This is a genomic window from Parafrankia sp. BMG5.11 (genome assembly GCF_004337455.1).
Map to the genome: position 1 here is coordinate 1 of NZ_SJXI01000066.1, position 40,855 is coordinate 40,855.

General features: G+C 73.2%; 28 protein-coding genes, 1 pseudogene and 1 riboswitch. Of the genes and pseudogenes, 7 read left to right on the forward strand and 22 right to left on the reverse strand.

What is annotated here, in order from left to right:
• A partial coding sequence (gene groEL, locus E0504_RS36790) for a chaperonin GroEL (RefSeq protein ID WP_131626763.1) occupies positions 1-1,056 on the reverse strand: 1,056 nt, incomplete at its 3' end.
• 611 nt (positions 1,057-1,667) lie between these two features.
• Entirely contained in the window at positions 1,668-2,945 is a 1,278-nt protein-coding gene (gene thrC / locus E0504_RS36795; protein WP_012157620.1) for a threonine synthase, read from the reverse strand.
• Between the two features lie 7 nt (positions 2,946-2,952).
• Positions 2,953-3,072, reverse strand: a riboswitch (SAM riboswitch).
• Positions 3,073-3,274: 202 nt separating this feature from the next.
• Here thrC and E0504_RS36800 point away from each other — a divergent pair.
• Both E0504_RS36800 and E0504_RS36805 read left to right on the forward strand, forming a co-directional pair.
• Complete coding sequence (locus E0504_RS36800) at positions 3,275-4,075, forward strand: HAD hydrolase family protein (RefSeq protein WP_112104717.1); 801 nt, start codon at positions 3,275-3,277, stop codon at positions 4,073-4,075.
• 118 nt (positions 4,076-4,193) lie between these two features.
• Entirely contained in the window at positions 4,194-5,717 is a 1,524-nt protein-coding gene (locus E0504_RS36805) for a trehalose-6-phosphate synthase (protein WP_112104718.1), read from the forward strand.
• Positions 5,718-5,811: 94 nt separating this feature from the next.
• On the opposite strand, the gene otsB is transcribed toward E0504_RS36805, so the two are convergent.
• From otsB to E0504_RS54540, 3 genes are read right to left on the reverse strand one after another with little or no spacing between them, the layout of a single operon-like run.
• A complete protein-coding gene (gene otsB, locus E0504_RS36810; protein ID WP_071060784.1) occupies positions 5,812-6,699 on the reverse strand; it encodes a trehalose-phosphatase in 888 nt (295 codons plus the stop codon).
• Between the two features lie 55 nt (positions 6,700-6,754).
• Complete coding sequence (locus E0504_RS36815; protein ID WP_112104719.1) at positions 6,755-7,411, reverse strand: LytR C-terminal domain-containing protein; 657 nt, start codon at positions 7,409-7,411, stop codon at positions 6,755-6,757.
• Between the two features lie 9 nt (positions 7,412-7,420).
• Positions 7,421-8,050, reverse strand: coding sequence for a DUF3263 domain-containing protein (locus E0504_RS54540; protein ID WP_071060788.1), 630 nt, complete (start codon positions 8,048-8,050; stop codon positions 7,421-7,423).
• A 240-nt stretch (positions 8,051-8,290) separates the two neighbouring features.
• Between E0504_RS54540 and E0504_RS36825 the strand changes: the two genes are divergently transcribed.
• Positions 8,291-8,746 carry an RNHCP domain-containing protein gene (locus tag E0504_RS36825; RefSeq protein ID WP_012157626.1) on the forward strand — a complete coding sequence of 152 codons (456 nt, stop codon included), beginning with the start codon at positions 8,291-8,293 and terminating at the stop codon, positions 8,744-8,746.
• Here E0504_RS36825 and E0504_RS36830 read toward each other — a convergent pair.
• Together E0504_RS36830 and mptB are read right to left on the reverse strand one after the other, a co-directional pair.
• Entirely contained in the window at positions 8,691-9,947 is a 1,257-nt protein-coding gene (locus E0504_RS36830) for a Glu/Leu/Phe/Val dehydrogenase (protein ID WP_071060792.1), read from the reverse strand. The two genes, E0504_RS36825 and E0504_RS36830, sit on opposite strands and share 56 nt — an antisense overlap.
• Positions 9,948-11,646: 1,699 nt before the next feature.
• Positions 11,647-13,503 carry a polyprenol phosphomannose-dependent alpha 1,6 mannosyltransferase MptB gene (gene mptB, locus E0504_RS50745; RefSeq protein ID WP_165938728.1) on the reverse strand — a complete coding sequence of 619 codons (1,857 nt, stop codon included), beginning with the start codon at positions 13,501-13,503 and terminating at the stop codon, positions 11,647-11,649.
• A gap of 41 nt (positions 13,504-13,544) precedes the next feature.
• Between mptB and E0504_RS36840 the strand changes: the two genes are divergently transcribed.
• Positions 13,545-15,284: a hypothetical protein gene (locus tag E0504_RS36840; protein ID WP_112104722.1), complete on the forward strand. Its 1,740-nt coding sequence runs from the start codon at positions 13,545-13,547 to the stop codon at positions 15,282-15,284.
• Positions 15,285-15,338: 54 nt separating this feature from the next.
• On the opposite strand, the gene E0504_RS36845 is transcribed toward E0504_RS36840, so the two are convergent.
• From E0504_RS36845 to E0504_RS36870, 6 genes are all read right to left on the reverse strand, one after another.
• Positions 15,339-17,288: an NAD-binding protein gene (locus tag E0504_RS36845; protein ID WP_112104734.1), complete on the reverse strand. Its 1,950-nt coding sequence runs from the start codon at positions 17,286-17,288 to the stop codon at positions 15,339-15,341.
• A 139-nt stretch (positions 17,289-17,427) separates the two neighbouring features.
• On the reverse strand, positions 17,428-19,209 hold the full coding sequence (locus E0504_RS36850) for a PP2C family serine/threonine-protein phosphatase (RefSeq protein ID WP_112104735.1): 1,782 nt from the start codon (positions 19,207-19,209) through the stop codon (positions 17,428-17,430).
• A 342-nt stretch (positions 19,210-19,551) separates the two neighbouring features.
• Positions 19,552-21,114, reverse strand: coding sequence for a metallophosphoesterase family protein (locus E0504_RS36855; RefSeq protein ID WP_112104723.1), 1,563 nt, complete (start codon positions 21,112-21,114; stop codon positions 19,552-19,554).
• Positions 21,115-21,309: 195 nt separating this feature from the next.
• Entirely contained in the window at positions 21,310-23,814 is a 2,505-nt protein-coding gene (locus E0504_RS36860) for an ATP-dependent Clp protease ATP-binding subunit (RefSeq protein WP_012157634.1), read from the reverse strand.
• Between the two features lie 553 nt (positions 23,815-24,367).
• Positions 24,368-25,402, reverse strand: a complete 1,035-nt coding sequence (locus E0504_RS36865) for a Fe-S oxidoreductase (RefSeq protein ID WP_131626765.1) — start codon at positions 25,400-25,402, stop codon at positions 24,368-24,370.
• 694 nt (positions 25,403-26,096) lie between these two features.
• Positions 26,097-27,611, reverse strand: coding sequence for a ParA family protein (locus tag E0504_RS36870; RefSeq protein WP_235013587.1), 1,515 nt, complete (start codon positions 27,609-27,611; stop codon positions 26,097-26,099).
• Between the two features lie 149 nt (positions 27,612-27,760).
• On the opposite strand from E0504_RS36870, the gene E0504_RS36875 reads away from it, so the two are divergent.
• Complete coding sequence (locus tag E0504_RS36875; RefSeq protein ID WP_071060805.1) at positions 27,761-28,297, forward strand: flavoprotein; 537 nt, start codon at positions 27,761-27,763, stop codon at positions 28,295-28,297.
• 9 nt (positions 28,298-28,306) lie between these two features.
• Here E0504_RS36875 and E0504_RS36880 read toward each other — a convergent pair whose 3' ends face one another.
• The 8 genes from E0504_RS36880 to E0504_RS36915 all read right to left on the reverse strand — a co-directional run bounded on the left by E0504_RS36880 (position 28,307) and on the right by E0504_RS36915 (position 38,460).
• The gene (locus E0504_RS36880) at positions 28,307-29,269 is read right to left on the reverse strand and encodes an SGNH/GDSL hydrolase family protein (RefSeq protein WP_112104725.1); all 963 of its coding nucleotides are present in this window, start codon (positions 29,267-29,269) and stop codon (positions 28,307-28,309) included.
• Between the two features lie 177 nt (positions 29,270-29,446).
• Entirely contained in the window at positions 29,447-30,208 is a 762-nt protein-coding gene (locus E0504_RS36885) for a type III pantothenate kinase (RefSeq protein ID WP_012157640.1), read from the reverse strand.
• A 58-nt stretch (positions 30,209-30,266) separates the two neighbouring features.
• The gene (gene nadC / locus E0504_RS36890; protein ID WP_112104726.1) at positions 30,267-31,295 is read right to left on the reverse strand and encodes a carboxylating nicotinate-nucleotide diphosphorylase; all 1,029 of its coding nucleotides are present in this window, start codon (positions 31,293-31,295) and stop codon (positions 30,267-30,269) included.
• A complete protein-coding gene (locus tag E0504_RS36895) occupies positions 31,292-33,079 on the reverse strand; it encodes an L-aspartate oxidase (protein ID WP_112104737.1) in 1,788 nt (595 codons plus the stop codon). Before E0504_RS36895 ends, nadC begins: the two co-directional genes overlap by 4 nt.
• 4 nt (positions 33,080-33,083) lie before the next feature.
• Positions 33,084-33,533: an aspartate 1-decarboxylase gene (panD, locus tag E0504_RS36900; protein WP_112104727.1), complete on the reverse strand. Its 450-nt coding sequence runs from the start codon at positions 33,531-33,533 to the stop codon at positions 33,084-33,086.
• 3 nt (positions 33,534-33,536) lie between these two features.
• Positions 33,537-34,619, reverse strand: a complete 1,083-nt coding sequence (gene panC / locus E0504_RS36905) for a pantoate--beta-alanine ligase (RefSeq protein WP_112104728.1) — start codon at positions 34,617-34,619, stop codon at positions 33,537-33,539.
• Positions 34,620-34,865: 246 nt separating this feature from the next.
• The gene (locus E0504_RS36910) at positions 34,866-37,415 is read right to left on the reverse strand and encodes an MMPL family transporter (protein ID WP_235013588.1); all 2,550 of its coding nucleotides are present in this window, start codon (positions 37,413-37,415) and stop codon (positions 34,866-34,868) included.
• A 133-nt stretch (positions 37,416-37,548) separates the two neighbouring features.
• On the reverse strand, positions 37,549-38,460 hold the full coding sequence (locus E0504_RS36915) for a phosphoribosylaminoimidazolesuccinocarboxamide synthase (protein WP_112104730.1): 912 nt from the start codon (positions 38,458-38,460) through the stop codon (positions 37,549-37,551).
• 161 nt (positions 38,461-38,621) lie between these two features.
• Between E0504_RS36915 and E0504_RS36920 the strand changes: the two genes are divergently transcribed.
• A complete protein-coding gene (locus tag E0504_RS36920; protein WP_131626766.1) occupies positions 38,622-39,263 on the forward strand; it encodes a hypothetical protein in 642 nt (213 codons plus the stop codon).
• A gap of 649 nt (positions 39,264-39,912) precedes the next feature.
• Entirely contained in the window at positions 39,913-40,506 is a 594-nt protein-coding gene (locus tag E0504_RS36925; RefSeq protein ID WP_071060819.1) for a hypothetical protein, read from the forward strand.
• Positions 40,507-40,635: 129 nt separating this feature from the next.
• Here E0504_RS36925 and E0504_RS36930 read toward each other — a convergent pair.
• Positions 40,636-40,855 (reverse strand): annotated as a pseudogene (locus E0504_RS36930) (IS5/IS1182 family transposase); the annotation flags it as partial.

The following is a 40,855-nucleotide window of genomic DNA, read 5'->3' on the forward strand; positions in this document are numbered from 1 at the left end:
CTCGATCTCGTTGCGGATCTGGTTGACCCGCCCCGCGATCTGGTCCGCGTCGCCGGCACCCTCGACGATGGTGGTCTCGTCCTTGGTGATGACGACCTTGCGGGCGCGGCCGAGCAGGTCGACGGTGGTGCCCTCGAGCTTGAGGCCGACGTCCTCGGAGATGACCTGGCCGCCGGTGAGGACGGCGATGTCGGTCAGCATGGCCTTGCGGCGGTCACCGAAGCCCGGGGCCTTGACCGCGGTGCTCTTGAACGTGCCGCGGATCTTGTTCACGACCAGGGTCGCGAGGGCCTCGCCCTCGACGTCCTCGGAGATGATGGCCAGCGGCTTGCCGGCCTGCATGACCTTCTCCAGGATCGGGAGGAGGTCCTTCACCGCGGAGATCTTGCTGTTCGCGATCAGGATGTACGGGTCGTCGAGGACAGCTTCCATGCGGTCGGTGTCGGTGACGAAGTAGGGCGAGATGTAGCCCTTGTCGAAGCGCATGCCCTCGGTGAGCTCGAGCTCGAGCCCGAAGGTGTTGCTCTCCTCGACGGTGATGACGCCTTCCTTGCCGACCTTGTCCATCGCCTCGGCGATCATGCTGCCGATGGCCGGGTCACCGGCGGAGATGGAGGCGGTGGAGGCGATCTGCTCCTTGGTCTCCACGTCCTTGGCGACGCTGGAGAGCTCCTCGGAGACACGCTCGACGGCGGCCTCGATGCCCTTCTTCAGGCCCATCGGGTTCGCGCCGGCGGCGACGTTGCGCAGGCCCTCGCGCACCAGAGCCTGGGCGAGGATCGTGGCGGTGGTGGTGCCGTCACCCGCGACGTCGTTGGTCTTCTTCGCGACTTCCTTGACGAGCTCCGCGCCGATCTTCTCGTACGGGTCCTCGAGCTCGATCTCCTTGGCGATGCTGACGCCGTCGTTGGTGATCGTGGGGACGCCCCACTTCTTCTCCAGCACGACGTTGCGACCCTTGGGGCCGAGCGTGACCTTGACCGCGTCGGCCAGCTGGTTCATGCCGCGCTCCAGGCCGCGCCGTGCCTCCTCGTCGAAGGCAATGATCTTCGGCATGGTGTCTGGGTCCTCCCAGGGGGATGGCAGTTCGATGGCCTGGCCACAACGACGCCCGCGACGGACGGCTCCGACCCGGCCCCCGTGCGAACGGAAGGATGACCAGGAAGCCTCGTCGTTTCAGCCCTTGGCACTCCCATGGGGAGAGTGCCAAGTCCTGTTTAGCACTCGGCATGGGTGAGTGCAAGCTCGCCCCCCGTGTCCCATCGGCGTGGCGGCAGGCCGCCGAGGCCTCCCCGCCTGCGGCGACATCCACGGGAAATCGGTGTGGCCCCAGGCGGAATCGGTGTCGAACAACGCCATCCTGACCAGCCGCGCACAACTCCCCGCCCGGCTACGCGCACACGACGCCGACCGACCACCACCGGGCTCGGTTCGGCCCGCGACCGGCCCACCACCGGTTCGGGCTGGTCCACCGCTGGGTTCGGCCGGGCCATCGCCCGGTGCGCCCGGGCCCCACCGGCCCGTTCCGCGGGAGGCCCCGCCACCGCTGCGCGAGAGCCCCGGGCGCTGCCGCTCCGTGGGCCCGGGTGTCACCGTTCTGCGGGCGCCCGGGAGCCGCGGTTTCGCGCGGGTCCGGGCGCCGACGCTTCGTCGGGGAGAGCGGGAGGCTAGTCGTCGCCGAGGCCGGCGGCCTCGAACGCGGAGAGCGAGGGCGGGATCGTGGCGGTGGGGCCACCTGTGGAGACCAGGGGGTCGAGGGTCTTCAGCCCGTCGCCGGTGTTGTAGATCACCGTCTCGACGTCCGGGTCGAGGAGGCCCTCGTTCAGCAGGCGGCGCAGGCAGGCGACGGTGACGCCGCCGGCGGTCTCCCCGAAGATCCCCTCGGTGCGGGCCAGGAGGCGGATGCCGTCCACGATCTCGTCGTCGGTGACGTCGGTGATGGCGCCGCCGGTGCGGCGGGCGACGTCGAGGGCGTAGGGGCCGTCCGCCGGGTTGCCGATCGACAGCGACTTGGCGATCGTCGACGGCTTCACCGGGGCGACCGTGTCGGCGCCGCGGGCGTAGGCGGCGGCGACGGGGTTGCAGCCGGCGGCCTGGGCGCCGAAGACCTTGTACGGGGTGGGCTCGACGAGCCCGAGGCGGCCGAGCTCGCCGAACGCCTTGTCGACCTTGGTCAGCAGGGAGCCGGAGGCGATCGGCACCACGACCTGGCCGGGGATGCGCCAGCCGAGCTGCTCGGCGACCTCGTAGCCGAGGGTCTTCGAGCCCTCCGCGTAGAACGGCCGGACGTTGACGTTGACGAACGCCCACTCGTACTCGCCGGCCAGCTCGCTGCACAGCCGGTTGACGTCGTCGTAGTTGCCCTTGATCGCGACGAGGGTGCCGCCGTACACGGCCGTCGACACGGTCTTGCCGGCTTCCAGGTCGTGCGGGACGAGCACGACCGAGCGCAGGCCGGCGGACGCGGCGTGGGCGGCGACGGACTGGGCGAGGTTCCCGGTGGACGCGCAGGCGACGGTGTGGAAGCCGAGCTCGCGGGCGGCGGTGAGGGCCACCGAGACGACCCGGTCCTTGAACGAGTGGGTCGGGTTCGCGCTGTCGTCCTTGACCCACAGGGTGCGCATGCCGAGCTCGGCGGCGAGGCGCTGGGCGGGTCGCAGCGGGGTCCAGCCGGCGTCGAGGGAGACGCGCCGTTCGGCGACGTGCCCGGCGGGCAGCAGGCCGACGTACCGCCACAGGTTGGACGGCCCGGCCTCGATCGACGCCCGGGTGACCTTGCGCAGCCGGTCCTCGTCGTAGGCGATCTCGAGCGGCGCGAAACACTCGACACAGACGTGGGTGGCCGACAGCGGGTAGGTGGCACCGCAGTGACGACAGGACAGCGAGACGGCGGGGTTGGCGGCGTCCGGGCTCGGGAGAGTGGCGCGCTCGGGCGCGAGAGTCATGCGGAACTCCTCATCTTTCCCGGGAGCCGGCTGCGTCCCGGGTCGGAATTAGCACCTGCCGCGCATGGATGCGACGGTGGTTGCCGGGGCTTCGCTGGGCCGTTCCCTCTGCCCCTCTGGATGAGCCAGATGAAGTTGTCTGTCCGTACTGTAGACCGCGTGCGGACAGGCGTGCACCGGAGTTCCGGCGGTTTGCCGTGTGCCACAGGTGCTTCGATGACACGTCCTGAGGTGGGCCGCGGTCGGGTCGAGGGGCCGTGTGCCCGCGTCACCTGGGCCGCTTGCCGCCGGCCGCGATCTCGCCGGACCGACACCAGGGAGCCCGAAGCGTGAGCGTTCGTGTGGTCTACACCGATCTCGACGGAACGATGGTCGGCCCGCGGGGCTGCTTCTTCCGGGCCGAGGGCGGCGACACCACCCTTGACCCCGCCCGCGCACTCGTCGACCTGCACGACGCGGACATCGCGCTGGTGCTGGTCTCCGGGCGGACGAGGCCGCAGCTCGTGGAGGCCGCCGGGATCTTCGGCGCCGACGGGTTCATCGGCGAGCTGGGCGCGATCATCGGATGGAACACCGGGCTCGACACCGAGATCCTGCGCGGCGCGATGCCCGACTCGTTCGAGCGGGTGCCGGAGAGCCTGCTCGACGAGCTGATCAAGCTGCACCCCGGCCGCCTGGAGCTGCACACCCCCTGGCACACCGGCCGCGAGGTGGACGTCATGCTGCGTGGCCGGATCGACGTCGCCGAGGTGGACGGCTGGCTGGCCGAGTCCGGTTTCGGCTGGCTGAGCATGCGCGACAACGGGCTCATCTCACCGGCGCACATGCCCGATCTAGGCGTGCACCCGCACGTCTACCACCTGGTGCCGGACGGCGTCAGCAAGGGCGACGCCGTCGCGCACGACCTCAAGCGGCGCGGGGTGGACCCGGCCGAGGCGATCGCCATCGGCGACTCCGCCAGTGATCTCGCGATGGCCCGTTCGGTGGGGCGGATGCACCTGGTGGCCAACGCGGTGCGCCACCCGGACATCGCCGCGCTGCTCCCGGCCTACGACAACGTGGTGGTCGAGGACGGCCCGCTCGGTGCAGGTTGGGCCACCGCGGTGCGCGCCGCGCTCGGCGCCGGCTGACCGCGGGCCCCGTCGCGGCGGCCCTGCCGGGCGGCATTCCGGCGGCGCGCACCCGCGGTGCTTGCGGGTGGCGCCCCGACAGGGCACTCGATGGCCTACGCTCCGCTGTGTGCGTCACATGCCGGGCATCGGGGAGTTCACGGCGCCCGGGAGCGAGTACCCGGCCCAGGCCGATCTGCTGATCGCGTCGAACCGGGGGCCGGTGTCGTTCGTCGTCGGCGACGACGGCCTGCTGCATCCCCGGCGCGGCGGCGGCGGTCTGGTCAGCGGCCTGGCCCAGGTCGTCCAGGACACGCCCGAGGACGGCCGGGAGATCGTCTGGGTCTGCGCGGCCCTCAGTGACGCCGACCGGCGGGCCGCCCGCTCCGCTCCGGGCGGCCGCATCGACCGCAGCGGCTACGACACCGGCGGCGCCTCGGTGCGGATGCTGGACCTCGACCGCGTGCTGTTCGACCGCGCCTACAACGCGGTCGCCAACCGGACGCTCTGGTTCGTCCTGCACCTGTTGCATGCGCCGGCGACGGAGCCGAGCTTCGGCGCGTCCTTCCGCAAGGACTGGGCCGCCTACGAGGCGTACAACGCGGCGTTCGCGGACGCGCTGGCCGAGCTGGCGGCGCCGGGGGCGTGCGTGCTCGTCCAGGACTACCACCTGACGCTGGTCCCCGCCCGGCTGCGCCAGATGCGGCCGGACCTGCGGATAGCCCATTTCAGCCATACGCCGTGGTCCCCGCCGGAGTACTTCCGGATGCTGCCCGACGACGTGTCCGCGGCGATCCTGCACGGCATGCTCGGGGCGGACCGGCTCGGCTTCCTCGCCCCGGCGTGGGCGGCGGCCTTCCGCGACTGCTGCGCCGAGATCCTCGGCGCCGAGGTGGTGGGCGACACCGTCACCGCCGGCGGGCGCACCGTGCGCACCAGCCTGTACCCCCTTGGAGTGGACGCCGCCGAGCTGCGGGACCGCGCCGCCCGCCCCGACGTCCGTGCCCGCGCGGCCGAGCTGCGCGAGCTGGCGGGGGGCTGCCGCCTGGTGGTCCGGGTCGACCGCACCGAGCTGTCCAAGAACATCGTCCGCGGCCTGGACGCCTACCGCGAGCTGCTCCGCTCGCACCCGGAGTGGCACGGTCGGGTCATGCACCTGGTGTGCGCCTACCCGTCCCGCCACGACCTGCCCGAGTACCGCGAGTACACGGCGGCCGTCCAGCGCCTCGCCGCCGAGATCGAGGACGAGTTCGGGACGGACACCTGGCTGCCGGTGCACCTGGAGATCAACGACGACTTCCCGCGCTCGCTGGCCGCCATGACGCTCGCGGACGTCCTCGTGGTGAACCCGATCCGGGACGGGATGAACCTCGTCGCCAAGGAGGGGATGGTGGTCTCGGCCGACGGCGGGGTCCTCGTCCTCTCCCGGGAGGCGGGGGCGTGCTCGCAGATGGGCGCCGACGCGGTCGTGGTGAACCCGTTCGACGTGACGGCCACCGCGGAGGCGATGCACACCGCGCTGGTCATGCCGGCGGCTGAGCGGCGCGAGCGGGCCCGGCGGCTGGCCGCCGTCGCCGGTGAGCTGCCGCCGCGGGCCTGGTTCCGGGCGCAGCTGGACGAGATCCGCGGCCACGCGCCGGCGGAACCGGACCGCGCCGGCTGATCCGGTTCCCCGGGCCGGGCCGGCCCCCGAGCCCGGTTCCCGGGTCAGGCCCCGAGCGGCCGTCCCGGGTCATGCCTCGAGTCGACGTCGCGGGTCAGGCGCCGAGGCGGTCGGCGAGTACCTCCAGCAGGGTGACCATGCCGGTCGGGCCGCTGACGACCAGATCCGCCCGCTCGCGCAGCACGTCGGGCACCTCCGGGCTGTCGCTGCACACGGTGATCGCGCCCAGGCCGCCGGCCCGCAGCTCGTCGACCGCCTCGAAGGCGGGGAGATCCCCGTAGTCGTCGCCGGCGACGAGGACGGACCGGGCCGCCCGCTCGGCGACGAGCCCGCGCAGGGCACGGCCCTTGTCGTGACCGGGCGGGCGCAGCTCCAGGACCCGCTTGCCCGGCGCCGCCTCGAGCCCGTGCTCCTCGGCGAGCCTGGTCAGCGCCGGGGTGAGCGCCGCCAGCGCGGCGTCGGGGTCGGCGGTCCGCCGCACGTGGACGACCAGCGCGTGCCGCTTGTCCTCGACCGACGTCCCGGCCGGGGCGTCGTGCAGTGCGTCTGGCAGGGCCGAGCGCAGCGCCTCCACCCCGGGCAGTGGTTCCGGGGCGGTGGTCTGCCGGGTCTCGGCGTCCCACCGCTGCAGCCCGTACTGGCCGAGGACGAGCAGGTGCCCGAGATCGGTGAACCGCTCCACCCCGGTGAGCTCGAGGACGGCGTCCACCGGCCGGCCGGTGATGATCGCGACGGTGCCGACGCGGCGGGAGATCCGCCCCAGCGCGGCCATCGCGCCGGGCGCGGGCACCGCGTCGGAGGGCCGGGAGACGATCGGGGCGAGGGTGCCGTCGTAGTCGAGGGCGACGAGCGCCTTGTCCGGCGTCGTCAGCAGGGCGGCCAGGCCGGCGCCGCCGGCCAGGGTGCGCGGGGCGGGGGCAGGCTCGGCGGTGGCGTGGGCACCCGCGGGAGCGGGCGGCGAGGGCGCGGAGGAGTCGGTCACGATCCCTTCCCGGTCACGTCGTTTGTGAGGGATGGTGGCTGCTGGTGGGCCGTTGTCAGGGCTGGTCGTCGGTCGGGAAGTCACGGGTGACGACCAGGATCAGGGTGTCGGTCTCGATGATCCTCGTTTCTGCGCGGGGCACCATGCGCTCGACGCCGGGAACCGTCTCGAGCAGGGTGCGCGCGGCGTCGGCGTCCTCGGGATCGTAGAAGACGGTCGAAACCGGCACGTTGTACTGGCCCAGGTAGTTGCCGACCCGTTCGACCCGGAAGCCGGCCGCCTCCACCCGGTTGGCGGCGCTGTCCGCGAGACCCGCGATCCGGGAGTTGTTCAGCACGACGACGGGCGCGAAGACCTTCGGCGCCCCGGTGGCCGGGGCCGCGGGTGGCTGCGCCGGGGCGGATTGCGGCGTCGGTGACGGCCGCGGGCCGGGTGTCGGGCTGGGCGACCGGCTCGGGGTCGCCCGCTCCGACGGCGTCGGGCTGGAGGAGTCCTCGGGGCGGTCTGCGCCCTGCGCCGGCTCGCCCGAGGGGGCGGCGGGCTCGCCGGTCACCGCCGGGGCGGCGCCGTCGTCGGAGTCGCCGGACCCGTTGAACAGGTTCACCAGCAGAATTCCGGCCAGTACGGCCAGCACGGCCACCAGGGCGGCACCTGCCATGCGCAGGCGGTCACCACCCGGGTGTCGGGAGAAGTCGTGGGAGCCTCTGGGCACGGGCTCTCCTCAGGCGTCGTCGGAACCGTCGTCGCCGGGCTCACCGGCGTCGTCCACATGACCGGCGCGGGCGCGCCGGCGTTGCTCGCGCAGCCGCCGCAGTCGGCGGACGAGCATCGGGTCGGCGGCCAGCGCGGCCGGCGAGTCGATCAGAACGTTCAGGATCTGGTAGTAACGGGTTGACGACAGGCCGAACTCCGCCCGGATGGCGGCCTCCTTGGCGCCGGGATAGCGCCACCACTGGCTTTCGAAGGCGAGGACCCGGGCTTCCCGTTCCGTCAGCCCGTTGGCGCCGCGCCCGTTCTCGCCGGAGCCACCCTCGCCGCCGCCGGTCGCGCTCCCGCCTGCCGCCGCCTGGCTGGGCCCGGAGTTTTCCGGCCCTGAACCGGTTGGCCTGGAACCTGCGGGCCCTGGATCCGCGGGTCTGGATCCGGTGGGCCCGTGACCTACGGGTCCGGCGCTGGTGGGCCTGGAGTTCGCAGGCCCGGAACCCGCGGGCCTGGTGCCGGCGGGGCCGGAGCCGCCTGGGCCGGTGTGGCCGCCGGGGCCCGTGTCCGCGGAGCCGCTCCGCCCCGGGCGCGGCGACGAGGCCGGGCCCGGGACACTTCGGCGCCGGGCCTCGGCATGGGCGGCGTCCACGCTGGGACCTCCTTGTGGGCAGCCTCGCTACGGAGGCGCTCAAGCGGGCGTACGCGCACCACGGTCGCGTGGTCGCCGCCCACTATTTCACCCTGTGCGTCCGACATCCCCGTTCGTTCCCGGGACACACCCTGGCGCGTCGGTCACGCTGCCCCCGCACGGACCCGTCCGGTGGCACGGAGCCCGTCCGGTGGCGCCCGGGCCGGGCGGCCCGGGCGCGCCCTGCCCTACCGTTGAACTGTGCAACCGCCTGAGGACGGGCCCGGTGCCGCCCGGGGCGCCGACGACGGCCGCCGGTTCGCCCGGACGCCGGAGGACTTCGCGTGCCTGGTGTGCGGCGCCACCGTGCGCGGCGACGGGTACACGAACCACTGCCCGGCCTGCCTCTGGTCGCGGCATGTCGACGTCAACCCCGGCGACCGCGCGGCGCCGTGCCGCGGGCTGATGCGTCCTGTCGGGGTGGAGATGCGTGCGCGCGAGACCGTCCTGACTCACCGCTGCGAGAGCTGCGGGCACCTGCGGCGCAACCGGACCTCGCCCGCCGACGCCGAGTCCGCGCTGTTCGCGCTGGCCGCCCGGGTCGCGGACGAGGTGAGCCTGCGGGGCCCGGGCGACGCCGGCCTCAGGGGTGGGGCGGCCGTCAGGGGTACAGGCCGCGGGTCCGGTGCGCCTCGGCGACGCGGGCGACCCCGATGATGTGGGCGGCCGTCCGCAGGCTCACCCGCCGTTCGCGGGCCAGCGCCGACACCTCCTGGTAGGACCGCTGCATGAGAGCGCGCAGCCGGTCGTTGACCTGGTCCTCGGTCCAGAAGTACGCCTGGATGTCCTGCACCCACTCGAAGTAGGAGACGGCGACCCCGCCGCCGTTGGCGAGGATGTCGGGGACGATCACCGTCCCCTTGCCCGTCAGGACGTGGTCCGCCTCGGCGGTTACCGGCCCGTTCGCGCCCTCGACGATCAGCGGTGCCCGGACGCGGTCCGCGTTGCCGATGTTGATGACCCCCTCCAAGGCGGCGGGGACGAGCATGTCGACGTTCAGCTCGAGCAGCTCGGTGTTGGTGATCGTGTCGGTGCCCGGGTAGCCGACGACGGTGTCGGCCCCGCGGGCCAGGTGGCGGATCAGCGCGGACGGGTTCAGCCCCGCCCGGTTGTGGATGCCGCCCTTCACGTCCGACACCGCGACCAGCCGGCAGCCGGCGTCGTGCAGGTACTGGGCGGCCAGGGCGCCCACCTTGCCGAACCCCTGGACGGCGACCGTGGTCTCCCGAGGGTCCCGGCCGAGCTCGCGCAGCGCGGCGAACGCGGCGAGCTGGACCCCGCGGCTGGTCGCCCCGGCACGCCCGGCGGACCCCCCGATGGACAGCGGCTTGCCCGTGACGACTCCCGGGGCGGTGTGGCCGGTGTGCGTCGAGTAGGTGTCCATGATCCAGGCCATGGTCTGCTCGTCGGTGCCGACGTCCGGGGCCGGGATGTCCTTGTCCGGCCCGATCAGGGGGACGAGCTCGGCGGCGTACCGGCGGGTCATCCGCTCCCGCTCCTGCCGGGAGAGCAGCCCGGGCTCGACCGCGATGCCGCCCTTCGCGCCGCCGTAGGGGATCCCCATCAGCGCGCACTTCCACGTCATCCACATGGCCAGCGCCTTGACCTCGTCCAGGTCGCAGGCCGGGTGGTAGCGCAGCCCGCCCTTGGCCGGCCCGCGGGCGAGGTTGTGCTGAACGCGGTAGCCGGACAGGACGAGCAGCTGCCCGTCGTCCCGCAGCAGCGGGACGGAGACGGTGATCGACCGCCGCGGCGTGCGCAGCAGGTCGTGCATGCCGTCGTCGAGACCCAGGTGCTGGGCCGCGTCGGCGAGCTGCACGCACGCCGTGTCCCAGGCGGAGCCGGTCCCGAGGATCACAGAACACCTCCGCGGCGCGTCCGGCCACCCGTAACGCGCGGAGCGCGCCGTCGGGCTCCGCGCTCACGGGCGCAAATGCGCACCGTGGAGTGACTCCTGCTGTCGGTAGCAGGTACGTGGGCTCGAGGCACGTAACCGCTCGTGTGACGCTAGGTTGCGCAGCGTACTCGCATGGCTACGACTGTCCCACGTCGGTACCGCGCTCGCCGCCGCGACCGGTACCTTCCGGGGATCGTGAACAGCGCGGGAGTAGCAGGTCCGGCAGGACGGGCGCGCGGCCCGGCACGCTGGTACGCGGCCCTGCGAGGACGGCCGCTGGTCGTCCGGTGGGTCGTCAGCCGGGCCCTGCTGCTCACCCTGGCGCTGGCCGGCCAGGTGTTCGGCGCGCAGCAGAGCGTTCTCGGTGATGTCGATCTCTACCGGGAGTGGGGCCACACGCTCGTCGGTGACGGGACGGTGCCCGGGGACGAGAAATGGCAGTACCCGCCGGGCGCGGCGGTCGTCCTGGCGCTGCCCGCGGTGCCGCGCGAGCTGGCCGGCGTCCCGTATGAGGTGTCCTTCTACCTGCTGATGCTCGTCGTGGACGCGGTGCTCACCCGGGCGCTGGCCCGCCGCTCACCCGCGGCAGCCCGGTACTGGCTGCTGGCCACGCTCGCCCTCGGCCCGGTGATGCTGACCCGGTTCGACCTGGTGCCGGCGGCCGCGGCGCTGGCCGCGGTCCTCGCCCTGGACGGCTCCGCGCCCGGTGGCACCCATGGCTCCGGTGACGCTGAGCCTCCTGATGGCGCTGGTCGGCCGGGGCACTCCCGGCGCCTCCGCCCGTTCAGTTTTTTCGGTGCGCTTGGTTCACTCGGTCGTTTCGGTGGCTGGGTGGCGCTGGGCGTGGCGGTGAAGGTGTGGCCCGGGTTGCTCCTGGTGGCCCTGGGACGACGCGGGCTGACGCGCCCGGGCTCGCCGGTGCTGGGCCGGGTGGCGCGGATCGTGGCGGGTGCGGGTGTGACGGCGGCCGTCCTGGCCGCCGTCCTCGTGCTCGCCGGTTGGTGGCGGGGCGCGCTGGGGTTCCTGAACGCGCAGAGCGCCCGCGGCCTGCAGATCGAGGCGGTTCCGGCCACCCCGTTCGTCGTGGCGCGGATGCTCGGGATCGGCTCCGCCCCGGAGTACTCCTACGGGTCACTCCAGTTCGACGGCGGGCTCGCCAGGGCGGTGGCGACGGCCTGTTCGCTCGCCGAGGTGATCGTGATCGCCGCCGCGGTCCTGTGGTGGTGGGCGCGGCGGTCCCCTGGTCGGGCCGTGGACGCCTCCCCCCGGCCGGGCGGGGACGGTTCGATGGACGCGGAGGGCACATCGTCGGTTGCCGGGCGTGGCCTCGCGCTGGTCCTGCTGATTGTGATCACCTCGCGGGTGCTCAGCCCGCAGTACCTGGTCTGGCTGCTCGTCCTCGCCGCCGCCGCCGCCGTCCGCCCGTCCACCGCCGGCGCCGAGCGTGTGCGGGCCGAGTCATCGGACCACTCCGAGAGCACAGGCGGCCGGCTCGGGTGGTCCGGGTGGCGTGGGTGGCGTGGGCGGAAGGTCGACGCGGCGGGGCTGCTCGCCGTCTGCGCCGTGCTGTCGCAGGTCGTCTACCCGTGGCGCTACAACGACGTCGTGCAGGGGCGGGTCGTCGGCGGGCTGCTGCTGGTCGCGCGCAACGCCGTGCTCGTCACCGCGGCCTGGTACGCGCTTCGGGCCGCGGCGCGGGAATCGTCCGGCGACGGACAGTCGTCCGGCGACGGACCGCCGGCACAGTCGCCGCCGACACCACTGCCGCCGACACCACCACCAGGGCAGCGCCGAGCAGCGGGTCGGCCCGGCCGAGCAGTCGCCAGGTGGCGGCGAGCGGCGACAGCGTCGCGAGGCACAGCCAAACCGACGTGACGGCGATCAGCCCGACGGCCGCGCGGGTCTGCCGTCCGGGCGGGGATGGGGCGAGTGCGACCAGCGCGGCCAGGAACGGCACGCTCAGAGCGAGATACCACGGGTAGACCACGGGGGAGCCGAGCACCAGGGCCATCCCCCCGAAACCCACGACAACCAGGTCGTCCCGGCGGCCGGGCTCCGGCCCGGTCGGCCTGACGGCGTCGGGCGTGAGCGGCCGGGTGGCCTGTGCCGCCGGTCGCGCCGGCCAGGTCCGCAGCGCGAGCCAGGCTACGGTCAGGCCGACAACGGCCAGCACGAGGGCGCGGGTGGCGCCGAGCACGGCGTCGGAGTCTCCGGGCCACTCGAGGCCGACGATCCGCGGCGCCAGGTCGACGAGGGTCGCGAAGACCGAGGCGGGCGCGATGCCGGTCTCGAGCTTGCCCGAGGTGGCCAACGCGCCTATCCAGGTCGGCCCGAATCCGCCTGCGGCCATCCCGGCCAGCAGCGCCAGGGCCGCCGCCACGGTGTCCGCGGCGAGCGCCGTCCCGATCGTCGCCGCGCGCCGGCCGGGCCGCCCGGTGGCCGCGGCCGGTCCGGAGTGCCAGGCATCGCGGACGTGGACGAAGACCAGCCAGCCGGCGCCGAGGAACGCGGTGGCCTTCACGCTGCCCGCCAGACACGCGAAGGCCACCGCGGTGGCGCCGAGAGCCCAGCTGGGAGCGCGACCGGTCCCGCGGCCACGGTCGATCACCAGCGCCGCGACGAGCAGCGCTGCGGCGAGGGCGTCCAGGTGCGCGCCGCCGACCAGATGAATGATCACAAACGGGTTCGCAGCCAGCAGCGCGAGCACGATCGCCACCGTTCGACCAGAACGGCACCGACCAGAACGGCCACCCTGGTCCGCTCGGCGCGGGCCGCCGGGCAGCCTCAGGGCCAGGGCGACCAGGAGCACGGTCGAGATCAGGGCGACCACCCGCAGCGCGGCGACCGTCCCGGCCGCGCCGGTCCCGAGCAGGTCACCGAGCGCCGCGCACGCGCGTTCGACACCCACCCCCAACCCCCCGTAGGGGGCGTGTGTGTCGCGCCACCGCGGATCGACCGCGGCGATGAACAGACCCCCGCCTGCCTCCCGCGAGAGCAGGCTGTTGATGCCGTGCGTCGCCGGGTCGAGACCGTGCCGGGCGAGCTCGCCCTGGGCGGCGTAGGCGTAGACGTCCCGGCTGAACAGCGGCGGTCCCACCGCGAACGGGACGGCCCACGCGAGCGCGGCGGCGCCGGCCGCCCGCGGCGAGATCGTCCCGCGGCGCGCGCGTGCCAGCAGGAGCAGCCAGCTCAGGCAGAGCCCGATCACGGCCAGCCCGGCTGTGGCGGCAAGCACGCCCCTGGCCGTGTCCGCGGGCTGTCCGGATGGGAGAATTCCCCACCAGGACGACGGGTCGGCCACTTCAGGATCTCGCGGCCCGAGCCGAGCCTCACTGATCATGGCGAGCGCGGCGGCGATCGCGCCGGCCAGGATCAGCCGCCACGCGGGCCGGTCGCCGGCCCCTCGGTCGACGCGGCCGTGCGGCTCGGGATGGGATGGTCCCACGAGCTCGGCGGGGCCGTCCGCCCGAACGGCCGCGCCCCGACGGGCGGCCCGTGGGTCGCCCTGGGTGGTCACGGCGCCGGACGGACCGGCGGCGGAAGGTGGGGAGGTGGCGGGTGGGTCTGCTCGCGACGCCCGAACCACCGGTCGGAACCACCGTGGACGCCCCGGCCGCGTCGGGGATCCCCCGGCCGGGCGGAACCGGGCGTCGCCACGACTCACTCGCACAGACCTCCTGCCTCGCCGTGGGACCCCGTCGCCGTAACAGGCTGGTCGAGGGGGCCGTGACCCTGGGTACGGCGGTGCGGCGGCGCCCCTGGCTGCTGACCGCCGTCCTGTGCCTGATCTGCGTGTGCCTCGATGTGACCGGCCCCGACACCCCTGCCCAGGAGTATCGGGTGTGGCTGTTCGAGCACGGCGGCGCGGTGCTGTGGGACGACGGCTGGTACGGCGGCCATACGATACCGGGCTACAGCGTCCTGTTCCCCCCACTGGGCGCCCTCCTGGGTGTGCAGGCGGTGGGGGCGCTCGCGTGCGTCGCGTCGACCGTCGCCGTCACCAGGCTGTTGCGCGGGCCGGGGGTGCGCCACGGTCAGGACCTGCCGCTGCTGTGGTTCGCGGTGGCCACCGTGGCCAATCTGGTGGTCGGCCGGATGCCCTTCGCGCTCGGGATGGCCTTCGGCGCGGTCGCGCTGGTCGGGGCACGCGAGCGCCGGGTGTGGCTGGTGTGGGCCGGGGCGGTGCTGGCCTCGCTGGCCTCGCCGTTGGCCGCCGGGTTCGTGCTCATGGTGGGGCTGGCGCTGGCGCTGACCGGGTCGCTGCCCCGCCGCGTGATCCTCGCCTTCGGCGGGGCCGGAGCCGGGATCATCGTCGCCCTCGCCTTCCCGGAGGAGGGCTACCAGCCCTTCCCTGCTGTGACCTTCCTGTCGTTGCTCGCCCTGATCGGTGGCGGGCTGCTCCTTGTTCCGAAGGAGCACCGGGCGGTCCGCAACGGGCTGTTGCTGTGGGCGGGCGCGGCGATCGTGTTCTTCTTCGTGCCCACCCAGGTCGGGGGGAACATCACCCGTCCGGCGACGCTTCTCGCCGGTCCCGCCGCCGCGGTGTTCCTGGCCACCCGGCCGCGGGCGCTCGCGCTGGTCGCCATCCCGTTGATCGGATGGCAGATCGGGCCCATCCACGGCGCGTTCGTGACTCATGGTGATCCGTCCGCCGCTCCTGGGTACTACACCGACCTGCTGGGCTACCTTGACAACGGCGGGCCGGTACCGGCCGGGCGGGTCGAGATCCCCTTCACCCAGGCGCACTGGGAGGCCCGGTACGTCGCCCCGAAGCTGCCCATGGCCCGGGGCTGGCTTCGCCAGCTCGACAGCAAGTACAACGCCCTGTTCTACGACGGGACGCTCACCGCCGAGACCTACCACGAGTGGCTGCTGGCCCGCGGCGTCACGTATGTCGCGCTGCCCAACGTCGACCTCGACCCGTCCGCGGTCGCCGAGGCCAAGCTGCTCCGGTCCGGCCTGCCCTACCTGGAGCTGGCCTGGCAGAACGCCGACTGGAAGGTCTGGCTGGTCCGGGATTCGTCCGGCCTCGTGCGGGGCCCGGCGACCCTCACCGAGCTGGGCGTCAGCTCCGTCGCGGTGTCGTTCGCCAGCCCGGGGGTCGCCACGGTCCTGGTGCACTACACGCCGTACTGGCAACTGACTGAGGGTGACGCCTGCGTGTTCCGGGCCGCTGGGGGCTGGACGGGCATCCTCACCCAGTCGGCCGGCGCCGTGCGCCTGTCCGCCCGGCTCTCCGTGGACGGCCTGACCCGGGCCAGCGCCCTTGACTGCCCGGCCGACCACCGCCTGCACTGACGCAGCGGGCCCAGCCAGGCGAGCGGTCAGCCGGGTGGGCGGTCGGGTGGGCGGTCAGTCGGGTGGGCGCGGTGTCATCCGCACGATGCGCAGGCCGGCTGTGGCCAGCACCTGGGGCATGTTGCGCACCACGTCGCGGTCGCGGTCCTGGTCCGCCGGGGAGAGCTGCTCCCAGTCGACGAGGGACGGGTGACGCGGATCGGAGCCGCCCCGCTCCACCGGCCCGTACCGCACCCCGCGGCTCTCCCGCTCGCGCCGCCAGCGGGCATGCTCCGCCTGGGCCAGCTCCTCCAGCTCCTCCGGCGTGAAGACGAACTCCGGGTCGTGCTCCCCGGCCGGCATCAGCATCCAGTTCCGCCGGCGCAGGACGTCGCTGTACCCGATCGCCTGCGCCAGGTTGGCGGCCCGCAGATCGTCGTCCAGCTCGTCCCAGGGGCGCAGGCTCCGCCGCGAACGCAGGACCGCGCCGCCGGTCATCTCCTTGAACAGGTACTTCTCGTGGATGATCCGCGCGAAGCGCTCGATGAGGTCGTTCGCCCCGGGATCGAGGGGCAGCGCCTCGTCGTTGACCGCGAAGAACCGCAACCCGCCCTGGACGTCGTCCAGCAGCGCACCGCCGCCACGCCGCCCCGGGCCGGGCGGCGGCGGGACGGGCGCGTCGGGGCCGTCCGGGTCGGGTGCCTCGCGCGGGCCGAAGACGTCCTCGAAGCTGCGCTGCCGGCCGGTGCGCACGACGACCCGGGTGCCATGCTCGCCGAGGCTGGCGGCGCCCAGCGTGCGCGCCACCTCCAGCCCGCGCAGCAGCGCCTCCTCCTCGTCGCCGTGGCAGACGTAGACGAACTCCGGCGGGACGGTCCGGGTGCCCTCGACCGGGTCGTCGAGCTCGAGGACCGCCACGGGCAGCTCCCCGGACGGACTGTCGTTGGCCAACAGCTCGACCCGGGCCAGCGCCGGCTCCCGCGAGCGCATGGCCGCGGCCTCGACGGTCGCGTTCCGCCCCGACAGGACGATCCGCAGCGGTGGCGAGCCGGGCGAGCTGTAGTCGCGCCAGCGCCGCGCCAGCTCCATCACCACGGCCTGGCCCAGGTCGGACATCCCGAGAACGACGACCGGCGCCGGGCGCGCCCGCAGGTCGGGAAACTCGTCCGGCCGGGCCCAGGCAGGCGCGTTGCCGTTCAGCATGGCGTGCGCGCCGAGCACCTCCACCGCGAAGAAGTCGAGGCGGAAGCCAGGGTCGTTCTCCAGGCCGATGCGGCGGGCCCGCAGGTGCGGCAGCAGCGAGAGGTCGCCCACCTGGGCCAGGCAGCGCAGCGGATGGTCCAGCCGGGCGGAGGAGATCCGGCGGCTGCCGGCCCGGCTGGTCCGCACGACGCCACGGGCGGTGAGCGCGACGGCGAGGTTGGAGGCGGTGTCGTCCAGGCAGCTGTAGACGACGTCGGCCCGCATGATCCCCGCGCTGGCCAGGACGAGCCGCTCCACCGGGTCACCGATGACCCGCAGCAGGTTCGGGGGCCGCTCCGCGTCGGGATACTCCCGCTCGGCGTCCTCGGCGACGAGCACGACCCGGCTGTTCCCGACGAGCTTGTCCACGAGCGCGGAGGCGGTCGGCCCGGTGCCGCAGACGATGACGTGCCGGTGCGCGTGCCGGGCGCGGAACCGTTCGAACCGGTGCGCGAACAGGGTGCTGGCGGCGTCGGCGACACCGACGGCCGTCGCCAGCGGGGCGAGGAAACGGGCGATCTCCAGCGCTGGGGGGAACTGCCCGCCGTTCTCGAACATCGTGCCGTCGGCGAGGAAGAGCGTCGAGGCGAAGAAGATCACGTTCGCCCAGGTGAACGTCTCGGGCTCCGCGGAGAAGTGCTGGTACGAGCCGATGAGGCTCAGCACGAGGGCGATCAGCCCGAGCACGAGGAACGTGCCGAGCAGGTGGCGGCGCAGCCATCGGCCGATCCGCCCCATCCGGCCGAACAGCAGCGTCGCGTAGAGCCGCGCCGCCCGCGCCACCACCCCCCCCAGCAGGTGGCGCGGGTCCAGTACCCGGGCGAGCCGGCCTAACCGGCCCGGTCTGCCGGACGGACCGGGAGGACCCGGACCGCCCGACGGACCTCGGGAACCGCCGGCGGTCACTCCGGGCGGTGAGCCGTCATCGCGCCGACGGCTCCGAGACCAGGTCGGCGACGACGATGGTCGTGTCGTCGCGGGCGCCGGCCAGCAGTGCCGCCTCGACCAGGGCGTCCGCGGCCCGCTCCGGTGGTTCCGGGCCGAGCTCGGTCATCAGCCCCAGCAGCTGCTCCGGGGTCATCACCTTCGTGATGCCGTCACTGGCGAGGATCACCCGGTCACCGGCCCGCACCGCCTCGCGCAGGATGTCGGCCTCGATCCGGTCGGCCAGGCCGATGGCGTTGAGCAGCGGGCCGTTCTTGATGGCGTGCGGCGTCGTGACCTGGCGCGGTCGGCCCTTCTGCGGCTGCAGCCAGACGGAGCTGTCGCCGACGTGGGCGATGAACAGCGTCTCGCCCGTCGACTGCTGGCGGCCGAGGATGACCACGTCGAGGGTGCAGGCCATACCTCGCCAGGACGGCTCCTGCCGGGGCTTCTCCCGCACGACCTGGTTCGCCCGGGCGACCGCCTGGCGCAGCCCGTCGGCCGGGTCCTCGGCGTACTGGGGACGGAACCCGGCCACCGTCGTGACCGTCAGCGTCGAGGCGATCTGGCCGGCGGCCTCCCCGCCCACGCCGTCGGCGACGGCGAGCAGGCCGTCGGACACGACGTAGGCGTCCTCGTTGGGGCCGCCGCGCTTGCCGCGCCGGGTGCGGCCGGCCGCGGCCAGCCGCAGGGCGGGAGCCGTGGTCTGGGCCGGCTCGGCCGCGACCAGGCCGGGCGCGGAGGGGTCGGGGGTGGGCACGGTCGGCGCGGTCATCGCAGGTGAGGCCGCCGCGGGCGGCGCGCCCCAGACCGTCTCGCCACCCACCGGGGCCGCCCCGTACCCGTCGGCGCCGGGCCCGGTCGGCGCGGTCGAGCCGATCCGCATCGTCTCGCCGGCCGTCGGGTCGGGGTAGGAGGCCGGTCCGGAGTACCCCGACGACCCCTGGTGCGGGAAGCCACCGGCGAGCGGGTCGTGGTCGTCGACCGCGAGCCGGTAGGCGGCGTCGTCCGTCTCGCCATGGTGCGGGCGCCCGCTGGGGGGCGGAGTCCACCCGGTGGCGTCCGGGTCTCGGCTGTCGTTCATGTAGGTGTCCCTGCCGCCTGAGTCGAGTCCACTCACGTCGATACCCCCCGTGCCGTGGGCACCGGCGTGGGGCCCGCCGGGCTGTGCGGCTCCGGCGAAGTACGCCCCCGCATGGGACGGATCCGCCGGCGCCGCGCCGGTATCGGCGCGTGACGTGTACGCGCCACCGATATTGTGACCTCCGGTCCCGCCGCTTTCCGTAGCGGACGCGACCGTGTCGGTGTCGTTCGCTGTACTTCCCGCCGTGCCGGGAGGCCCGTGGCCGGGATCGCGCAGACTGTCGATGCGGGTGGCGTCGGCGTCGCCCCACCCGCTGTCGTCCCAGGCGGAACCGTCACTCCAGGCGGAGCCGGTGTCCGGGCCAGGATCGGCCGCGCTGCCGGTGCCGCGACTCGTGCCGTCCGCGGCCTGCGCCACCTCCACCGCGGCGGGAGCGCTCGCGGGCGCGGTGAAGCCGGGCACGACGCCGTCTGGTGACTGCGGGTCCGGCGCGCGCGTGTCCGGCGCGGCCGGAGCCGACGGCTCCGGGGCGTCGCGCAGCGGGATGCTGCCGGGCCGCGAGCGTCTCGTCTCCAGCGAGCGCTTGCGCCCGGATCCGTAGCCGGTGCGTGGTGCGCGACTGGACAGGACGACGAAAACCACCGCGCCCACCAGAAGCACCACGATGAGCATGATCGGTACCAGTGAGCTACCCATGGCCTCCGTCCCCGCCACGACAACCCGATCACGCTATAGGACGTGTCGGCAGCCGTCTCCATACATAACCAAAGGCAACAACTCGGCGAAGACCGGGCCGGTGTCAGGACTGCGACAGAAAGCTGCTGATTCCACCGGTGCCGCGTCAGGGGCCTGCCGGTCACCGGCAGCAGGTGTCGGGTTCCCGTCCGTATCACCCAAAGGTCAGTATCGCCGGAAGTGCGGCGTCACCGGAAGGGCCTGTCGATCCCGAAAACGGGTCGGGATGTGGCGCCGAGCGGGCGCGGCGGATGAGGTCGCGTCGGCGGGCGGGTACGGGGAGGTCGCCTGGCGCGCGGCGGATCAGGTCGCGTCGGCGCGCGGGCGGGCGAGGGTGAAGGTGTCGAAGGGCACGGGCACGGCGTCCGCCGAGTCGTAGACGGTGACCTGGATGCGGGTCGTCCCGCCCGGCTCGCCCGGATCGACCGTGAGCGCGGCGAACGCGTACGGATGCTCGGGGAAGCGGGCCGCCAGCCACGGGGCCGGCTCGACCGCACGGATCGAGGAGCGCTGCCGCTGCCCGGGCTCCCGTTCCCGCACCCCGACGACCACCCGGCAGGCCGGCGGGTCGAACAGCTGCCCGGCCGACGGCGTGGACGAGCCGCCGGTGCCGATCAGCATGTGCACCGTCCCGGCGGACGTGTCGAGCGTGGCAGTACCGCCCCCGCCGCCCCCCGCGACGGACACCGAGCCCGGGACCGGCCGCGGGGTCAGCGTCGCGCTGCCGTCCACAACCCCCCGTAGCGGGTGTGTGCGCTCGTAGTGGTGTTCGTGCCCGGAGATCACCAGGTCGACGCCGTACTGGTCGAACAACGGCAGCCAGGCCTCGCGCAGGCCGAGGTCCGCGCCGTTGTGGAACTCCGCTGTGGAGACTGCTGCCTGGTGCAGGACCACGATGATCCAGTCGACCGCCTGGTCCGCCCGGGCCTCGGCCAACTGCCGCTCGAGCCAGGCGGTCTGCCGACCCGAGCTGTAGCCGTGCAGGTAGACGCGGCCGGCGTCCTGGTAGCAGACGTCGTCGCCGCTGAGCACGACGAACCGTACGCCACCCACTGTGAAGGCGTACCAGAGGCCGGCCAGGTACGGCTCCTCGCCGTTGTCCGGCGGCTGGAAGTAGGTCTGGTAGGCGGCGAGGCCCAGCGCTCCGTTTCCCCGCTCGGTCTCGTGATTGCCGACACTCGGCATCCACGGGCGGCGCGCGGCCGAGGTGCTGATCATCGCGAACCAGTCCGCCCAGGCCCGCGGCGGGACGTCGCTGACGTTCGAATAGGCCAGATCGCCGTCGACCAGGGTGAACAGCGGGTCCACCCGCTCGACGCCGGCGACGAGCGCGCTGGAGGCCGGCGTGCCGAACGGGTTGTCGGACGCGTCGGTGCCGTGATCGCCGAAGCAGGCGAAGGTGAAGGCGGCCCGGCCGCGGGGGGCCGTCCGGAACGACGCCCGGCCCACCTCGCGGACGACCCCGGCCGCCGTGGTCTGGTACGTGATCTCGTAGGTGTACTCGGTGTCCGGCGCCAGCTCGTCCAGCAGCGCGTGGTGCGCGTAGATCTCCCACCCGGTAACCGCGTCCGTGTACGACCTGGTGCCGGCCCCGACCTCGCGGACTGCCTCGGCGGTGCCCGTGACCACCCGGGCCAGCGGCCGGACGACGGGCTCCCTGGTGATCCAGGAGACCACCATCGACGTCGCCGGATCCGCGCCGAAGGCGAGGTGCACCCCGTGCTCGGCGTGCGACGGCCCTCCGCCGGGCCGCGGCGGGGCGTCGCGTGGTGCGGCGTCTAGTGGTGCGGCGTCTCGTGGTGCGGAGGCCGGCGACTCGGAGGATCGTGACCGGGAACGTCGTGGACCGCGAAGGCTGTGAGGCATGACTTCCGGTGGCTACGGCTGGCTACGGGGCTGGCTGCGAATGGCTACGGCTGGTTGCTGATGGCCGCTCACGCCGAAGGGCGGCTGCGCTGGCGCGCAACCGCCCTTCGGATGGGTCTGGCCCGGGTGGGCGACGGCCCGCTCCAAGGCGGAACCGGCCGTCACCTCACGCGCTGGGCGTCCTGCGGCCCGATGTCACTCGCTGGACTTGGCGAGGTCGATCGGCGGGGAGTCCGGCACCGAGTTCGGCTTCGGCTCGCCGCGGAAGACGAACTTCGCCTCCTCGCCCTCACCCTCGACGTCGCCGACCACGATCTCGCCGGGACGCAGCGTCCCGTACAGGATCTTCTCGGACAGGATGTCCTCGATCTCCCGCTGGATCGTCCGGCGCAGTGGCCGGGCGCCGAGCACCGGGTCGTAGCCACGCTTGGCGAGCAGCGCCTTGGCGGCCGGCGTGAGCTCCAGCGCCATGTCCTTGTTCTTCAGCTGGCTGTCGACCCGGGCGAGCATGAGATCCACGATCTGGATGATCTCGTTCTCGGAGAGCTGGTGGAAGACGATGATGTCGTCGATCCGGTTGAGGAACTCAGGCCGGAAGTGCTGCTTGAGCTCGTCCTGGACCTTCGCCTTCATCCGCTCGTAGTCGACCGCGCCCTGGCCGGTGGCGAACCCGATGCCGGGGCCCTTGGAGATGTCCCGGGTGCCCAGGTTCGACGTCATGATCAGGACGGTGTTCTTGAAGTCGACCAGCCGGCCCTGGGAGTCGGTCAGGCGACCGTCCTCCAGGATCTGCAGGAGCGTGTTGAAGACGTCCGGGTGGGCCTTCTCGACCTCGTCGAAGAGGACCACGGAGAACGGCTTGCGCCGCACCCGCTCGGTGAGCTGGCCACCCTCCTCGTACCCGACGTAGCCGGGCGGGGAGCCCACCAGCCGCGAGACGGTGTGCTTCTCCATGTACTCGGACATGTCGAGCTGGATGAGCGAGTCCTCGTCGCCGAAGAGGAACTCCGCCAGCGTCTTCGACAGCTCCGTCTTACCGACACCGGACGGGCCGGCGAAGATGAACGAGCCGCCGGGGCGCTTCGGGTCCTTCAGGCCGGCGCGGGTGCGCCGGATCGCCTGGGAGACGGCCTTGATGGCCTGCTCCTGGCCGATGACCCGGCGGTGGAGCTCGTCCTCCATGCGGAGTAGACGCGCGGTCTCCTCCTCGGTGAGCTTGAAGACCGGGATGCCGGTCCAGATCGCGAGGACCTCCGCGATTTCCTCGTCGCCGACCTCGGCGACGACGTCCATGTCGCCGGCCTTCCACTCCTTCTCCCGCTTGGCCTTCTCGGCCAGCAGGGTCTTCTCCTTGTCGCGCAGCGACGCGGCCTTCTCGAAGTCCTGCGCGTCGATCGCGGACTCCTTGTCCCGGCGGACGTTCGCGATGCGCTCGTCGAACTCCCGCAGGTCCGGCGGAGCGGTCATCCGGCGGATGCGCATCCGGGAGCCGGCCTCGTCGATCAGGTCGATGGCCTTGTCCGGCAGGAACCGGTCGGAGATGTAGCGGTCGGCCAGGGAGGCCGCGGCGACCAGGGCGGCGTCGGTGATCGAGACGCGGTGGTGCGCCTCGTACCGGTCGCGCAGACCCTTGAGGATCTCGATGGTGTGCGCCACCGACGGCTCCGCGACCTGGATCGGCTGGAACCGCCGCTCGAGAGCGGCGTCCTTCTCCAGGTGCTTGCGGTACTCGTCCAGTGTGGTCGCGCCGATCGTCTGCAGCTCCCCGCGCGCCAGCATCGGCTTGAGGATGGAGGCGGCGTCGATCGCGCCCTCGGCGGCACCCGCACCGACGAGCGTGTGGAGCTCGTCGATGAACAGGATGATGTCGCCGCGGGTGCGGATCTCCTTGAGGACCTTCTTCAGCCGCTCCTCGAAGTCACCGCGGTAGCGGGACCCGGCGACGAGCGCGCCGAGGTCGAGGGTGTAGAGCTGCTTGTCCTTCAGGGTCTCGGGGACCTCGCCCTTGACGATCGCCTGCGCGAGCCCCTCGACGACGGCGGTCTTGCCGACGCCGGGCTCGCCGATCAGGACGGGGTTGTTCTTCGTCCGGCGCGACAGCACCTGCATGACGCGCTCGATCTCCTTCTCGCGCCCGATGACCGGGTCGAGCTTGGACTCACGAGCGGCCGCGGTGAGGTTGCGGCCGAACTGGTCGAGGACCAGCGAGGTCGACGGCGTTCCCTCGGCCGGGGCGCCGGCGGTCGCCGGGTCGCCCTTGCCCTGGTAGCCGGACAGGAGCTGGATGACCTGCTGACGGACCCGGTTGAGGTCCGCGCCGAGCTTGACCAGCACCTGGGCGGCGACGCCCTCGCCCTCGCGGATCAGGCCGAGCAGGATGTGCTCGGTGCCGATGTAGTTGTGGCCGAGCTGGAGAGCCTCACGCAGGGACAGCTCGAGGACCTTCTTGGCCCGGGGCGTGAACGGGATGTGCCCGCTCGGCGCCTGCTGACCCTGCCCGATGATCTCCTCGACCTGTGACCGCACACCCTCGAGCGAGATCCCGAGCGACTCGAGGGCCTTAGCGGCGACGCCCTCGCCCTCGTGGATCAGGCCGAGCAGGATGTGCTCGGTCCCGATGTAGTTGTGGTTGAGCATCCTGGCCTCTTCTTGGGCCAGGACGACGACCCGACGTGCCCGGTCGGTGAACCTCTCGAACATGTGCGCTCCTTCGAGCTGCGACCGACCACACGACAGCCGGTATCCGCATGCTAGCTCCGCCGAGGCATGTCCTCACGCATCGAACAGAAACCTACCCGCCGGAACCGTCCCCCTCGTCGGGGACGGCGTCGCGGCCGGATTGCCGGCCGACCAGCGGAGACGTTCATCGCAACCGTGGCCGACCAGGCGTGATTCCGTCACGTGGTTCCGCCAAGAGCGGAACGACATGGTGACCCCGACAGTTCGTGGCCGGGGCTCGACGGGCAGATGATCAGAACTTGTAACCGGAGCCGCGATGCTCCGGGAACGGTGGCGGGAACGGGTGTCTGGGGCCCTGGCCACCGGCTGGACCCGAATCCAGCACTACCGACGGTAACCGATACTCAGGTGGCCCTTCGGTGTGATTCAGGCCACGTTGAGATCACGTCTGACCAGGTCGGGTGCGCCCAGGCCCAGATCCGACCAGAGCGCATCCCACCGGAGCGCGCCCGGTCAGACCACGTCCGGCCAGACCACGCCCGGCCTCGTTCGAGCCTGCCCCGTGGATGTCGGCTCACACCGCCAGACCGCCGGGACCCTGGGTGTCGATCCACTCCCGGAGCCGGTTCTCGCGCTCCTCGGCGGCCACGAACGGACACGCCGTGCAGAACTCGGCGGTGACCCGGTGCGCCAGGCAGCACGAGCCGCGCCGCATGCCCGTGTACGGCCGGCCGCGATGGACGAACTGCTGCCAGGTCGGTCTCGCCCGCAGCGGCGGTGACGCGCTCGCGAAGAAGGCGTCCGCCTCCAGGCGGCCGGCGTGGGGATCACCACTCACCCGTTCGGTGAGAAGAAAGGCACGGCCGCACTGCGCGGCGACGGCGCCCCACAGCGCCGCGTGGCCGAGACGGGCCCGCGGGCGCAGGTCGGCGAGCACGGGCTCGAGGTGGCCGACGATCTGGCTCACCAGCCGCGCGCGCAGCGTCTCGACGTCGGCCACGGCCTCCACGACCTCGATCGGGTCGTCCGCTGTGATGCCCTCGGGGTAGCCGACGCTGTCCGGGTAACTGGCGCTGTCCGGGGGGCCGACGCTGTCCGGGTAGCGGTCGTAGGTGCCGGCCGGGAGCACCTGTTCGGTGACGGGGCCGCCGGCCTGGGTGATCAGTTCTGATGCGATCCGCGCCGGCACCGGCGCCGTCAGGACGGGATCCGAGTGCATGATCGTCATCCGCCGCGTTCGGAACGCGGTGGCGTCGAACCAGCCGCCTTCGCGACAGCGCACCGAGATCCCGGCCGGGTCGAGGTCGGGGATCCGGCGGGTGAGGACGAACGCGGTGACGGCCGGCCCGACGACGGTCGCCGCATACCAGGCGGTGAGGTAGCTGACGGCGACCTCGGCGCTGGCCTGGTGATGATCGCGGATGACGCCGAGCGCCGCGTCCAGCCCCGCGGGGCTGCGCAGGTCGGTGGCGTCGATCCAGCCGTCGGCCGGCTCGGGCGACCCGGCGATCGCGTGGCGGTGGTCGAGGGCCGGGGCCACCGCTCGCAGGGTGGAGCCGAAACCCGCCAGGCCGACGGGCCGGGTCGCGCAGTTCTGGGCCGGAATCATCTGCGTGGTCCGGCAGTCGATCGCGCCGCCACCGTCCCGCTGGGCGGGTGGGCCGGGCACGGCGTCGGGGACAGGGTCCTCGTCGGGAGGACTGCCACCGGGAAGGCCGCCGCTGGCCCTGGGTGCGACCGGGGAGGCGTTGCGGAAGACATGGTGTTAGGTAAGCCTAACTTGACCGTCTCCGTCAACTCGGCGTCGCCCACCCGCCGCCGCGCCGAGAACATCGCGGCTGGTCCCGGGCTCGCCGGTCGGCAAGATGGATTCGTCACAGTCCGCCGAAGGTTTGGCGCGTGTGATGTCCGGGTTCACCCGGAAACGTCCACTACCCAGCCGCGTCCGCCCTGGTGGACCCGGCCCGACCGCCGACGGCTCGGCGGACGGGCCCGCCGGGTGCCACCTTCTATCTTCTTTGCCTGCCCCGCGCGCAGGACCACTGAACCGACCGCGGACGGATTCGCCGTGGCCGACCTACGCGACTGGGCAACTCGGCGACCTGTGACCGATCTGACCTGTGACCCAACTGACCTGTGACGCGCCTGACCCGAGACTGACCCGACCCAGGGCCATGTCCACGAGATCAGCAAGTGAGGTTGACCTTATACCCTGCGCCCTCGGCGGTCCGGCATCACAGTGGGAGGCCGGGGTGGCGCCGACGCGACCTGCGCCACGGTTCCCTGATCCGGAGTTGGCCGAGTCAGCCGGCGCGGCCGGGGCGGGGGCGGTCGGGACGCACCCGGGGCATGGCGACGGTGGGTGGCAGCCCCGGCGGCAGGGGAGCGGCCATCGAGACCGGGCCGACGGAGTCCGGGCTGGTGGCGACGCTCGCCCCGGGGGCGACGGAGGCGCCGGCTATGACCGGCGCGCTGGGCGCACCCGCGACCGGCCCGGCTGGTAGGCCTGCCACCGGCCCTCCGGGCCGACCCGCGACCGGGCTGGTGGAGACGCTCGCGGCCGGGCCGGCGGCGAGCGTCGCGCGCGGAGCGGTCTCGCTCCGGGCGAGAGGAACCCGACTCAGGGCCACCTCGGCGTCGGGGCCGAGGGCCGGGCGCGGACCGCCTCCCGCCCCGAGACCTACCGTGAGGCCTGCAGCGGGACCTGCCATGGGACCTGCCGTGGGGCTCGTGCCCGGCGGCCGTCCACCCGCGGGGCGGTGATCCACCCGAGGCGCCGGCTCCAGCTCCCGGGGACCGGGCCGCCGCTCGGCCTCGGCCATCCGGCGCGCGATCCGGACGGCCAGCGTGGAGAAGTCGCGGTAGGCGCGCTGTGTGGTCTGCAGGTGGCTTCCGACGATGCCGTCCGACGGGCGCAGCGCGAAGACCGGCCGCCGGGCGAGCTGCGCGAGCGGCATGAGGCTGCGGTAGTGCTGCACCTGGGCCAGGCAGTGCTGATCGACGGCGATGTCGACCGGCACCCGGGGAGCGACGCCGAGGACCTCCTGGGCGTAGACCGTCGGCATGCGGGAGATCCAGCGGCTGTGCGCGCGTGACGGCCGGTCGGAGCGCCCGTGCGGTGTCAGCATGACGTAACCGAGGGGGCGCATACCGCCACCTGGCAGGCCTGTGACGTCACGCGGGGCCCGGGCCAGCCGGTCGGCCCAGCCGTCGCGCCACGCCCGCAGGGCCGGGCCGAGGTTGCGCAGGCCCTGCATGCTGAACAGGTCCGGGGCGAGCGGGACGACGACATGGTCGCTGGCCACCAGGGCGGCCCGGTTGATCACGCCGAGATTCGGGCCGACGTCGATCACCACGATCTCGACGTCGTGCAGGTCGGCCACCGCGCGCACCAGCCGGCCCAGCGCGCTCATGACGCGGAAGGCCCGGGGGTTGCCGGGCCCCTCGAGGCAACGTGGCCAGGCCTGCGAGAGCTCGTCCTCGAAGCCGGAGAGCTCCAGGTCGCCGGGGAGCAGGACGAGGTTGTCGCCGACCAGCTGGCCGGGCGCGGGCGCGATGTCGCCGGTGCCCTCGATCAGCGGGCGCAGCATCCCGTGGATGGTTCGCGCCGGTGCGGCGGACCGCCGGGCCTCGGGGTGCCACAGGCGTTCGAGCGTGTCCTCGTCCAGGAAGGAGGCGGTCAGGTTCGCCTGTGGGTCGAGATCAGCCGCGAGGACGCGCCGGCCGAGGTCGGCGTACATGTTCGCCAGGTGGTAGACGAGGGACGTCTTGCCCACGCCGCCCTTGTTGTTGAAGAACGCGACCACTGCGGCGGACATGCGCCTCCCCGTCGTCGACCGGAGGATCCCGCGGCCCCGGTCGTTCATAGTGGCACGGACGAGACATTCTTCCCGCAGTCGGCGCGCTCGCGGTGCCGATTCGGCAAGTCCGCGGGACGAGACGGCGCGGCCACCGAGACTTGGCAGCCATGACGACCTCACCGCGAGTGCTCTACCACGTCGTGTGCGCGGCGCTGCCCGCGCTGGCCGCCGCGGACTTCGCCACCGAGGCCCGCCGGGACGGCTGGGACGTGTGCGTCGTGACGACGCCGCGGGCCGCCGCCTGGCTGGACCTGCCTGCCCTCGCCGCGGCCACGGGACATCCCGTGCGCACCGACTACAAGTTTCCGGGCCAGCCCGACGTCCTCCCGCCGCCGGCCGCCTTCGTGGTGGTCCCGGCGACCTTCAACACGATCAACAAGTGGGCGGCCGGCATCGCGGACACCCTCGTGCTGGGGCTGCTCACCGAGGCGCTCGGCCTCGGTCTCCCGGTCGTCGCGGCGCCCTGCCTGGCGGAGCCGCAGGCGGCCCATCCGGCCTTCGCGGCGTCGTGCCGCACGCTGCGCGGCGCCGGCGTGCGGCTGCTCGACCGCTGGACGGCGCGCGATCCCGGCCTGGCCGCCGGCGGCTGGGAGACGGCCGACACCCGCCGGGTGCTCGCCGAGCTCCGGTCCGCCGCGGGCTGACGCCAGCCGTCAGCGGTCGTCGAAGAGGGCCCTGTGGACGGTTTTCGCCAGGGCCTCCTGGCCGGCCCGGGTCGGATGGGCGCTGAGACTCCGGCTCGCGCCGAAAAGGCCGATCGGATTCACCCAGGAGTCCTTGGTGCACATTTCATGCCCGCGCAGGGACCGATCGGTCGATACGTACTCGACACCGGCGTCGGACGCCGCTCTGCGGATAGTCCGGTTGAGCGCGTTGTTCAGGCTGGCGAGCTGGCGGCGCTCACTCTTGTCGAGCCATCGGCAGGTGTTGTCGCTCTGGGACCGCGGAACGACGGTGGGATACCCGACGACCACGATCCGGGAGTGCGGCGCCGCGGCCTTCACCTCTTTGTAGGTGGCGACCAGGACGTCGGGAAGCACGTCCTCGACGTAGTCCCGCCGGCGGCGGTCGTCGCCGTCCCAGAAGCACTTCCATGCGACACAGCTGAACATGACCTGGCTGAACCCGGCGTCGTTGCCGCCGATGGTCAGCGTCACCACGTCCGGTGGGGTCGGCAGGGCGCGCAGCTGTTCGAGCTGGGGCGGAGAGCCCCGCTGAGGCTTGGTCATGGCCTCTGTCGTCGCGCCCCCGCACGCCGCGTGCAGGACGTTGGTGGCCGGCGGGTCGAGGGTGGCGAGCAGCCGTGGCCACGCCCCGGCGCTGCGGCGGCAGCTCGCGAAGGCCGCTTCGAACGGGGGCGTTCCCTCACCGGAGGAGTACGAGTCGCCCAGCGCGGCCACGGTCAGCGTTCCCGGGGCCGCGGTCGCCGCCCCGGCCGTCCCCATCGGCGTCCCGAGGAGAACGAACAGTGCGGCCGAGACGAACAGTACCGTCCAGGTGAACGGCGCTGTTCGGTTGAACGTCGCTGTTCGGTTGAACAGTGCCGTCCGGTCGTGCCGGCCGTGCGGGCCGTGCGGGCCGCCGAATCGTGAGGTCGCCCCCGTGCTGTGCCGCATGAGGGAAAGGCTAACCCGGGCACGCCGGTGCCGGACGGTTTCCTGCCCGGAACGGGGATGTAGCTGGCGGCGCGTCACCGGATTACCGCGGAGTCCGGCTGTTCCGTCCGGCGGCGCCCGGATGGTTGTCGGAAATCCGATAGAGACGGCGCGGACCGGGTCTTCCCGGACTTCGCCTCAGCGCGGTTCGGTGTTCTTCTCGAAGACAAGCCGCAGCCCGATCAGGGTCAGGTGCGGCTCGTGATTGTCGAGGGTCTCGCTCTCCTTGATCACCAGCGGGGCCAGGCCGCCGGTGGCGATCGTGGTGGCCGGTGTGCCCAGCTCGGCCCGGATGCGGCGGACCAGCGCGTCCACCTGGCCGACGACGCCGTAGATCATCCCGGACTGCAGTGCCTCGACGGTGCTCTTGCCGATCACCGAACGGGGGGTGGTCAGCTCGACGTTGCGCAGCTGCGCGGCACGGGAGGCCAACGCGTCCAGCGCGACCTCGATGCCCGGCGCGAACGCCCCGCCGAGGAACTCGCCCCGCGCGGACACCACGTCGATGTTCGTGGCCGTGCCGAAGTCGACCACGATCGCCGGGCCGCCGTAGAGGTGGTGGGCGGCCAGCGTGTTCATGATCCGGTCGGCGCCGGCCTCCTTCGGGTTGTCGATGAGGATCGGCACCCCGGTGCGGGTGCCGGGCTCGACGACGACGGTCGGCATCGCCGGGAACGTCCGGCTGACCATCCGGCGGATCTCCCGGAGGGCGGCCGGCACGGTGGAACACACCGAGACACCGCCGATCGGGTGGTCGCCGAGGAGGCCGCGGTAGAGCCAGCCCAGCTCGTCGGCGGTCGCTCTCGGGTCGGTGCGGACCCGCCACGAGTTGGCGAGCTGATCGCCGTCGAAAACACCCAGCACGGTGTTCGTGTTGCCTACGTCGATCGTCAGCAGCATGTTTCGGCCGTCCAGGGTCTGTCCGCTCGGGGGGTGGGGTGCGCGCGGTGCGCGGGCGTCAGCGGGGAGCCGGCACCGCGAGGTCGAAGCCGAGGTCCAGCGCGGGCGCCGAGTGGGTGAGCCCGCCGACGGCGAGGAAGTCGACCCCGGTGGCGGCCACCGCGGCGGCCACGTCGAGGGTGAGCCCGCCGCTCGCCTCCAACAGGACCCCGGCCGGCCGGGCGACGGCGACCGACGCGCGCAGCTCGTCCAGGGACATGTTGTCACAGAGGATCAGGTCGGCTCCGGCGCCGACCGCCTCGACGACCTGCTCGACGGTGTCGCACTCGACCTCGACGGGCAGGTCCGGGTACCGGGCGCGCACCGCGGTGAACGCCGCCGCCACGCCGCCGGCCGCGATCACGTGGTTGTCCTTGACCAGCGCGGCGTCGGCCAGCGACATCCGGTGGTTGCGCCCGCCGCCGCAGCGCACCGCGTACTTCTCCAGCGCGCGCAGCCCGGGCAGGGTCTTGCGGGTGTCGCGGACGGCCGCGCCGGTGCCGGCGACCGCGTCGGCCCACAGCCGGGTCACACTGGCTACCCCGGAGAGGTGGCAGAGCAGGTTGAGCGCGGTCCGCTCGGCGGTGAGAAGCCCACGGACGGGACCACGCACCCGGAGCACCTCCGTGCCCGGAACGACCCGGTCCCCGTCGGCGAGCGTCGGCGTCACGGTGACCGCGGCGCCGAGCAGCACCTCGAACACGGCCGCGGCGACCGGCACGCCCGCCACCACGCCGTCCGCCCGGGAGACCACGGAACCGGTACTGATCAGCGCCGCGTCCACGGTCGCCGCGGACGTCGCGTCGACCGCCCAGGCCGGCTCGCCCACCTGCGGGGCCGCCTCACCACCTGGCGGGGCTGCCTCGTCCGCCGGCCGGGGTGCCCCGCTGACCTGCGGGGACGTGGCCACGGGAAGATCCTCGGCGAGGGCCCGACCGATCACGTCGAGGACTGCCGCCGCCTCCAGCCCCGCGGACTTCAGCCCCGCGAGGACGGCGGCCGAAAGCTGGTCGGGGCCGAGCGGCGGCCCCGGCCGCCCGCCACTCACGCCGACCGCGCCTGGGACGCCGTCGACCGGCCCGACGGGGCTGACGGGGCCTGCGACCGGGCCGACGGGCCCTGCGCCGCGCGTGCCCCGTTCGACCGTTCCTCGGCCGGCGGTGCCTCGTAGGTCACGATCAGCTTCCCCTCCTGATCCAGCCTGGTCAGCACATGCCCGCGCCAGTGCTCGTCGTCGCGGGCGCCGAAGTCCTCGCGCCAGTGGCAGCCGCGGGTCTCGGTGCGCAGCTCCGCCGCCGCGACCAGTGCGGTCGCCACCGTGCGTAGGTTCGTCATCTCCCAGGCCGCCGGCCCGGCCTGCACGGTCGCCCCGCTGACCCGCAGGTCACCGAGGCCGGCGAGCATCTTGGACGTCGCCCGCAGGCTCTCGGCGCTGCGCAGGACGCCCGCCCCGTCGGTCATCACCCGGGCCAGGGCACCGCGCTCGGTCGGATCGGTCAGGCCCGATCCCCGCGCGCCCGTCGGCTCCCCGGTGGACGGCGTGCCGCCAGGTCCGTCCACCGGGCGGACCCCGGGCAGCCCGGCGATGTGCTCGGCGATCCGCGCCGCGAACACCAGCCCCTCCAGCAGGCTGTTGGACGCCAGCCGGTTCGCCCCGTGCACTCCCGTGCAGGCGACCTCCCCGCACGCGTACAGCCCGGGGACGCTCGTGCGCCCCCACACGTCGGTGCGGACCCCGCCACTGGCGTAGTGCGCCGCCGGGGCCACCGGGATCGGCGTGGTCACCGGGTCGATGCCTGCGGCCCGGCACCGGGCGGTGATGGTCGGGAACCGGCGCAGGAGCGTCTCGGTGCCCAGGTGGCGGGCATCGAGGAACAGGTGGCGCACCCCCTGCTCGGCCATCACCCGCGACATCCGCTTCGCGACGACGTCCCGGGGCGCCAGGTCGGCCAGCGGGTGGACGCCGGCCATCACCCGCTGGCCGGCCGCGTCCACCAGCAGCGCGCCCTCGCCGCGCATAGCCTCGCTGACCAGCGGCTGCTGGCCCGACTCGTGCTCAGGCAGCCACAGTGCCGTCGGATGGAACTGGACGAACTCCAGGTCGGTCACGACCGCCCCGGCACGCAGGGCGAGCGCCACCCCGTCGCCGGTGGAGACCGCCGGATTGGTCGTCGACGCGAAGATCTGCCCCATGCCACCGGTGGCCAGGACGATCGCGCGTGCCGTCACGGCGCCGACGCCGTCCCGGCTGCCCTCGCCGAGCACGTGCAGCGTGGCTCCGACCGCCCGCCCGCCTCGGTCCGTGAGCAGGTCGAGGACGAGCGCGTGCTCGAGCACCTCGATGGACGGGTCGGCGCGCACGGCGGCGATCAGGGCGCGCTCCACCTCCAGCCCGGTGGCGTCGCCACCGGCGTGCGCGATGCGATCGCGCAGGTGGCCGCCCTCGCGGGTGAGTGAGAGCGCCCCGTCGGGCTCCCGGTCGAACCGGGCGCCGAGCGCCGCGAGCTCCCGCACCCGGGCGGGACCCTCGGTGACCAGGATGTCGACCGCCACCGGGTCGCACAGGCCGACCCCGGCCACGAGGGTGTCGCGGTGGTGCTCGGCCGGGGAGTCCCCGACGCCCAGGGCCGCGGCGATGCCGCCCTGGGCCCAGCGGGTCGATCCGGCGTCCAGCAGGGCCTTGGTGACCAGCAGGACGCGGCTGTCCGGGCTCGCCGCGCGCGCGTGCAGCACGGTGGTGAGCCCGGCGATTCCGGACCCGATGACCACGATGTCGGCGTGCCTGGTCCAGCCCGGACGGGGCGCGCCGAGTCGGTGCGGAAGAACAGGCACCTCGCTACGCCCCCCCGCCCAGGCCGTGAGCGCCGGCCGGGTCCAGGACGTCGCCCCGCAGGCTGGACGGATCGCCCGGCAGCGCCGCCGCCGGATCACCGCCCTGCCCGATGATCCGGTTCTCCGCGTCGACGAACAGGACCTTCGGGACGTGCCGGCGTGCCTCGGCGTCATCCATGATCCCGTAGGAGATGATGATGACGAGGTCGCCGGGGTGGACCAGCCGGGCAGCCGCCCCGTTGATCCCGATGATTCCGCTGCCGGCCGGGCCGCTGATCGCGTAGGTCTCCAGCCGGGCGCCGTTGTTGATGTCGACGATCGTCACCTGCTCGCCGGGCAGCAGGTCGGCGGCCGCCATCAGGTCGGCGTCGATCGTCACCGAGCCCACGTAGTGCAGGTCGGCCTGGGTGACCGTCGCCCGGTGGATCTTCGAGTTGAGCATGGTCCGGAACACCGGTCAGACCTCCTTGCCCTTGCCGGCGTCGTTGCGAGCCTCGTTGTGGTCTTTGCTGCGGGCTTCGTCGTCGACGGGGCCCGGCCCGGCCCCCGTCAGGACGAGTTCGACGTTGTCGATCAGCCGGGTGTTCCCGACCCGGGCGGCGACCAGCAGCAGCGCCGGCCCGACCTCGACCGGCCCGAGATCGGACGGGTCGGCCAGCGTCAGGTAGTCGACGCCCACACCCGGCTCGGCGGCCAGCACCGACCGGGCCGCGGACAGTACGGCCGCCGCGCCCGCTCCAGCCTGCCCGGTGCCGGCGGACAGTGCCCGGGAGAGCGCCAGCGCGCTGCGCCGCTGCTCCGGCCCAAGGTAGGCGTTTCGGCTCGACAGGGCGAGACCGTCGGTGTCCCGCACCGTCGGTACTCCGACGATCTCCACCGGGAACGCCAGGTCGGCGACCATCCGGCGGATGCAGACGAGCTGCTGGGCGTCCTTGCGGCCGAAGAAGGCCACATCAGGGCGCACGAGGTGCAGCATCGTGCCGACCAGGGTGAGCATCCCGTCGAAGTGGCCCGGCCGGGACGCCCCCTCGAGGACGTCGCCGAGCGGGCCGGCACTCAGGGTGACCAGCGGTGCGGGATCATGGACCTGGGTCGGGGCGTAGACGGCGTCGACACCCTCGCGCGCGCAGAGATCGAGGTCTGCCTCGAAGGTGCGGGGGTAGCGGTCGAGATCCTCACCCGGCCCGAACTGCAGCGGGTTTACGAAGATTGTGACCACCACCTGGTCGGCCCGGCGCCGGGCCGCTCTGATCAGCTCGGCGTGCCCGCGGTGCAGGGCGCCCATCGTCATCACGACGGCGCGCACCCCCCGCGCGGGGCCGTTCCCGACGGGGGACGCGGCGGGTTCGCTCAGCAGGGCGGCGAGCTCGGCGCGGGTGCGGGCGACGGTGGGCCGGCCCGTTCGGACCGGTGATCCGGAGGCGGTGGTCCCGCCCCCCGGTCCGGCTGACGCCGATGGCGAGGTCGGTGCGGCCGGCGAGGGCAGCGAGGTCGGTGCGGCCGGCCCGGAAATCGGGCGGGCGGGCGATTGGGCAGGCATGTGAACAGGCATCTGTCCGTTCCAGTCCTCGGATGGGGTACCGGACGTCGCCGGACACTGTAACCCGCATGCAACCTCCCCCGGCCCGGTCTGTGACCGGGCCGTCTTTCGCCGCGCAAGCCTGGCCGGGACGGCATCGGGCCGGCTCGCGCCGCGGCCGGAGACCCGAGAAGACACACCGCCCCCGGCCGCTACGGCGCGACCGGGGGCGGTGACTGGACGGAATCGGTGACTGGACCTGCGCGGTCAGTCCTGGCGGTGACGGGGGAAGTCGCCCATGCCGGAGAACGGGCCGTGGCCGGCGGGTGCGGGGGGCACGGCGGGCGCGGGGGCCTGCGCCGGGAGCTGCGGCCGGCGGTCACCCGCCGGCACCGGGACGGCCGTCCCCCGGTCGTCGTCGGCGGCGGCGACGGCGGCGGGCCGGCGGCGCCACGCCCGCTCGCCGATCAGCGTCAGGACGGCGGGCATCAGGATCACCCTGATCACGGTCGCGTCCAGCAGGATCGCCGCGCCGAGCCCCACGCCGAGCTGCTTCATGCTCACCTGCGACAGGGTGGCGAAGATGCTGAACACCGCCACCATGATCACGGCCGCGCTGGTCACCACCCCCGCGCTACGCCGGACCCCGACCAGCACCGCGTCGCGCATCGGCAGGCCCGAGTCGTAGGCCTCCCGGACCCGGCTGAGCACGAACACCTGGTAGTCCATGGACAGGCCGAACAGGATCACGAAGAGCATCAGCGGCAGCCAGTTGGTGATGGCCCCGGTCGAGGTGTAGCCGAGCAGGCCGTCCGCCCAGTGATGCTGGAACACCACCACGAGCAGGCCGTACGCCGCGGCCACCGACAGCAGGTTCAGCGCGACGGCCGCCGCGGCGACGATGGCGCTGCGGAACGCGGCCAGCAGCAGCAGGAAGGCCAGGACCAGCACGAACCCGATCACCAGCGGGGTGCGCCCGTTGAGCTGGGCGTTGAAGTCGGCCGAACCGGCAGTCCACCCGGTGACGTCCGCCGACATCCCGGAGACCGGGTCGATCGTGCTGGGGATGATCTCCCCGCGCAGCGTGTCGAGCACCCGCAGCGAAGCGTCGTCGGTGCCCTCGCCGGCGATCGGGATCGAGATCTTGGCGACCTGGCCGTCCGCGCTGATCTCGGTGGTGATCGGTTCGTACATCATTCCGCTGGCCAGCGCCCGCTCGCGCAGCGCGTCGATGGCTCCCACCGCCTGCGGCGCCCGCACGTCGGCGGCCGAGACCACGACGACCGCGGCCGTCTGCTCGCCCGGGAAGGCCGCCTGGACCCGATCGTAGGTCTGCATGATCGGAAGATCGTCGGGGATGTCGTCCATGCCCGGTTCGACGGTCCGCAGCCCCAGGGCGGGCACTGCCAGCAGGATCAGCAGCCCGCCGGTGACCACCGCGACGATGCCGGGGCGGCGCAGCAGCCGTCCCGTCAGGCCGGGCCGGGTCAGATCGACGCCAGCGGTGCCGGCGACGCTCGTGGTGCTCGTGGTGCTCGTGGTCTTCCTGTCCGCGCCCGGGGCGCTGGCGGCGGCGGCGCGGGCGTCGGCGCGGCGGTGCCAGGGCAGCCGCAGGAGCTCGACCCGGTCACCCAGCCAGGACAGCACCGCCGGCAGCACCGTGAGCGAGCCGAGCACCGCGATCAGCACCACGATGACCGTGCCGCCGGCGATCCCGCTGAACACGCTCAGCCCGGTCAGCAGCAGGCCCGCCATCGAGACGGCGACCGTCAGCCCGGACACCAGAACGGCGTGACCCGAAGTGTCCGCGGCGATCTCCAGCGCGCGTTGCGGGCTGTGCCCGGCGGCCCGCTCCTCGCGCTCGCGGCGGATGTAGAACAGGGCGTAGTCGACGCCGACCGCCAGGCCGATGAGCAGCATGACCGAGGTCGCGGTCTCGTCCGTGGGCAGCAGCCGGCTGGTGAAGGCGACGACACCCAGCGCCCCGACGAACGCGGTCAGCGCGAGCACGACCGGCACCAGCGCGGCGACGACCGCGCCGAAGACGGCCAGCAGAATGCCGAGGGTGAGCGGGATGGCGAGCAGCTCGGCCCGCTTGAAGTCCTTGCCGATCGTGTCGCCGAGCGCCTTGTCGGCACTCGCCTCGCCGACCTCCTCGACGAGCAGCCCCGGATGCTCGTCGGCCGCGGCCGCGACGGCGGCCAGCACCGGGTCGATCCGGTCGGTGGCGGTGTCCTCGTCACCGCGCATCTCGAAGGTCACCATGACCGAACGACGGTCGTTGGACACCAGCCCGGGGTTCGCCTCCACCCCGGGCAGCGCGATCGGCGCCCGCAGGTTGGTCACCTCACCGGTGCCGTCGAGCCGCGCGGCGACGTCCGCGAGGGCGGCCCGCAGCTCGGGGTCGGCGAGCAGCTCCTCGGGGCTGGCAGCCTGCGCCGGCCGCTGGATCAGCACGTTCTCGTTGGCGGGGGAGGTGAACCCGTGCGCGTCCAGGGTGCTCTGGGCCCGCCCGTCCTCACCGACGCTGTAGTCGTCGTCACCGAGGGTGCTGGTCCCGATCAGGCTCCCCAGCAGAGTGACGAGCACGACGCCGAGGATCCAGCCGCCGATGGCGAGGCGGCGGTGCCGCACGCTCCACCGGGCCGCGCGGGCGGCCAGGTGGGTGGCGTGCGTGGGGCTGTCGGGGGACGCGCCGGTCGGCGCGGCCCGGTGAGCATGGCGTGGGCCGCGGTCGGCCGGCCCGTCCGAGGCGCCGGACCCCGACGGGGCGGGTGAGCGGCGCGGCGTCGATGCTGTCGGAGGTCTCGTGCGCATGGAACGACGATCTCGTTCCGACCGTTCCTGGTCACTGCGGAGAGCTACCAGGTTTGAGGTGCCGAAATCCTCCGGCACCCGGTGGGGTTCGCTCGCGACCCCAGGTGGGGCTAACCCCCGGCCGGCGGGGTGGTCACGCGGTGGACAGGTAATCCTTGAACGAGATCCCGGTCAGCCGCTCGTAGGCCTCGACATAGCGGGCGCGCGTCGACTCGACGATGTCGTCGGGCAGCTCCGGTGCCGGCGGGTTGCGGTCCCACCCCGTGCTGACCAGGTAGTCGCGGATGAACTGCTTGTCATAGGACGGCTGCGTGCCGCCCGGCGTCCAGGCGTCCGCCGGCCAGAACCGGGACGAGTCCGGGGTGAGTACCTCGTCGGCGAGCCGCAGCACGCCGTCCGCGTCGTGGCCGAACTCGAACTTGGTGTCGGCGAGCAGGATCCCGCGCTCGGCGGCCAGATCACTGGCCCGCCCGAAGATCTGCAGGGTGAGCCGCTCAAGCTCGGCCGCCAGCTCCGCGCCGACCCGGCCGGCCGCGTCGTCCCGGCTGATGTTCTCGTCGTGCTCCCCGATCGGTGCCTTCGTCGACGGCGTGTAGATCGGGTTCGGCAGCCTGCTGCCATCCTCCAGGCCGGCGGGGAGCGGATGGCCGCTGACGGTGCCGGAGCTCCGGTAGTCCTTCAGGCCGCTGCCGGTCAGGTAACCGCGGGCGACGCACTCGATCTGGACCATGTCGAGCCGGCGGCACAGCATCGAGCGCCCGCGCAGCTGCTCGGCGTAGGGCGCGAGTTCCGCCGGGTACTCGTCCACACTCGAACTGATCACATGGCTCGGGACGAGATCACCAAGCTGGTCGAACCACCACAGGCTGAGCCCGGTGAGCACCGCGCCCTTGTCGGGGATCTCCGTGGGCAGCACGACGTCGAAGGCCGAGATCCGGTCGCTCGCCACGAGCAGCACCGCGTCATCCCCGACCGCGAACAGCTCACGCACCTTCCCCGAGCCGAGATGCGTCAGCCCGGCGAACTCCTCATGTGTCAGCGGCATGGTCCGACCGTACCGGTAGCCTCCTGCCCGGGACGCCCGCTCAACGTGCCTCTTCGTGATGCCCCCGCTCGGTTGCCCGGCGGCGGACCCGGGCCGGGGCGACCGGCCCGGGGTCCTGGTCGGGATGCGGATGCCGGCAGCCGCCGGCAGCATGTCGCCTTGTGGCGAGCGCCGGGGGCACCGCGGGCGGTTCAACGGCCGACGGCGTCTTCCGCGCCGCGGCCCGGGCCATCCTCTTCCCGCCAACCGGTCATCCCCGGCACGCCGTCTACGGGACGGTGCTGGCCGCCGGCCTGATCGCCGCCCAGGACCCTGATCAGGACTCGGCCGCCGAGATCATCGCCGCGGTCGCCACGACAATGGTCGTCTTCTGGCTGGCACACGGCTACGCCCACGCCATCGGCCACCGCGTCCGGCACGACACCGGTGACGGCATCGGGCGCGTAGCCGATCGCCGAGCCGACGCCGACGCCGACGCCGACGCCGACGCCGACGCCGACGCCGACGCCGACGCCGACTCCGGCGCCGGCTGGTCTGGCGCCCGGCGCGCGCTGGTCGAGAACTGGCCGATGGTCCGGGCCTCGTTCCTGCCGCTCGCCGTGCTGGCAGTCGCCCGTGCGGCCGGCGCGAGCGTCAGTGACGCGCAGGAGGCGGCACTGTGGACCTCGCTGCTGCTGCTCTGCGCGTGGGGCCTGTTCTCCGGGCGCGCGGGAGGCCTACGCCGCTGGCGACTCGCCGGCTACACCGCGGGAATCGCCCTACTCGGCATCATTCTGATCGGCCTGGAGGTCGCCATCCACTGACCGTTGCCCAGAAGTAGCCGGCAACCGGCCAGGCGTGGCCGGTATTCGGGCATCCGCGAAGGTGCGGTGTGGGGGGCGGGTGGCTGGGATCCGGGTCGGTCCGGGCTGGTCCGGACCGATTCTGGCGCTCGGCTACTCGCCTTTTCGTTTCTTTCTCGCCGTTTCGGGTGGCTTTTCCGGTGGAACCCTGCCTGAAAGAGCGAGAAGGATGCCAAAGGGCGAGCAGGCTACCGGGGTGTGCGGCGTCGACCCGTGATCTCCGATCTCCGGGCCCCCGATCCCTGATCCCGGAGGCCCGATCCCGGAGGTCCGGAGGCTGGGCCCCTGGCCCCCAGGTCCAGAGGCTGCCGGCCCCGGGTTCCGAGGCTCCCCGGCCCCCGAGCACAGAGGTCGCCGGGCCCCAGGGGTCGCCGGGGTGTACGAGGCCCGGGGTCGAGACCTCCGGGGCTGCCCCCGGCCCTTCGTCTCGCCGGCGCCTGCCCGGGATCCCTACCTCTGAAACCGGAAGACAAAAATATTGGGAAATCGTATTCGTGCTTATATCTTTAGTGCGCCTGACGGTTGGCTATCGAAGAATTTTCAGCCAGATCATCGATCGAGGGCTGGATATCGGCGCACGGCTGGATTTGCTCCTGGCACCGTGGAAGTCATGAGTCGCCACGACCCCGCGCTTGCTCGGGCCCTGGCGGTCGCGTGCCGCCAGAAGGGTGCGCTCACGCGCGTACAGGCGCGTTGTGCCGGCCTTACCGACCATCGCCTACATCAGCTGGTCCAGAACGAGGACTGGCTCAATCCCGTCCAGGGCGGATATGTCGTCCCCACCTGCGACACTTATCTTGGGCGCTGTCAGGCGGCGCTGCTCGTCCTGCCGTGCGCCACCCTCTGCGGCCTGACGGCAGCGCGCCTGCACGAGTTCCCAACCCTGCCGCCGTGCTCGGACGACGAGCCGATCCACCTGCTCCTGCCACCCGGTTCCTCGCGGCGGCGGAACAAGGGCGTCGTGCTGTGGTATGACGCGATGTCCGCCGAACAGCAGGAGCAGGTGCACGGCCTGCGGGCGACGAGTGCGGCCCGCACGCTCGTCGACCTGCTGGCGTCGGGATCACGTGACACCGCGGCCAGCCTGCTCGACCATGCGGCCGAGGGCGGCCTCGTCGCGCCCGAGGAGCTCGACGAGCTGCGCGGCGCCCTTGACACCCAGCCCGAGGCGACTCGGCCGGACCCCGTCCGGCCCGACACCTGACCTCGGCTTTCACCCGTTGCCCCCGACCCGACCCGACCGGCCTGGGCCAGGCCGGACCGGGTAGGGCCAGGCCCTTCCGTCCGGTCCGGCCCCGGTACGTCCGCTTCGCCTAGAGCGCCGGTCAGGTAGTCAGGCTGCCTGTTGATCGTTCCTGTGGCGGGCGATGACGTGGAGGTTGTGGACGACGGCGGTGCGGCGTAGGTCGAACAGGTTCTTGCGCTGTCCGTGGTAGCGAGCGCGGCGGCCTTGCCAGTGGCCGACGTGGGCGAGGGTGTGTTCGACCTTGGTGCGTTCGCGTAGCCGGGCGCGGCCGGTTGGTGTCACCTGGCGTTTGCGGAGTTCAGCCAGG

Excerpts from the sequence above, each read along its gene's own strand:
- E0504_RS36865 (WP_131626765.1), bottom strand. The coding sequence starts at position 25,402 with ATGATTCCGGCCCAGAACTGCGCGACCCGGCCCGTCGGCCTGGCGGGT.
- panC (WP_112104728.1), bottom strand. The coding sequence starts at position 34,619 with ATGCCTGCCCAATCGCCCGCCCGCCCGATTTCCGGGCCGGCCGCACCG.
- E0504_RS36880 (WP_112104725.1), bottom strand. The coding sequence starts at position 29,269 with ATGCGGCACAGCACGGGGGCGACCTCACGATTCGGCGGCCCGCACGGC.
- E0504_RS36910 (WP_235013588.1), bottom strand. The coding sequence starts at position 37,415 with ATGCGCACGAGACCTCCGACAGCATCGACGCCGCGCCGCTCACCCGCC.
- E0504_RS36860 (WP_012157634.1), bottom strand. The coding sequence starts at position 23,814 with ATGTTCGAGAGGTTCACCGACCGGGCACGTCGGGTCGTCGTCCTGGCC.
- E0504_RS36925 (WP_071060819.1), top strand. The coding sequence starts at position 39,913 with ATGAGTCGCCACGACCCCGCGCTTGCTCGGGCCCTGGCGGTCGCGTGC.
- E0504_RS36850 (WP_112104735.1), bottom strand. The coding sequence starts at position 19,209 with ATGGGTAGCTCACTGGTACCGATCATGCTCATCGTGGTGCTTCTGGTG.
- E0504_RS36915 (WP_112104730.1), bottom strand. The coding sequence starts at position 38,460 with ATGCCGCTGACACATGAGGAGTTCGCCGGGCTGACGCATCTCGGCTCG.
- E0504_RS36855 (WP_112104723.1), bottom strand. The coding sequence starts at position 21,114 with ATGCCTCACAGCCTTCGCGGTCCACGACGTTCCCGGTCACGATCCTCC.
- E0504_RS36875 (WP_071060805.1), top strand. The coding sequence starts at position 27,761 with ATGACGACCTCACCGCGAGTGCTCTACCACGTCGTGTGCGCGGCGCTG.
- E0504_RS36870 (WP_235013587.1), bottom strand. The coding sequence starts at position 27,611 with ATGTCCGCCGCAGTGGTCGCGTTCTTCAACAACAAGGGCGGCGTGGGC.
- E0504_RS36805 (WP_112104718.1), top strand. The coding sequence starts at position 4,194 with ATGCCGGGCATCGGGGAGTTCACGGCGCCCGGGAGCGAGTACCCGGCC.
- E0504_RS36885 (WP_012157640.1), bottom strand. The coding sequence starts at position 30,208 with ATGCTGCTGACGATCGACGTAGGCAACACGAACACCGTGCTGGGTGTT.
- thrC (WP_012157620.1), bottom strand. The coding sequence starts at position 2,945 with ATGACTCTCGCGCCCGAGCGCGCCACTCTCCCGAGCCCGGACGCCGCC.